At 61.8% G+C, this 57,671-nt stretch carries 51 protein-coding genes (1 of these 51 running past the window's edge); 21 read left to right on the forward strand and 30 right to left on the reverse strand.

Annotated elements, in window-relative coordinates; all coding sequences use genetic code 11:
* Positions 1-56: 56 nt before the first annotated feature.
* Positions 57-938 carry a LysR family transcriptional regulator gene (locus APH28_RS15750; RefSeq protein WP_060510830.1) on the reverse strand — a complete coding sequence of 294 codons (882 nt, stop codon included), beginning with the start codon at positions 936-938 and terminating at the stop codon, positions 57-59.
* A gap of 114 nt (positions 939-1,052) precedes the next feature.
* On the opposite strand from APH28_RS15750, the gene argC reads away from it, so the two are divergent.
* Together argC and APH28_RS15760 are read left to right on the forward strand one after the other, a co-directional pair.
* Positions 1,053-1,988, forward strand: coding sequence for an N-acetyl-gamma-glutamyl-phosphate reductase (argC, locus tag APH28_RS15755; protein ID WP_060510832.1), 936 nt, complete (start codon positions 1,053-1,055; stop codon positions 1,986-1,988).
* Positions 1,989-2,061: 73 nt separating this feature from the next.
* The gene (locus APH28_RS15760) at positions 2,062-2,748 is read left to right on the forward strand and encodes a GNAT family N-acetyltransferase (RefSeq protein WP_060510834.1); all 687 of its coding nucleotides are present in this window, start codon (positions 2,062-2,064) and stop codon (positions 2,746-2,748) included.
* A gap of 49 nt (positions 2,749-2,797) precedes the next feature.
* Here the strand turns inward: APH28_RS15760 and APH28_RS15765 are convergent, their stop codons facing one another.
* The 5 genes from APH28_RS15765 to APH28_RS15785 are packed head-to-tail and all read right to left on the reverse strand — an operon-like array spanning position 2,798 to position 7,239.
* A complete protein-coding gene (locus APH28_RS15765; RefSeq protein WP_060510836.1) occupies positions 2,798-3,553 on the reverse strand; it encodes an ABC transporter permease in 756 nt (251 codons plus the stop codon).
* A complete protein-coding gene (locus tag APH28_RS15770; protein WP_060510838.1) occupies positions 3,553-4,758 on the reverse strand; it encodes an ABC transporter substrate-binding protein in 1,206 nt (401 codons plus the stop codon). The genes APH28_RS15765 and APH28_RS15770 overlap by 1 nt, the downstream gene beginning before the upstream one ends.
* A complete protein-coding gene (locus APH28_RS15775) occupies positions 4,745-5,566 on the reverse strand; it encodes an ABC transporter ATP-binding protein (RefSeq protein ID WP_060510840.1) in 822 nt (273 codons plus the stop codon). The genes APH28_RS15770 and APH28_RS15775 overlap by 14 nt, the downstream gene beginning before the upstream one ends.
* The gene (locus APH28_RS15780) at positions 5,563-6,627 is read right to left on the reverse strand and encodes an acyl-CoA dehydrogenase family protein (RefSeq protein WP_060510843.1); all 1,065 of its coding nucleotides are present in this window, start codon (positions 6,625-6,627) and stop codon (positions 5,563-5,565) included. The genes APH28_RS15775 and APH28_RS15780 overlap by 4 nt, the downstream gene beginning before the upstream one ends.
* A 51-nt stretch (positions 6,628-6,678) precedes the next feature.
* Entirely contained in the window at positions 6,679-7,239 is a 561-nt protein-coding gene (locus APH28_RS15785) for a carboxymuconolactone decarboxylase family protein (protein ID WP_060510845.1), read from the reverse strand.
* 103 nt (positions 7,240-7,342) lie between these two features.
* On the opposite strand from APH28_RS15785, the gene APH28_RS15790 reads away from it, so the two are divergent.
* Positions 7,343-8,248 carry an AraC family transcriptional regulator gene (locus tag APH28_RS15790; RefSeq protein WP_060510847.1) on the forward strand — a complete coding sequence of 302 codons (906 nt, stop codon included), beginning with the start codon at positions 7,343-7,345 and terminating at the stop codon, positions 8,246-8,248.
* A gap of 118 nt (positions 8,249-8,366) precedes the next feature.
* Here the strand turns inward: APH28_RS15790 and APH28_RS15795 are convergent, their stop codons facing one another.
* Complete coding sequence (locus tag APH28_RS15795; protein WP_060510854.1) at positions 8,367-8,906, reverse strand: Rrf2 family transcriptional regulator; 540 nt, start codon at positions 8,904-8,906, stop codon at positions 8,367-8,369.
* Positions 8,907-9,176: 270 nt separating this feature from the next.
* Here APH28_RS15795 and APH28_RS15800 point away from each other — a divergent pair, with 270 nt between their 5' ends.
* Both APH28_RS15800 and APH28_RS15805 read left to right on the forward strand, forming a co-directional pair.
* Positions 9,177-10,379, forward strand: coding sequence for an NAD(P)/FAD-dependent oxidoreductase (locus APH28_RS15800; RefSeq protein ID WP_060510856.1), 1,203 nt, complete (start codon positions 9,177-9,179; stop codon positions 10,377-10,379).
* Between the two features lie 247 nt (positions 10,380-10,626).
* A complete protein-coding gene (locus tag APH28_RS15805; RefSeq protein ID WP_371263092.1) occupies positions 10,627-12,237 on the forward strand; it encodes a methyl-accepting chemotaxis protein in 1,611 nt (536 codons plus the stop codon).
* 67 nt (positions 12,238-12,304) lie between these two features.
* Here the strand turns inward: APH28_RS15805 and APH28_RS15810 are convergent, their stop codons facing one another.
* The 5 genes from APH28_RS15810 to APH28_RS15830 all read right to left on the reverse strand — a co-directional run bounded on the left by APH28_RS15810 (position 12,305) and on the right by APH28_RS15830 (position 15,420).
* Positions 12,305-13,357, reverse strand: coding sequence for a DUF1615 domain-containing protein (locus tag APH28_RS15810; RefSeq protein WP_060510861.1), 1,053 nt, complete (start codon positions 13,355-13,357; stop codon positions 12,305-12,307).
* 26 nt (positions 13,358-13,383) lie between these two features.
* A complete protein-coding gene (locus APH28_RS15815; RefSeq protein WP_060510863.1) occupies positions 13,384-13,935 on the reverse strand; it encodes a hydrolase in 552 nt (183 codons plus the stop codon).
* A gap of 57 nt (positions 13,936-13,992) precedes the next feature.
* Positions 13,993-14,712, reverse strand: a complete 720-nt coding sequence (locus APH28_RS15820; protein WP_060510865.1) for a thioesterase II family protein — start codon at positions 14,710-14,712, stop codon at positions 13,993-13,995.
* Positions 14,709-14,930, reverse strand: a complete 222-nt coding sequence (locus APH28_RS15825) for an MbtH family protein (protein ID WP_060510866.1) — start codon at positions 14,928-14,930, stop codon at positions 14,709-14,711. Before APH28_RS15825 ends, APH28_RS15820 begins: the two co-directional genes overlap by 4 nt.
* A gap of 88 nt (positions 14,931-15,018) precedes the next feature.
* Positions 15,019-15,420: a hypothetical protein gene (locus tag APH28_RS15830; RefSeq protein WP_060510869.1), complete on the reverse strand. Its 402-nt coding sequence runs from the start codon at positions 15,418-15,420 to the stop codon at positions 15,019-15,021.
* Between the two features lie 222 nt (positions 15,421-15,642).
* Between APH28_RS15830 and purU the strand changes: the two genes are divergently transcribed.
* From purU to APH28_RS15860, 6 genes are read left to right on the forward strand one after another with little or no spacing between them, the layout of a single operon-like run.
* The gene (gene purU / locus APH28_RS15835) at positions 15,643-16,509 is read left to right on the forward strand and encodes a formyltetrahydrofolate deformylase (RefSeq protein ID WP_060510871.1); all 867 of its coding nucleotides are present in this window, start codon (positions 15,643-15,645) and stop codon (positions 16,507-16,509) included.
* Positions 16,506-17,417: a bifunctional methylenetetrahydrofolate dehydrogenase/methenyltetrahydrofolate cyclohydrolase FolD gene (folD, locus tag APH28_RS15840; protein ID WP_060510872.1), complete on the forward strand. Its 912-nt coding sequence runs from the start codon at positions 16,506-16,508 to the stop codon at positions 17,415-17,417. Before purU ends, folD begins: the two co-directional genes overlap by 4 nt.
* Positions 17,399-18,640: an FAD-dependent oxidoreductase gene (locus APH28_RS15845; protein ID WP_060510874.1), complete on the forward strand. Its 1,242-nt coding sequence runs from the start codon at positions 17,399-17,401 to the stop codon at positions 18,638-18,640. Before folD ends, APH28_RS15845 begins: the two co-directional genes overlap by 19 nt.
* 11 nt (positions 18,641-18,651) lie before the next feature.
* Entirely contained in the window at positions 18,652-18,957 is a 306-nt protein-coding gene (locus APH28_RS15850) for a sarcosine oxidase subunit delta (RefSeq protein ID WP_060510876.1), read from the forward strand.
* Positions 18,954-21,857: a 2Fe-2S iron-sulfur cluster-binding protein gene (locus APH28_RS15855; RefSeq protein ID WP_060510879.1), complete on the forward strand. Its 2,904-nt coding sequence runs from the start codon at positions 18,954-18,956 to the stop codon at positions 21,855-21,857. The genes APH28_RS15850 and APH28_RS15855 overlap by 4 nt, the downstream gene beginning before the upstream one ends.
* Before the next feature lie 3 nt (positions 21,858-21,860).
* The gene (locus tag APH28_RS15860) at positions 21,861-22,466 is read left to right on the forward strand and encodes a sarcosine oxidase (protein WP_060510881.1); all 606 of its coding nucleotides are present in this window, start codon (positions 21,861-21,863) and stop codon (positions 22,464-22,466) included.
* A gap of 49 nt (positions 22,467-22,515) precedes the next feature.
* On the opposite strand, the gene APH28_RS15865 is transcribed toward APH28_RS15860, so the two are convergent.
* Positions 22,516-23,400, reverse strand: a complete 885-nt coding sequence (locus tag APH28_RS15865; RefSeq protein WP_060510884.1) for a LysR family transcriptional regulator — start codon at positions 23,398-23,400, stop codon at positions 22,516-22,518.
* A gap of 146 nt (positions 23,401-23,546) precedes the next feature.
* Between APH28_RS15865 and APH28_RS15870 the strand changes: the two genes are divergently transcribed.
* Both APH28_RS15870 and APH28_RS15875 read left to right on the forward strand, forming a co-directional pair.
* On the forward strand, positions 23,547-24,566 hold the full coding sequence (locus APH28_RS15870; RefSeq protein ID WP_060510885.1) for an alpha/beta hydrolase: 1,020 nt from the start codon (positions 23,547-23,549) through the stop codon (positions 24,564-24,566).
* A gap of 55 nt (positions 24,567-24,621) precedes the next feature.
* Positions 24,622-25,344 carry a pirin family protein gene (locus APH28_RS15875; RefSeq protein ID WP_060510888.1) on the forward strand — a complete coding sequence of 241 codons (723 nt, stop codon included), beginning with the start codon at positions 24,622-24,624 and terminating at the stop codon, positions 25,342-25,344.
* A 100-nt stretch (positions 25,345-25,444) separates the two neighbouring features.
* On the opposite strand, the gene APH28_RS15880 is transcribed toward APH28_RS15875, so the two are convergent.
* Positions 25,445-25,738 (reverse strand): DUF1330 domain-containing protein, encoded by a 294-nt coding sequence (locus APH28_RS15880; protein ID WP_060510889.1) that lies wholly within the window; start codon positions 25,736-25,738, stop codon positions 25,445-25,447.
* A gap of 78 nt (positions 25,739-25,816) precedes the next feature.
* On the opposite strand from APH28_RS15880, the gene ribBA reads away from it, so the two are divergent.
* The 5 genes from ribBA (at position 25,817) to APH28_RS15905 (ending at position 31,193) form a co-directional block, all read left to right on the forward strand.
* Entirely contained in the window at positions 25,817-26,938 is a 1,122-nt protein-coding gene (ribBA, locus tag APH28_RS15885; protein ID WP_060510891.1) for a bifunctional 3,4-dihydroxy-2-butanone-4-phosphate synthase/GTP cyclohydrolase II, read from the forward strand.
* A gap of 331 nt (positions 26,939-27,269) precedes the next feature.
* Entirely contained in the window at positions 27,270-28,295 is a 1,026-nt protein-coding gene (locus tag APH28_RS15890; protein WP_060510893.1) for a polyamine ABC transporter substrate-binding protein, read from the forward strand.
* Positions 28,292-29,209 carry an ABC transporter permease gene (locus APH28_RS15895; RefSeq protein WP_060510895.1) on the forward strand — a complete coding sequence of 306 codons (918 nt, stop codon included), beginning with the start codon at positions 28,292-28,294 and terminating at the stop codon, positions 29,207-29,209. The genes APH28_RS15890 and APH28_RS15895 overlap by 4 nt, the downstream gene beginning before the upstream one ends.
* Before the next feature lie 6 nt (positions 29,210-29,215).
* The gene (locus APH28_RS15900; RefSeq protein WP_027919924.1) at positions 29,216-30,025 is read left to right on the forward strand and encodes an ABC transporter permease; all 810 of its coding nucleotides are present in this window, start codon (positions 29,216-29,218) and stop codon (positions 30,023-30,025) included.
* Between the two features lie 19 nt (positions 30,026-30,044).
* Positions 30,045-31,193 carry an ABC transporter ATP-binding protein gene (locus APH28_RS15905; RefSeq protein ID WP_060510896.1) on the forward strand — a complete coding sequence of 383 codons (1,149 nt, stop codon included), beginning with the start codon at positions 30,045-30,047 and terminating at the stop codon, positions 31,191-31,193.
* Between the two features lie 63 nt (positions 31,194-31,256).
* On the opposite strand, the gene APH28_RS15910 is transcribed toward APH28_RS15905, so the two are convergent.
* On the reverse strand, positions 31,257-32,168 hold the full coding sequence (locus APH28_RS15910) for a LysR substrate-binding domain-containing protein (RefSeq protein ID WP_082432308.1): 912 nt from the start codon (positions 32,166-32,168) through the stop codon (positions 31,257-31,259).
* Positions 32,169-32,264: 96 nt separating this feature from the next.
* On the opposite strand from APH28_RS15910, the gene APH28_RS15915 reads away from it, so the two are divergent.
* From APH28_RS15915 to APH28_RS15925, 3 genes are all read left to right on the forward strand, one after another.
* Positions 32,265-33,365: a tartrate dehydrogenase gene (locus tag APH28_RS15915; protein WP_060510899.1), complete on the forward strand. Its 1,101-nt coding sequence runs from the start codon at positions 32,265-32,267 to the stop codon at positions 33,363-33,365.
* 67 nt (positions 33,366-33,432) lie between these two features.
* Complete coding sequence (locus APH28_RS15920; protein ID WP_060510901.1) at positions 33,433-34,740, forward strand: substrate-binding domain-containing protein; 1,308 nt, start codon at positions 33,433-33,435, stop codon at positions 34,738-34,740.
* 159 nt (positions 34,741-34,899) lie between these two features.
* The gene (locus APH28_RS15925; RefSeq protein ID WP_060510903.1) at positions 34,900-35,898 is read left to right on the forward strand and encodes a TerC family protein; all 999 of its coding nucleotides are present in this window, start codon (positions 34,900-34,902) and stop codon (positions 35,896-35,898) included.
* 80 nt (positions 35,899-35,978) lie between these two features.
* Here the strand turns inward: APH28_RS15925 and APH28_RS15930 are convergent, their stop codons facing one another.
* From APH28_RS15930 to APH28_RS15990, 15 genes are all read right to left on the reverse strand, one after another.
* Positions 35,979-37,145: an OmpA family protein gene (locus APH28_RS15930; protein ID WP_060511079.1), complete on the reverse strand. Its 1,167-nt coding sequence runs from the start codon at positions 37,143-37,145 to the stop codon at positions 35,979-35,981.
* Positions 37,146-37,156: 11 nt separating this feature from the next.
* Positions 37,157-37,603: a type VI secretion system baseplate subunit TssE gene (tssE, locus tag APH28_RS15935; RefSeq protein ID WP_060510905.1), complete on the reverse strand. Its 447-nt coding sequence runs from the start codon at positions 37,601-37,603 to the stop codon at positions 37,157-37,159.
* Positions 37,604-37,606: 3 nt separating this feature from the next.
* Positions 37,607-38,143, reverse strand: coding sequence for a type VI secretion system lipoprotein TssJ (gene tssJ / locus APH28_RS15940; RefSeq protein WP_060510907.1), 537 nt, complete (start codon positions 38,141-38,143; stop codon positions 37,607-37,609).
* Positions 38,124-39,221 carry a type VI secretion system baseplate subunit TssG gene (gene tssG / locus APH28_RS15945; RefSeq protein WP_060510908.1) on the reverse strand — a complete coding sequence of 366 codons (1,098 nt, stop codon included), beginning with the start codon at positions 39,219-39,221 and terminating at the stop codon, positions 38,124-38,126. Before tssG ends, tssJ begins: the two co-directional genes overlap by 20 nt.
* Positions 39,185-40,954 carry a type VI secretion system baseplate subunit TssF gene (gene tssF, locus APH28_RS15950; protein WP_082432309.1) on the reverse strand — a complete coding sequence of 590 codons (1,770 nt, stop codon included), beginning with the start codon at positions 40,952-40,954 and terminating at the stop codon, positions 39,185-39,187. Before tssF ends, tssG begins: the two co-directional genes overlap by 37 nt.
* A gap of 23 nt (positions 40,955-40,977) precedes the next feature.
* On the reverse strand, positions 40,978-42,564 hold the full coding sequence (gene tssA, locus APH28_RS15955; protein ID WP_060510910.1) for a type VI secretion system protein TssA: 1,587 nt from the start codon (positions 42,562-42,564) through the stop codon (positions 40,978-40,980).
* Positions 42,561-45,881 carry an ImcF-related family protein gene (locus APH28_RS15960; protein WP_060511083.1) on the reverse strand — a complete coding sequence of 1,107 codons (3,321 nt, stop codon included), beginning with the start codon at positions 45,879-45,881 and terminating at the stop codon, positions 42,561-42,563. Before APH28_RS15960 ends, tssA begins: the two co-directional genes overlap by 4 nt.
* A 22-nt stretch (positions 45,882-45,903) precedes the next feature.
* Positions 45,904-46,998, reverse strand: a complete 1,095-nt coding sequence (locus APH28_RS28650) for a hypothetical protein (RefSeq protein ID WP_156340895.1) — start codon at positions 46,996-46,998, stop codon at positions 45,904-45,906.
* A 112-nt stretch (positions 46,999-47,110) separates the two neighbouring features.
* Positions 47,111-47,374, reverse strand: a complete 264-nt coding sequence (locus tag APH28_RS28135; RefSeq protein ID WP_082432310.1) for a PAAR domain-containing protein — start codon at positions 47,372-47,374, stop codon at positions 47,111-47,113.
* An 84-nt stretch (positions 47,375-47,458) separates the two neighbouring features.
* A complete protein-coding gene (locus APH28_RS15965; protein WP_060510911.1) occupies positions 47,459-48,475 on the reverse strand; it encodes an SUMF1/EgtB/PvdO family nonheme iron enzyme in 1,017 nt (338 codons plus the stop codon).
* A gap of 21 nt (positions 48,476-48,496) precedes the next feature.
* Complete coding sequence (locus APH28_RS15970) at positions 48,497-50,764, reverse strand: ATPase (RefSeq protein WP_156340897.1); 2,268 nt, start codon at positions 50,762-50,764, stop codon at positions 48,497-48,499.
* 17 nt (positions 50,765-50,781) lie between these two features.
* Positions 50,782-53,286 (reverse strand): type VI secretion system Vgr family protein, encoded by a 2,505-nt coding sequence (locus tag APH28_RS15975; protein ID WP_060510915.1) that lies wholly within the window; start codon positions 53,284-53,286, stop codon positions 50,782-50,784.
* Positions 53,287-53,288: 2 nt separating this feature from the next.
* A complete protein-coding gene (gene tssH, locus APH28_RS15980) occupies positions 53,289-55,943 on the reverse strand; it encodes a type VI secretion system ATPase TssH (protein WP_060510916.1) in 2,655 nt (884 codons plus the stop codon).
* A 149-nt stretch (positions 55,944-56,092) separates the two neighbouring features.
* Positions 56,093-56,596, reverse strand: a complete 504-nt coding sequence (locus APH28_RS15985; protein ID WP_060510918.1) for an Hcp family type VI secretion system effector — start codon at positions 56,594-56,596, stop codon at positions 56,093-56,095.
* Between the two features lie 16 nt (positions 56,597-56,612).
* Positions 56,613-57,671, reverse strand: the 3' portion of a protein-coding gene (locus APH28_RS15990) for an OmpA family protein (RefSeq protein WP_256249632.1). The gene runs 621 nt beyond the window's last position; the window shows 1,059 of its 1,680 coding nt (coding positions 622-1,680); its start codon lies beyond the right edge, outside the window — the gene reads right to left on this strand; its stop codon occupies positions 56,613-56,615.

A 57,671-nucleotide genomic window follows, 5' to 3' on the forward strand; every position in this document is an offset into this window, starting at 1 on the left:
GGGCGGCGCTCGATCTCACAGGCGCTGAAATTGCCACGGCGAACAACCTGCCAGCGTTACTCCCGCAAGCACTTCAGCGCCTCCAGCACAAACCCCGTCGCCCGCTCCACCTCTCCCTCTCGGCAGGCAATCCCCAACTGCCGCCACAACCCCGGCCGCAGCGGCCGGCGGGCAATCCGCCGGTCCAGTTCGGCGGCCTCGCCTTCCTGCGGCAGCAAGGTCGCGCCATAGCCGGCGCCTACCAGGCTCTTGATCGCATCGTTGTAGTTCAGCTCGATGCGTGGCTCGGGATACAAGCCTGCCGCTGCAAACCACTCACCGGTCACGCGGGACAACTGGGTACTGCTGTCATTGAGGATCAACGCGCGCTGCCCCAGCCACGCCGGGGTGACCTTGGCCGGTGGTTGCCACTCGGCCGGCACATACGCGAGGATCGGGTCACGCCGCCAGGGCGTGACCCTGATGCCCTTGCCGGCCACCTGCGGCAGCGCCACCAGGCCGATATCCAGGGAGCCTTCGCGCAAACGTGCCAGGGAAGCCCGGGAGGTCAGCACCTGAACCTGCACATCGATGCCCGGATGCGCCACCCGCAGGTGCTCCAGGGCCTTGGGCAGCAGATGGACAATGGCACCGGTGGAGGCGCCCAGGCGCACCCGCCCGGTCAGGCCTTCGACCTGGCGGCGCACTTCGTCCAGGGCCAGGTCGGCATCGGCCAGCAGGCGCCTGGCGCGAGCCAGCAAGGTCTCGCCAATGGCCGTGGGGCGTACCTGGTTGCGGTTGCGGGTCAGCAGCGGCGCGCCGACCCGCGCCTCCAGCTCGGCCACGTGCAGGCTGATGGTGGGCGGTGCCAGGTTGAGCTGGCGAGCGGCTTCGGCAAAGGAGCCCAGGTCAGTGATCACCACCAGCGTACGGAGGCGGTCGAGGCTGATTTCGCGCATGGGTGGCGATCCTTGATTCATGAAAACTGAACGTCAGCATCATGATATTCAAATTTTCTTTGGCAAGGCCACAAGCGAGCATAGGCCATCCCCTCCCGTGACCGGACCCCGACCATGCACACCCCAGTTGTTTTCATCGACGGTGACCAAGGCACCACCGGCCTGCAGATCCACGCCCGTCTGCAAGGCCGCAATGACCTGCGCCTGCTGACCCTGCCGCACGCCGAGCGCAAGGACCCACAACGCCGCAGCGATGCCATCAACAGCGCTGACATCGCCTTGCTCTGCCTGCCCGACGACGCCGCCCGCGATGCCGTGGCAGCCATTGAAAACCCGACCGTGCGGGTGATTGACGCCAGCTCCGCGCATCGCACCACGCCAGGCTGGGTCTACGGCCTGCCGGAGCTGGACGGCCAGCAAGCCGAACGCATCGCCCAGGCCAAGCGGGTCAGCAACCCTGGCTGCTACCCGACCGGCGCCATCGCGCTGCTGCGTCCGCTGGTCAAGGCAGGCCTGCTACCGACCGACTACCCACTGAGCATCCACGCCATCTCCGGTTACTCCGGCGGTGGTCGCGCGGCGGTCGAGCGGCACGAGACGCCGGGTGCCGAACACACCCCAACCTTGCAACTGTATGGCCTGGAACTGGCGCACAAGCACGTGCCGGAAATCCAGCTGCACGCCGGCCTGTCCGCACGGCCGATGTTCCTGCCGGGTTACGCGGCCTATCGCCAGGGCATCGTCCTGAGCATCCCACTGCAGTTGCGCCTGCTGCCGGGTCAGCCCCGCGCCGAGCAGTTGCAGGCTTGCCTGGAGCAGCACTACCAGGGCGCCCGCCATGTGCAGGTGATGCCCCTGCACCAGCAGGGCCCGGCCACCCCGCTCGACCCCGAGGCGCTGAATGACAGCAACGACCTGCGCCTGGCGCTGTACGCCAACCCCGAGCATGGCCAGGTGGTGCTGACGGCGGTATTCGACAACCTCGGCAAAGGCGCCTCGGGCGCGGCGGTGCAGAACCTCGACCTGATGCTTGCCGCGATGCGCGGCTAAAAAGGGTTTAGACTGTGCACCCCGCGCCAGCCCGGCGCGGGGTGAGCCAACCGCAGCCGGAGCCCGTCCACCGATGTTCATCCTGAGCCGCCTCGACAGCGTGCCGCCCGAGTCCTTCCAGAACCAGATCCGCGAGCTGGTGATTCATAACGTTGGCGAACTGAGCAGTGTCGCCATTCGTGCCGAGAACCCGCTGTATCCGCTGTACCAGTACGGTGTCGGCATGGAGGTGCACCAGTACCTGCAAGCCATGGACGGCACCCGCGGCCTGGCCGTGCAGCTGACCCTGGCCCTGGATGCCGACGCACCGGACCAGTTGCTCGGTTTTGCCCTGAGCTTGCCGGCCCAGGACAACCCCCAGGCCTGTGCCCTGGCGTTTCTTGCCGTGTTGCCCAGCCAGCGCCGCCAGGGCATTGCCCGCGCCCTGTTGGGTGACGTGCGGGCGCGCCATGCCAGCGTCGAGCTCAATGCCTTTGCCCATCAGGTGCCGTGGTTCGAAAACATGGGCATGCAGGTGGTGGCCGCCAGCGGGCCGCAGGTGTTGATGAGCAGCACTGGCCAGGCCAGTGGTGCGTTGATCGGTCGGCTGGACATTGCACCGATCTACCAGACCGCCGAGGTGCTGCAGATTCACACTTACCTGCTCAATCAGCAGGGTGAAGAGGCCATGCTCGATGCCGAGCAACAGCGCGATGAGTGGCTGGATGAGTTGACCGCCCAGGCGAACGCCTGCGTGCGGGAGCGCAAGTCGGTGCACTGATCTGACGGCCTCTTCGCGGGTAAACCCGCGAAGAGGCCAAACTGGCCGTTCAGGCATGCACCCAGCGCCGATGCAGCCCACGGGCCAGGGCATCGAGCATGAACCCCAGCACGCCGATCAGCAGCACCATCGCCATCAGCTCCGAGTAAGCCAGGCGGTCGCGGGTATCGAGAATGAAGTAGCCCAACCCCGCACTCACCCCGAGCATTTCGCACGGCACCAGCACGATCCACAGGATGCCGATGGCCAGGCGCACCCCGGTCAACACATGGCCAATCACCCCGGGGATGATCACCTTGCACAAGGTTTCCCAGCGCGTGGCACTCAGGCTGCGGCTCAGCTGCAGCCAGCGTGGGTCAAGCTGGCGCACGCCTGCGGCGGTGTTGAGCAGGATCGGCCACAAGGCGGCGAAAGCCAGCAGGAAGTAGATCGGCTGGTCACCCACGCCCATCAGCATCACCACCACCGGCATCCACGACAGTGGCGAGATCATCCGCAAGAACTGGAACGCCGGCGTGGTCGCCGCCTCCAGGTGCCGGTAGCTGCCCACCAGCAAACCCAGTGGCACGCCGATCAGCAGCGCCAGCAGCAAGCCAACCAGAATGCGCTTGAGGCTGACCCAGATATGCCCATAGACCTCACCCTGGCCGAGCAGCTCGACCAGGCTGGCCAGGGTCGCCTGGGGCGAGAAGCGCGCCGACAGGCCATCGGCCTCGCCGAACAGCCGCACACCCGCCCACCACAGCAACAGCAACCCCAGCAGGCCGGCCAGACCCAGGCCGGCATGTACGACGTGCTTGCGCATCAGACCGCGAACTCCTCGCTACGCTGGAAGTTCTCGGCAATGCCGAACACCGAAGGGCCACCAACGGCGGCAATGGCGTTGCGCACGAAGCGGTCGTCGACCAGGTCGCGAGCGGTCTGCGCCGGGTCCAGGCCGGCGAGGAAATCGCTCTGGCCTTCGATCAGGGTGCGCTTCAGGCGCTTGACCAGTTCCTCGGTGTAACTCGGGTACGGGTAAGGCTGGAAGTCGATGCGCTTTTCGTCCCACTGCTGATGCTGGATCGCACCACTGGCAATGTAACTGGCGCGGTCTTCGGCGGCCGGCGCCAGCACCTTGGCAAGCACCGCCGGCTCATGCGGGGTGTACTTGTTGGGGCCCGCCTTGGACAGCAGCGCCGCCGCTTCGGCGCGGTGGTCACGGGTCCACTGCTGGGCCTTGACGATGGCGTTGACCACCTTCTGCGACCACTCCGGGCGGTTGTTCAGATCGTGTTCGTGCATGAACACCACGCAGCAGGCGTGGTTGCGCCAGACATCGCCGGTGAAGCGCTGCACGCGGCCGACCTTGAGGTTCTCGGCCAGGGCGTTGAACGGTTCGGCGACGATGTAGCCGGCGATGCGCTTGCTGGCCAGGGCTGGCGGCATGTCCGACGGCGGCAGCACCAGCAGGTTGACTTCGTTGGCCGCCAGCGGGGCATTGGCTGGCTTTGACACCGGGGTCAGGCCGTTGTCGCCAAGCATCTGCTGCAGCACCACGTTGTGGATCGAGTACCAGAACGGGATGGCCACGGTCTTGCCGCCCAGCTGCTTCATGTCGGTGATGTCAGGCGCCACGGTCAGGCCCGAGCCGCCCACATGGTTCCAGGCCACCACCTTGGCCGGCACCTTGCTGCCGTAACGCGCCCACACGGTCATCGGCGACAGCAGGTGAATGACATTGACCTGGCCAGAGATGAACGCTTCGATCACCTGCGCCCAGCTGCGCAGCAATACCGGGCGCTCGGCCTTGATGCCTTCGGCCTCGAACAGGCCGTTGTTGTGCGCCACCAGCAGCGGCGTGGCGTCGGTGATCGGCAAATAGCCGATGCGCACGGGCGCGTCGGGTTCAGCCGCGGCACGAGCCTGCAGGCTGGCCAGCAACGGTACGGCACCGGCGGCGGTGAGCATGGCGCTGAGCTTGAGGAAATCACGACGCGAAGTGGCGGAACAGCAGTCATCCATGCACATGTGCAGGCTCCGAAGGCAACGAGGTAGAGGAAGGTGCAGCGGTGCGGCTGGCCCGCCGAAGGGTCTTGAGGATTTCGATACGCAGCGCGCCCAGCTCTTCGACCCGCTGCGCGCGCGGTTGCGGCAGGTCGATGTGCCATTGGCCAAGGATGTGCGCCGGGTGGTTGCCCAGTAGCAGCACCCGGTCGGACAACAACAGGGCTTCGTCGATATCGTGGGTAATCAGTACGGCCGCCGTGTTATGGGTGGCAATCAGTTGCAGCAGCAGTTGCTGCATGTCGGCACGGGTCACTTCGTCGAGCGCGCCGAACGGCTCGTCGAGCAGCAGTACCTCTGGCTGGCGCGCCAGGCAGCGGGCCAGCGCGGTGCGCTGGGCCATGCCGCCGGACAACTGCGCCGGATACTGGTTGCGCGCATGGGCCAGGCCCACCGCGCTGATGGCATGGTCAATGCGCGCTCGGCGTTCGGCCGTGGCCAGCGTGGGCTGGCGGGCGAAATCCAGGCCGAAGGCGACGTTCTTTTCCAGGTTCAGCCAAGGCAGCAGGCTTGGGTCCTGAAACGCCACCGCCAGACGTGGATGCGGGCCTTGCAGCGGCTCGCCGTGCAGGGTCACGCTGCCACCGCGCGGCGGCTGCAGGCCGGCCAGCACCCGCAGCAGGCTGGACTTGCCGACGCCACTGGGGCCGAGGATGGTCACCACCTCCCCTGGCGCCAGTTGCAAGTCGAAGCGCGCCAGCACTTCCTGCCAGCCGCCCTCGCGCGGGTAGCCCAGGCTGATCTCGCGGGCTTCGAGCAACGCTTGGCTCATGCGTTGGCGGCCTGGCGATGCAGCTCTGCGCGCAGTTGCACCAGGCTTGGGGTGACAATCGGCACAAACGCCGACTCGCGCCAGCGGCGGGCGAAACCGGCGCCGAACTCATCCAGGTACGCCTTGCCACCGCTGGCCTGTAGCTCCAGCTGCACCGCGTCGGCCGCACTTTCGGCAAGGGTGATGCGCAGCTTGAACAGCGCCGCTGGCTGGCCCTGGAAGCGCCCCTCGAGCAGGCCTTGCTTGAGCTCGGCCACGGTGTTTTCCAGGCGTTCCTTGAGCACCTGGCGGTGTTCTTCGAGGAACGACAGGCGCCCGTGCAGGTGATCGTGTACTTCGTCCAGCGACCGCCGAGCCAGGCCGATGGCCATGCCGCACTGCAGGGCGAGAAACGCCGGGCGCACCTTGGGCAGGAATTCGCGGGCGTTTTCGTGCAGCAGCCAGTCGCGGCTCAACTCGACCTGGTGGAATGCCAGCGCCGCGGTATTGCTTGATTGCAGGCCCATCAGCTCCAGGTCGTCAGAGCGCTCCAGGCCTTGGCTGCCGGAAGGGATGGCCATCACGAAAGGCGAGCCGCCGGCGTCATCCTCGATGGCCGCTGCCACGACGAAGCCGCTCTTGCGCAGGTTGGTCACCCAATGCAGGCGGCCTTCCAGGGTCCAGCCCGCCGCCTCGGGGCGGCCACGCACCTGCAGCGCCTCGATCCCGGAGAGGAACTTCATGGCATTGGACAAACCGGTAGCACCGGCCAGCTCCCCGGTCAGCAAGCCCGGCAGCAGGCGCTCGCGCAGGGCCTGGTTGGGGCTTTGCAGCAGGTATTCGATGAACGCGCGCTGGCCCCAGCAGACAAACGCTGCGGCCAGTGAGCGGCTGGCGATGGCGGCGATGGCTTCGACCGCATGGGTGACCGCGCCACCGCTGCCGCCCAGTGCCGGGTCGACGCCGACGCGCAGCAGTTGCGATTCGGCGATGTGCGCCAGCACCTGTTGCGGGTCGCACTGGCCCTGGTCGATTGCCTCGGCATTGGCATCCAGCCATTGACGAAATGCAGAATCAAGCATGTCCCTACTCCTTTTGAAATCGCAGGCGCCACCAGCGCCAGGCGCAAGAGATTACGCGGTTGGCTGCCAGCGGTACTTGCTCAGCTCGTCGTTGAGCGGCGTCTGGGCGAACACATTAGCAAAGTTGCACAGGGTTGCGAGGCTCACACCGAGAATCACTTCAAGGGCGTTGCCCTCGGTGAAACCGGCTGCGCGGAAGGCCTGGTAAGTGGCGTCACTGACATTACCGCGGGTAGCAATGACTTCACGGGCGAATTCGGCCAGGGTCTCAAAGCGGGCATCGGGCAGTTCACCACGGGCACGCAGGGCTTCGACCACCTCGGCGGGCAGCTTGGCCTTGTTCAGGGCCACGGCGGTGTGGCCGGCGACGCAGAAGTCGCAACCGTGTTGGGTGGCAGCGATCAATTGCACCACCTCACGCTCGGCCAGGGTCAGCTCGGCCTTGCCGTTCAGGGCCGAGACGGTAACGTAGGTTTCCAGCGCCGCCGGGGCATTGGCCAGCACGCCGAGCAGGTTGGGAATGAAACCGGAATTCTTCTGGGCGTTTTCGAGGAATGGACGGGCCGCTTCCGGGGCGCTCTGCAGAGTGTGTAGAGTAATGCGCGAGGTCATGGAGTGGTCTCCTTTTGCTGTGTGTCGCTACAGTCTGTTGGTTATAAGAATTACCCTCCATATTCATCAGTCGCCTTTCCTTGCTCCTGAGTCTTTGCATTAGATGATTTCATCCAGCCATCTTGTCGATTGGTTATTAGAGAGCCTCGAACTTGACGCCAGCCTGTTCCATGTCGGCCGCTACTGCGGCGGCTGGCATGCCAGCACCCAGGGCATGGGCCGCGCCAGTTTTCACCTGGTGGTGCAGGGGCATTGCTGGCTGCACATCGATGGCCAGGCCGAGGCCGTGCGGCTGGCGGCCGGCGATGCCGTGTTCCTGCTGCGTGACCTTGCCTATCGGCTGTCCAGCGACCAGGACCCGATTGCCGCCTGCGCCCAGCCACGCCGGCAGATGCAGGCGCTGGATGCGACGGCGAGCGATGGCGTGGGCCTGGTCTGCGGGTTCTTCGACTTCCGTGCGGGGTTGTCGGCACTGATCGTCGAGGGGCTGGCCGACTGGATCGTGCTACGCGCCGACGAGCCGGCCGGGCATGCGGCGCGGGCGTTGTTCGGGCTGATTCTGGAGGAGTGCCAGGGCTCGCCGTCGCAAACGCTGCTGGAGCGCCTGACGCACTTGCTGTTCCTTTATGTGCTGCGCCAGCAGGTGCACGCTGGGCAATCGCTGGGTGGCCTGGTCGCGCTTGCCCGCCAGCCAGCGTTTGCCGGGTTGCTGGAGCAGTTGATCGAACAGCCTGGGCAGGCCTGGACGCTGGAAAGCATGGCGGCCTGTACCGGGCTATCGCGCTCGGCGTTCTTCAAGCGCTTCAATGAACTGGCTGGGCAGTCGCCGGGGCAGGTGCTGCTGGCGCTGCGCATGCGCCATGCCTGCCGGTTGTTGCAGGCGGGCAATACCGTGGAGCAGGTGGGGGCACAGGCCGGCTACCAGTCGGTGGCGGCGTTCACGCGGGCGTTTGCCAAGGCCATGGGGGTGCAGCCGGGGGCCTATCGTCGCCAGCACGAACAGCGCTGATCTGTGCCGGCCTCTTCGCGGGCTCGCCCGCTCCCACAGGGACCGCACAGTTCTGAACATTTGTGCAGTACCTGTGGGAGCGGGCAAGCCCGCGAAGAGGCCGGCACAGGCGATAGATTCAAACCTGATTGACGGGGATATCGCCCCCGCCTTTGCCCTCGCGCCGTTCGCCCATCCAGTCATTGACCTGCTGCCCGAACTCGGCCGGCGCCTTACGCCCAAAGCGCCGCGCCAGGTCGAGGATGGTCTGCTGCGCCAACGCCTCTTCCATGCGCTTTTGCGCCCCCAGCATCACCGCGTGAATGGCACACGTGCCTTCGGTCGCCCAGCCCGGTGCCGCGCCTTCGAACAACGTGCAGCGCTCGCGAATCTCGCGGCAATCGAAAATTTTCTTCGGCCCGTCGATGGCGTTGACGATATCCAGCACGGTGATTTCATCCGACGGCCGCGCCAGGCGAAAACCGCCGCGCACGCCTTCTGTGGCCACTACCAGCCTGGCCCGGGCGAGTTTGGTGAAGACCTTGGCCAGGTACTCCTGCGGCACGCCTTGCAGCTCTGCCAGGTCGCGCACGCTGGACTCACGGGTATCACCTCGTTCATCCACGAGGTACAGCAGGCAATGGATGCCGTATTCGACACCGGCGCTGTAGAGCGACATACAGATATCTCCGACCAAAATTGTCGCAAATAGTACGCCTATCGAAGAGCCTACGCAAAGCCGCCTGAAGTCACACGTCGACATTTATCAAACAGATTTCAACCGCGAAAGCCTTTAAACACATGCACTGGACCGGTTTCGACCGCAGGTCGCGCGGCGCCCTGTCACAAAAAAAGCTTGCCGTTTTAAACTGCGATCAATACAGTCGTAGTTGCTCAGGCAGCGCAACGAGCGCCCTCGAAGCCTTCTTCAACCTTGCGGAGCACTTCCATGAAATCGAACATCCTGATCATCGGTGCCGGCTTTGCCGGTGTCTGGAGCGCCCTGAGCGCCGCCCGCCTGCTCGACCAGGCCCAACGCGATGACCTGAGCATCAGCGTGCTGGCCCCGCAACCGGAACTGCGCATCCGCCCGCGTTTCTACGAAGCCGACGTGCACAGCCTGAAGGCTCCGGTTGGTGAACTGTTCGATGCGGTCGGGGTGCGCTTCATCGCCGGCAATGCCGAAGCCATCGATGCCGACAGCCGCAGCGTCAGCTACACCGATGCCAACGGTGAGCCCCGGCAGATCGGCTACGACCGCCTGATCCTCGCCGCTGGCAGCCAGGTGGCGCGCCCTGCGGTCCCGGGCCTGGCCGAACATGCCTTCGATGTCGACCAGATGGCGTCGGCCATGCACCTTGAGCAGCATCTACGGGGCTTGGCCGCCCTGCCCGCTTCGCCGGCGCGCAACACTGTGGTGGTTTGCGGTGGTGGCTTCACCGGCATCGAAACCGCCACTGAAATGCCGGCCCGCCTGCGTGCCATCCTTGGCGACGATACTGCGCTGAGGGTGTTGGTGGTCGACCGTGGTGCCACTGTCGGCGCGGCACTGGGCGCGGGTATCACCCCGTCGATCGTCGCCGCCTCGGATCAGGCGGGCGTGCAATGGCTGACCGGTACCTCGGTGGTGGCCGTCGATGCCGGAGGCGTGACCCTGGACAACGGCGAATACATTGCCAGCAAGACCGTGATCTGGACCGTCGGCGTCAAGGCCAGCCCGCTGACCGCCCAGGTCGCCGGCGAACGCGACACCTTCGGCCGCCTCAAGGTCGACGACCATCTGAAGGTCATCGGCCAGGCGCACATCTATGCCACCGGTGACACCGCCTGGGCCGCCGTCGACGACCAAGGCAACCACGCCCTGATGACATGCCAGCACGCGATCCCCATGGGCCGCCACTGCGGCAACAACGCCATGGCCGACCTGCTCGGTGTAGCACCAGTGGTCTACCGCCAGCCCAAGTACGTCACCTGCCTGGACCTCGGTGAATGGGGCGCGGCGTTCAGCGAAGGCTGGGAGCGCGAACTGAAACTGCAGGGCCAGGAAGGCAAGGACCTGAAGCGCCAGATCAACGGCGTGTGGATTTACCCACCAGCCGCCGACCGCGCCCTGGCGCTGGCCGCTGCCGACCCGCTGATCGCCATCGTTTAAGCGCAAATTGCTGACAGATCCGTCAAAAAATGACGGATTTGTCGAAAAATACGCTTACATTGAATGACTGGTCAATATTAGTGGCCATATGGCATCATTCGACAAAAAAACAGCTAAATAGGGTGAGGCACACACTTAAATCCGCAGCGCATCGAGAGCCTGGCACCACCCCGGTGACCCGGCCTTCCGTCCATGCTCTTGACGCCTGCACGCCAACGTCAAGGAGCATTCCATGCAGTTACGGAATATGAAGATCGGCACCCGCGCAATCAGCGTATTCGCCCTGTTGGGCGCACTGGTCCTGGCCATGGGCCTTATCGCACTCCATGAAACCCGGCAGATGGACCAGGCCACGGACGAAATCCGTGTCACCTGGATGCCCGCCGTGGTCGCCCTCAGTGAAATCAGCACCAACCTCGGCCGCGCCCGCGCCGTCACCCTGCGCGCCGCGCTGGATGACAACAGCGTCGAGCGCGGGCGCAACATCGATATGCTCAAAGGCATCAACGAGCAGCTCAGCGGTGGCCTCAAGGATTACGAGGACACCATCATCGCCGCCGATGATCGCGCCCTGTTCAACGCCTTCAGTGCTGCCCACCAGCAATACCTCACCCTGCAGAACAGCGTGCTGAAGGACATCGCAGCCGGCAACATGGACGAGGCCAAACAGCAGATCAGCGGCCCGCTCACCCAATATGCCGACACCATGATGAAGGCCATGGCCGCGCTCATTGCCTACAACGGCAAAGGCGCCGAGGATGCCTCGCAGCGCAGCAGCGACGTTGCAGACGAGGCGTTCACCGCCGTCATCGCGTCGTTGGCGATCATCATGCTCGCCCTGGCGGCGATTGCCACCCTGCTCACCCGCAGCATCGTGGTGCCACTGGCCGATGCGGTCGCTGTGGCCGAGCGTGTGGCCACCGGCGACCTGACCCAGGACATCCGTGTCGTCGGCCACGACGAACCGGCCCTGCTGCTGCGCGCCCTGAGCCGCATGCAGCACAGCCTGCGCGAGACCCTGCGCAAGATTGCCGCCTCCTCCGACCAGCTGGCCTCGGCCTCGGAAGAACTGCACACCGTTACCGAAGACACCAGCCGCGGCCTGCACCAGCAGAGCGCGGAAATCGACCAGGCCGCCACTGCCGTCAACCAGATGACTGCCGCCGTGGAAGAAGTGGCGAACAACGCCGTGACCACGGCCGACGCGTCGAAAGGTGCCGATCAGAGCACCCGCGATGGCCGTGACCAGGTCAACCAGGCGTTGGCTTCCATCCAGCATCTGGTCGATGACGTGACCGGCACCTCCACCGAGATCGAACAGCTGGCCAATAACGCCAACGAGATCAGCCGGGTACTGGATGTGATCGGCGCGATTGCCGGGCAGACCAACCTGCTGGCGCTCAACGCGGCAATCGAGGCCGCCCGCGCCGGTGAGGCAGGCCGTGGCTTTGCCGTGGTGGCCGATGAGGTACGCGCCCTCGCCCACCGCACCCAGCAGTCGACGGCAGAGATCGAGCAGATGATTGCCGGCATCCAGAACGGTACTGAACGCGCGGTGACCGCGATGCACAGCAGCCGCGGCCGGGCCAACGGCACCCTGGAAGTGGCGCAAGGTGCCGGGGAGGCGCTGGAGGTGATTGCCGAGGCGATCGCGTCGATCAACCAGCGCAACCTGGTGATCGCCAGCGCCTCCGAGGAGCAGGCGCAGGTGGCGCGGGAGGTGGATCGTAACCTGGTGAACATTCGCGATCTGGCGATGCAGACATCGGCCGGGGCGAATCAGACCAGCGCGGCGGCGCAGGACCTGTCGCGCCTGGCGGTGGACTTGAACGGCATGGTCGCGCAGTTCAAGGTCTGATCGGCAGCAACCGGGGCCGCGTTGCGGCCCTTTCGCGTCTCGAAGTACCGACGACAGGGTCAGAAAGCTATCGGTTCATGCACCGCTCATAGCGCTCATCCACCCGCCCGGCAAACCAGGCGGTGGTCAGCTTGCGGGTGATCTTCGGGCTCTTCAGCTCGATCCCCGGCAGCACTGCCCGCGCTAAAGGCTTGCCCGCCGCCGCATCGGCCAGGGCAAATACCCCGCTGTACAGCTTGCTGTCCTCGAACGCCAGGCTGTCCCCCAATTCCAGCTGGCTGCGAATCTGCGGGTTGCGCAGCCCCAGCTTCACCCCCAGCTTGCGCGCCGCTTGTTCAGTGCTGCCGGGCATGATCGAGCCAGGGGCGATCAAGTCGCCATCCAGCGCCAGGCTCGCTCCCGTGACCTTGCTCAAGGCAGCCTGGAACGCGGCATTGCGGCTGGCGTACCAGCCCGCATTGAAATCGGCGAAGCGGTACAGCTGCCGCTCGTAATGCACCGGGTAGCCGAGCAGGTGGGCGATACCGAAGTACATGCCCCCACGGCGGCTGAAGACTTCCTGGCGAATCGTGCCGTCGTAAGTGTAGGGGTAATCCTTGGCGTGCTTTTCCGCGAATTCGATACTGACCTGCATCGGCCCACCGGTGTGCACCGGGTTCAAGCCACCGAGCAAGGTCTTGCCCAACGGCAGGCGGGCGATGAATTCGTCGTACAGCGCACTCAGCTGCTTCTCGCTACGCACCGCCAGCAGGCGCTGCTGATAGCTCTGGCCATTGCCCGACGGGGTCTTCAGGGCGCCGTCGACCAGCAACCGGGGGATGTGCAGGCGCGCCGCACGACGGTCGATTTCCTCGCGGGCGATGCGCCCGAGGTTGGGCACCTGCGGGTCGGCGTTGAACGTCGACTCCTGTTCGGTCACCGCCAGCACTGCGCACAGATTGCGCTTGCTCGGCGTGATGCGCTGGGCCTCGAACGCCACCTGGATATCCTTCGCCCAGCCTTCGCGGTCCTTGGCCTGTGCCGGCAACAGGCGCATCAGCTGGGCAAGCACCTTGGCAGGGTCGGCCTCGGGCTCTTCCTCGCGGCGCCCGGCGCAGCCCTGCAGCAGCGCCAGGGCCATCAACCCTGCCGCCAACAGCCGCCCGTTCAGGGCTGTTCACCGACCATGTAGGTCTTGCTGATGTGGCGGAACTGCGGGTGGCTGGCGCTGCCCATGAGCTCGAACAGCACCATCTCCCGGCTCACCACCTGCGCCCCGGCCTGGCGCATACGCGCTAGGCCCGCGGCCTTGTTGGCCGGGGTGCGGCTGTCACAAGCGTCTTCGACCACGAACACCTGCTTGCCCAAGGCCAGCAGGCCGAGCACGGTCTGCAGCACACAGACGTGGGTTTCCATGCCGCAGACGATCACCTGCTCACGGGCCATCAAGCTGGCCGGCAGGCACTTGGCGGCCACGCAGGAGAAATGGGTCTTCTCCACCACCTCGGCCGCAGGCGCCACCGCGAGCAGTTCCGCCAGGGTGTGGCCCAGGCCCTTGGGGTACTGCTCGGAGATCACGATCGGCAGCTCCAGGTCATTGCACGCCGAGAGTAACCAGTGCGCCCGGGCACGCGTACCCTGCGGGTCGCTCATGGCGCCGATGAGCTTTTCCTGGATGTCGACGGCCAGCAACGTGGCCTTGTGATGTTCGATCAGCATGGTCTGCCCCTTGCCTGGGAAAAGGCCTAGCCTCTCCCACGCAGGCGGCGACGTCAATCAGGCAGAAAGCCTATGCGCCTCAAGGACCTGCGTCAGCGCACCGAGCACGCGGTCCTCGTGTTCGTGGATGAAGAAGTGGCCGCCGGGGAACATCTGCAGCGAAAACGTGCCGTGTGTTTCCTGCCGCCAGGCCTGCAACTGCTCCGCGCTGGCCCGGTCCGCTTCGCCACCGAACACGTGCAGCGGGCATTGCAAGGGCGGCCGTTGACGGTAGAGGTAACGGCCGCAGAGCAGAAAGTCGGCGCGCAAGGTCGGCAAGGTCAGGTTCATCAACTCGGCATTGGCCAGCACCTCCTCCGGCGTGCCATTGAGCTCGCGCAGTTCGGACTTGAGCTGTTCATCGGTCTTGGGATCGCGCCAGTTGTTGCCGTCGTAATCTTCGCGCCGGGTGGGCGCCGCCGTGCCGCAGGCGAACAGCGCCAACGGTGGCGGACAACCCAGCGCGTGCAGTTCGTGGGCCAGTTCAAAGGCCAGCAGTGCCCCCAGGCTGTGGCCGAGCAGCGCATAAGGTGCGCTGGCGGCCAGGCGTTGCTCGCTGGCCAACTGCCGGGCCAGCGCCTGCATGTCGGTCTGCAGCGGCTCACCCATGCGCGCACCACGCCCGGGCAACTCGACCGGGCGCACCTGCAGCCAGGCCGGCAACTTACGCCGCCAGCGGCTGTAGACCATGGCACTGGCCCCAGAGTACGGCAGGCACAGCAGGTTGAGCGTGGTCACTGGGCGGCAGCTTCCGCCATCTGCTGGCGCAGGCTCAAGGGGCGCATGTCGGTCCAGGCTTCATCGATGTAGGCCAGGCAGTCCTTCTTCAGCCCGCGCTTGCCCACCGCACGCCAGCCTTCGGGGATGGCCTTGTAGTCTGGCCAGATGGAGTATTGCTCTTCATGGTTGACCACTACCTGGAACTGGATATCGTCGCGGTCGAATACGGAAGTCATTGCCTGTCTCCTTGAGTGATAGATGCCAGTGCGCACTTGGCGCATGGAAGCTCTCAGGTAGACGTAGGAAACTTCGGAAAAATTAGACTCACGCATCCCTCAGCAAGTCATGCGCGTCGAGCAGGCGGAACGCCACCTGTGGATTGCGCTCCAGGCCACGGCGGATCGCGGCCGGGATCGACTGGCGGGTCTTGCGGCACAGACCGGGCTGGTCTTCAAGCTCGATGACGATGCCGCGCATGGTGCGTACCTCGTTGAAGCCGGGGCTGATGTGCACACGGATGCCGAGGTTTTCGTACAGCCGCAATTGCAGGCGCTGCAGGTCTTCGAGGTCTTTGAGCTGTTCCAGGCGTTCGAGCAGGCGTTTTTCTTCCTGGCGGGTGAGCAGGAGGATGCGCTGGGCCGCCGGCGGTTGCTCGGCCAGGTGTTCGCGGCCGCAGTCACAGGCGCCAGGGGGGCACGGTTGGCGCAGAGGGGGTGGAGTGCTCATGGAGCAAGCATAGCCTTACCGACCCGCTCACTGTAAACAGCTCAAAAACTTTCCTGACAGGATAAAAAATTTCACAAACTGCTAGACCCCGACCCCACGCTTCGCCTATAAATCGCCCAAGGGAAATTTATATTCCCAGAAAGAAACATCACTTCGTTTGCCGCGAAGCCTCTTTTGCCCTTGTGCCCGACCTGCCCCACTCCATCACGAGGCCTATCCGACATGCACCCCGCTCCCGATCACTTCATCCTGCGCGTCAGTTGCCCGGCCGTGTCCGGCATCGTCGCTGCGGTGACCACTTACCTGGCCGAGCACGGTTGCTACATCAGCGAGATGGCGCAGTTCGACGACGAGGACAATGGCCGCTTCTTCATGCGCGCGGTGTTCCGCTACAACACCGGTGTCAGCGGTGACACGCCGCAACTGGAAGCGGGCTTCGCCGATGTGGCCCAGCGTTTCGACATGGACTGGAGCCTGCACAGCAGCGCCCGGCCGCTGCGCGTGCTGTTGATGGTGAGCAAGTTCGACCACTGCCTGGCCGACCTGCTCTACCGTCACGCCAAGGGCGAGCTGGACATGCAGATCACAGCGGTGGTCTCCAACCACCTCGACCTGCGGCCGATGGCCGAGCGCCAAGGCATCCGCTTCATCTACCTGCCAGTGACCAAGGAGACCAAGGCCGAGCAGGAGGCCGCGCTGATGCGCATCGTCGAGGACACCGGCACCGAACTGGTGGTGCTGGCGCGCTACATGCAGATCCTCTCCGACGACTTGTGCCGCCAGCTGGCGGGGCGGGCGATCAACATCCACCACTCGTTCCTGCCCGGCTTCAAGGGCGCCAAGCCTTATCACCAGGCCTACCAGCGCGGGGTAAAGCTGATCGGCGCCACCGCCCACTATGTCACCAGCGACCTCGACGAGGGGCCGATCATCGAGCAGGAAGTGCAGCGGGTGGACCACGCCTATGCCCCCGACGACCTGGTGGCGATCGGCCGTGACACCGAGACCATTGCCCTGTCCCGTGCGGTGAAGTACCACCTTGAGCACCGGGTGTTCCTCAACCACGACCGCACGGTGATCTTCAAATGAACGCCACCCCCAGCATCAAGCTGATAGACGGCAAGGCCACTGCGGCGCGGGTGCTGACCGAGGTTCGCGAGCAGGTGCAGGCCTTGCGCCAGGCTGGCGTGCAGCCGGGCCTGGCGGTGGTGTTGGTCGGGGCCGATGCGGCCAGCCAGGTGTATGTGCGCAACAAGGTGCTGCGCGCCGATGAAGTGGGCATCCGCTCGCTGGAACATCGCCTGCCCGCCGATACCACCCAGGCACAACTGCTGACCTTGATCGACCGGCTCAACCGTGACCCCGAGGTCAACGGCATTCTCGTGCAGCTGCCGCTGCCCAAGCGTATCGACGAGCACCGCATCCTCCAGGCCATCGACCCGCTGAAGGACGTGGACGGTTTCCACAGTGCCAACGTCGGCGGCCTGGCCCAGGGGCGGGACGTGCTCACCCCGTGCACCCCTGGCGGCTGCATGCGCCTGCTGCGTGATGCCTGCGGCGAGTTGCGCGGCAAGCATGCGGTGGTGGTCGGCCGCTCGAACATCGTCGGCAAGCCCATGGCCGCGCTGTTGCTGCAAGCCGACTGCACGGTGACCGTGGTGCATTCGCGCAGTCGCGACCTGCCGGCGCTGTGCCGCCAGGCCGACATCGTCATCGCGGCGGTCGGCAAGCCGCGCTTGATTGGCGCCGACTGGCTCAAGCCCGGGGCGGTAGTGATCGACGTCGGCATCAACCGCATCGAGGAAGGCGGCCACAGCCGCCTGGTCGGCGACGTCGACTTTGACGCCGCGCTGCCTCAGGTTGCCGCCATTACCCCGGTGCCCGGCGGCGTCGGCCCGATGACCATCGCCTACCTGATGAAAAACACCCTGCTCGCCCTCGACCTGCAGCAACAGGCCGCCCACCAGGAGCGCACCCCATGCCTTTCGCCCTGCTGAAATACGGCCTGAGCGCCGACTACCCGGTGGAGGTCGACCTGCCACCACCGTGCGAACTCAAGCCGCGCTACGACGTGGTGATCATTGGCGGCGGCGGCCACGGCCTGGCCATCGCCTACTACCTGGCCAAATACCACGGCGTGACCAACGTCGCGGTGCTGGAAAAGGCCTACTTGGGCGGCGGCAATACCGCGCGCAACACGGCGGTGATCCGCTCTAACTACCTGACCTCCGAGGGCGTACGCTTCTATGCCGAATCCGTGCGGATGTTCCAGAACCTGTCCAACGAATTCGACTTCAACATCATGTATTCCGAGCGTGGCCAGCTGACCCTGGCGCACACCGACGCCACCGTGCGCGCTTTCCGCCAGCGCGCCGAGGTCAACAAGCACTTCGGCGGGCGCACCGAAATGATCGACCGCCAGCAGATCCGCGAACTGGTGCCGAGCCTGAACCTCGACCCCGGCCACTTGCCGGTGCTCGCCGGCCTGTGGCACATCGACGGCGCCACCGCGCGCCACGACGCAGTGGCCTGGGGCTACGCCAAGCAGGCCGCCAAGCGCGGCGTGGAAATCCATCAGCTGACCGAAGTGCAGGACCTGCTGATCCGCAACGGTCGCATCGAGGCGGTCAAGACCAACCGCGGCACCGTGCAGTGCGGGTGTGTGGTACAGGCAGTGGCCGGGGCCAGCTCGCTGCTGATGGCCAAGGCCGGCATCCGCGCACCGATCCACACCTACCCGCTGCAGGCCATGGTCACCCAGCCGTTCAAGCCGTTCCTCGACCCGCTGGTGAGCTCTTCGGCGCTGCACTGCTACGTGCAGCAGACCAGCCGTGGCGAGATCGTCTTCGGCGGCGGCTCCGACCCCTACCCGCTGTACAACACCCGTTCCACCCTTGACCTCAAGGAAAGCCTGCTGGCCCACGCCATCGAGATGTTCCCGTTCATGGCCAACGCCAAGTTGATGCGCCAGTGGGCCGGGATGACCGACATGACTCCGGACTACAGCCCGATCATGGGCCTGTCGCCGGTCGACAACTACTACCTCGACGCCGGCTGGGGCACCTGGGGTTTCAAGGCCACGCCGATCTGCGGCAAGACCATGGCCGAGCTGGTCGCCAGTGGCGGCAAGGTACCGGAGATGATCGCGCCCTTCGCCCTGGAACGCTTCAGCCGCTTCCAGCAAGTCAACGAAATGGGCGCCACCGCGGCCAGCCACTAAGGAGCACCTTGATGAAGATCCTGACCTGCCCCTTGAACGGGCCGCGCAACATCAGCGAGTTCACCTACGGCGGCGAGTTCAAGCACATGCCCGACCCGGCCAGCTGCAGTGACGCCGAATGGGCTGACCACGTGTTCAACAGCGACAACCAGGCTGGCGTGGTCATCGAATGGTGGCTGCACAACGCCTCGAGCTACTGGTTCCTGGCCGAGCGCCACACCGTCAGCGACCAGGTGCTGCGCACCTTCGACCCGAAAGCGCTATTCGACCGGCGCGTCGACTTCACCCCTGCCGCCACCCCGGAGATCGCCGGATGAACAGCCTCACTCGCCTCCCCGCGCCCATGGGCCTGCTGATCGACCGCGAGCGGCCCCTGAGCTTTGAATTCGATGGCCAGGCCTGCCCAGGCTTTGCCGGTGACACCATTGCCAGCGCCCTGCTCGGCAGCGGCCGCTGGCTGCTGTCACGCTCGTTCAAGTACCACCGCCCGCGCGGCCCGCTGAGCATGGCCGGGCAAGACGCCAACACCCTGGTGCAATTGCCCGAAGAGCCCAACGTGCTGGCCGACCTGGAGGCCGCCCGCGACGGCCAGGTGGTCGCCGGGCAGAACTTCAACGGCAGCCTGGAGCACGACCGCGACGCCTACCTGGGCAAGTTCTCGCGCTTCATGCCGGTGGGTTTCTACTACCGCTCGTTCTACAAGCCCAAGGGCATGTGGAAGGTCTGGGAACCGCTGATCCGCAAGAAGGCCGGCCTCGGCGTGCTCGACCTTGGCTTCAAGCCGCAGTACTACGACAAGGCCTATCTGTTTGTCGATGTGGCCGTGATCGGTGCCGGCCCGGCCGGTCTGCGCGCCGCGCTGGACACGGCCAATGCCGGGGCCAAGGTGCTGCTGGTCGAGCAACAGCCGGTGCTCGGCGGTTCGTTGACCTACGCCCGCTTCGACATCGCCGGCACCCGCGCCGCCAGCCTGCGCCAGGAACTGCTGGCCGCCGTCGAAGGCCACCCGAACATCCAGGTACTGTGCGAAGCCACCTGCAACGGCTGGTTCACCGACAACTACCTGCCAGTGATCCAGCACAAGCGCCTGTACAAGGTGCGCGCCGCCCGCTGCCTGGTAGCGGCGGGATCGTTCGACCAGCCGGTGGTGTTCCGCAACAACGACCTGCCTGGGGTCATGCTGACCAGTGCCGCGCAACGGCTGATGAAGCTGTACGCCGTCAAGCCGGGGCAACGTGCGGTGATCCTTACCGGCCACGATGACGGCTACCTGGCCGCGCTCGACCTGCAGGAGCAAGGCGTGGCCGTCGCCGCCCTGGTCGACATGCGCGCCGCACCTGCCGCTGCCGCGCTGGCCAGCGAACTGAAGCGTCGCGACATTCCCCTGCACCTGGGCAGCACCGTCTATGAAGCCCTGCACGAGACGGGCATGCGCCATGTCACGGGCGCTGACATTCGCCCGATCACGGGCCAGGGCAAGGTGGGCGACCACGGCCTGCGCGTGGCCTGCGACCTGCTGTGCATGTCCGCCGGCTACATGCCGGTGTATCAGTTGCTGTGCCAGGCTGGCGGCAAGCTGGCCTATGACGTCAACCGCGACGAGTTCGCCATCAGCAACCTGCCCGCCGGGCTGGATATCGCAGGTTCCGTGAACGGCCGCCACCGCCTGGACAACGTGCTCACCGACGCCAGCCGCGGCGCCGCCGAAGCCCTCGCGGCACTGGGCCTGCAAGCCGCAACGCCGTCGCCTTACATTGCCGAGGCCAATGTCAACTTCCCCTGGCCGATCTTCCCGCACCCCAAGGGCAAGGACTTCGTCGACTTCGATGAAGACCTGCAAGTGCGCGATATCGTCAATGCCACCCGCAGCGGCTACCGCGACGTGCAACTGGTCAAGCGCTTCTCCACGGTCGGCATGGGCCCGTCCCAGGGCCGCCACTCGGCGCTGCCCACCGCGCGCCTGGTGGCTCAGGCCACCGGCCGCAGCATCAGCGAAACCGGTGTGACTACCGCCCGTCCGCCGTTCCAGGCAGAGAAGCTGGCGCACGTCGCCGGCCGGGCGTTCGACCCGTACCGGCAGACGCCAATGCACCGCCGCCACCTGCAGGCGGGTGCGAAGATGATGCCCGCCGGCATCTGGCAGCGCCCGGCCTTTTACGGCAAGCCGCAAGAACGCGAGCGCTGCATGCAGGCGGAAGCCCGCCATGTGCGCGAAAAAGTCGGGCTGATCGACGTCTCCACCCTCGGCGGCCTGGACGTGCGCGGCCCGGACGCCGCCGAACTGCTGGAGTGCCTTTACACCTTCGGCTTCGCCAAGCTGGCCATCGGCCGCACCCGCTATGCGCTGATGACCAATGAGCACGGCGTGGTGATCGACGACGGCGTTTGTGCACGCCTGGCCGAACAGCACTTCTATGTCACCGCCACCACCAGCGGCGTCGACCGTATCTACCAGCAGATGCTCAAGTGGAACGCGCAGTGGCGGCTGGACGTGGACATCACCAACGTCACTGCCGTCCTGGCCGCCGTCAACCTGGCCGGGCCACTGTCCCGCCAGGTGCTGGCCAAGGTCTGTGACGATGTCGAGCTGTCGGCCGAAGCCTTCCCTTACCTGGGGGTGCGCTTGGGCACGGTGGCCGGCATCCCGGCGCGCATCCTGCGGGTCGGCTTCGTCGGCGAACTGGGTTATGAAGTGCACGTACCGGCGCGCCACGCCGAGCGCCTGTGGGACGCGCTGATGCAAGCCGGTGCAGGGCTCGGCATCCGCCCGTTCGGCGTCGAGACCCAGCGCCTGCTGCGCCTGGAGAAAGGCCACGTGATCATCAGCCAGGACACCGATGGCATGACCCACCCGGCGGAGATCGACATGCAGTGGGCGATCGGCCGCAAGAAGCCGTTCTTCGTCGGCAAGCGCTCGATCGAAATCCTCGAAGCGCAGCCGCTCAAGCGCAAGCTGGTCGGCTTCACCCTGCCCAAGGGCAGCCCGCAGCCGCTGGAAGGCCACCTGGTGCTGGACGGCCCGGACATCAGCGGCAACGTCACCTCCTGCGAGTATTCGCAGACCTTGGGGCAAATCATCGGCCTGGCCTACGCGGGTGCCCATCAGGCGACGCCTGGCATGCACATCCCGATTCGCGTGGAAGGCGGCGTGATGGTCAATGCCGAGGTGGTGCAACTGCCTTTCCATGATCCCGACAACCTGCGCCAGGAGCTCTGAGCCATGACCAGCCTGAAAGCTGAAGCCTTCATTCCACGCAGCCCGCGGGCCGAGCTGTTGCATACCTGTGCGTTGACCGACCTGACCGAACTGGCGCGGGTCGGGTTTCGCGGGGGGGACAGTGCGGCCTACCTGGAGGAACGCGGTTACCGGCTGCCCTCGCAGCCCAACCTGGCCTTGCGCCAGGATGACGGCAGCTGGGTCGCGCGACTGTCGGCCACTGAGTATCTGTTGTTGGGCAGCGTTGCCGGCCAAGGCGCGCGGGTGGCCGCCGAAGAACAGGCGTGGGTGCAGGATGCCCGGCGCAACTATCTATTGCCGCGTCAGGACAGCCATGCCTGGTTGCAACTGTCGGGGGAGCATTGCAGTGCGGTGATGGCCAAATTGTGCGGGGTCGATCTGCGCTTGCAGGCATTTGCGGTCGGTGCCGTGGCGCAGACATCGGCGGCGCGGATCAACGTGATCGTGGTGAATGTCGGGAGCGATGAACTGCCAGCCCTGCAGTTGCTGTTCGACCGGGCGTCGTTGGCGTATTTCCAGGAGGCGGTGCTGGATGCCATGGATGAGTTCGATGGCGGGTGGGTCGCGCTGGATCAACTTATGCGTTGACCTGTGCCGGCCTCTTCGCGGGTAAACCCGCGAAGAAGCCAACGCGCTTTCAGAGTTGAGTCAACCGCTCGCGCAGGAAGCTCACAAACCCCTGCACCGGCCGCGCCACCTGCCGGTGCTGCGGGTATACCGCCGACAATTGCAACGCTGGCGTCACCCATTCATCCAGCACCGTCACCAAGCGCGCGTCCGTCAGCGCCTGCCCGACGATAAAGGTCGGCAGATAGGTCACCCCCATCCCGGCAATCGCCGCATCCCGGAGCAACTCGCCGTTGTTCGCCCGCATCCGCCCGCTCACCTGAATCGCCTGGGTCTTGCCGCCCTGCCTGAACTGCCATTGCACCTGCCGCGAGTGCCCATAGGGCAGGCAGTCATGCCCGGCAAGGTCCTCCGGTTTGGCCGGCACGCCACGTGCGTCGAGGTACGCCGGGCTTGCGCAATACACCCGCTCGACATCGGCGATGCGCCGGGCGATCAGGCTGGAGTCCTCCAGCGCGCCAATACGCAGCGCCAGGTCATAGCCTTCACCGATCAGGTCCACCGGGCGGTCGCTGAGGTCCACCTCCACATCCACCTGCGGATGCAACTGCAGAAACTCGGTCAGCAGGCAGCCCAGGTGGGCCATGGCGAACGACAGCGGCGCACTCAGGCGCAAGGTGCCGCGCAAGGCCTGGGTCTGGCCGCTGATGTCGTGTTCCACCTGTTGCACCTCGCCCAGCAGGCGCAGCGCCGACTGGTAGTAGTGCTGGCCCAGCGGCGTGGCATCCAGGCGGCGGGTGGAGCGGTTGAGCAGACGCACGCCGAGGCGCTCTTCGAGCTGCATCAGGCGGCGGCTGACCGATTGCTTGGACATGCCCAGGCGGTCGGCGGCGGCAGTGAAGCTGCCGGCTTCCATGACCTGGGCAAAGATGCGCATGTCTTCGTAGGGGTTCATTGTCTCGCTCTTGGTGACAGTCAAACGCTTTATAGCGGCTTTTTCCCGTAAGTGCATCTCCTTAATCTACACACAGGTCGCAGCGATGGCCCTGAAGGCCAGGCAAGACGCCCATTACCAGCACTTACATAGAAAAGGATTCGCTCATGAACATTGTCCACAAAGCCCTCACCGCTTCCCTCCTCGCCCTGTCCGTGTCCAGCGCTTTCGCGGCAGGTAGCCCAGGCGTTGAACAGCACACCCAGGCCTTCCTCGAAGCATTGGAGCAAGGGGGTGGCAAGCCACTCGAACAGCTCAGCCCGAAAGATGCCCGCGCCGTGCTGACCGGTGCTCAGGCTTCGGTAAAAGTCGACCTGTCCGGTATCGAGGTCAAGCAACGCACCATCCAGGCCAACGGCCAGTCGATCAAGCTGCAAGTGGTGCGCCCGGCCAATGTCAAAGGTGAGCTGCCCGTGTTCATGTTCTTCCACGGCGGTGGCTGGGTGCTCGGCGACTTCCCGACCCACCAGCGGCTGATCCGCGACCTGGTGGTCGGCTCCGGCGCGGTGGCGGTTTATGTGGACTACACCCCGTCGCCTGAGTCGCACTACCCGACGGCGATCAACCAGGCCTACGCCGCGACCCAATGGGTGGCCGAGCACGGCAAGGAAATCGGTGTCGACGGCAAGCGCCTGGCCGTGGCCGGCAACAGCGTCGGCGGCAACATGGCGGCGGTGGTCGCGCTCAAGGCCAAAGAAGCCGGCACCCCGGCGCTGCGCTTCCAGCTGCTGATGTGGCCGGTGACCGATGCCAGCTTCGAGACCGCGTCGTACAAGCAGTTCGCCGAGGGGCACTTCCTCACCACCGGGATGATGAAGTGGTTCTGGAACAACTACACCACCGATGCCAAGGCACGGGCAGAGATCTACGCCTCGCCGCTGCGCGCTAGCAGCGAACAGCTCAAGGGCCTGCCACCGGCGCTGGTGCAAACGGCAGAGTTCGATGTGCTGCGCGATGAGGGTGAGGCGTATGCCCGCAAGCTGAATGCGGCGGGTGTGACGGTGACCTCGGTGCGCTACAACGGGATGATTCATGACTATGGACTGCTCAACCCGCTGAGCCAGGTACCGGCTGTGAAAGCAGCGATGCGTCAGGCCGCAAACGAACTGAACGTGCATTTGCAATAACACCAGCCATCCGCGTGGCAGGGCCCAGGTGCCCTGCCCTTACTGGAGATTCGTCATGCTCACCGTCCGAAACGCCCAAGACCGCGGCCTGGCCTTCCATGGCTGGCTAAAATCCTTCCACACCTTCTCCTTCGGCCATTACCGCAACCCCGAGGAGCAGGGTTTTTCTGACCTGCTGGTGATCAACGACGACCGGGTCATCCCCGGCAAAGGCTTTGGCGAGCATCCGCACCGCGATATGGAAATCTTCTCCTACGTGCTCGAAGGCGCGCTGGAGCATAAGGACACCCTGGGCACCGGTTCGGTGATCCGTCCGGGTGATGTGCAACTGATGAGCGCCGGCCATGGCGTGGCACACAGCGAGTTCAACCACAGCCAGGTGCAGCCGGTGCACTTCCTGCAGATCTGGATCGTGCCTAATGTGAAAGGAGCGACGCCGCGGTATCAGCAACAGCACTTCAGTGCCGAGGAGAAACGCGGCAAGTTGCGCCTGATCATCTCGCCGGATGGAGCCGAGGGGTCATTGCAGGTGCGGCAGAATGCGCGGGTGTATGCCGGGCTGTTCGATGGCGCGGAGCGCGCGACGCTGACCTTGCCGGAGAATCGCCATGCCTATGTGCATGTGGCTCGCGGCAGCATCGAGCTCAATGGGCAGGTGCTGAATGAGGGGGATGGTGTGCGGGTGCGGCAGGAACAGGTGCTGGAGCTGGGTAACGGGGTGGGTGCCGAGGTGCTGGTGTTTGACCTGCGGCCCCATGAGTTGCCGGGTATGCCGTAAGCAGGGTCGGCCCTTTCGCGGGGCAAGCCCGCTCCTACAAAGGGTATGCGCTTCCTTGTAGGAGCGGGCTTGACCCGCGAAAGGGCCATCAGCCTTTAGCTCAAGGCTCGAACCCTTCGACAATGATCACCTCAGCCTTCGCCACGCCCTGGCGGTGGCTGCACGCCTCCTGATACAGCGCCGACCGGTAGCACGCCAGCGCCTGCTCATACGAATCGAACTCGATCACCACGCTACGCTGTGGAGTGGGCCGACCTTCCATCGCCTCGCTGCGCCCGCCACGGGCGAGGAAGCGGCCGCCGAATGCCTTGAAGGCAGCGGGGGCGCGCTGGGTGTATTGCTGATACTGCTCGGGGTCGGTCACGTCGACGTGGGCGATCCAATAGGCCTTCATCCGCTGCGCTCCTGTTACAACGATATTTGTGTATGATGGTATACCATAAAAATCACCCCACCACAGTGAGCGTGCAACATGGCTTTCAACACCATCGAGGAACTCCTCGAGGACTACCGGCAAGGCAAGATGGTCCTGCTGGTGGACGACGAGGACCGGGAAAACGAAGGCGACCTGCTGATCGCCGCCGAGCGTTGTGACGCCCAGGCCATCAACTTCATGGCCCGCCAAGCGCGCGGCCTGATCTGCCTGACCTTGACCGACGATCACTGCCAGCGCTTGGGCCTGGAGCAGATGGTACCGGCCAACGGCAGCGTGTTCAGCACCGCCTTCACCGTATCGATCGAAGCCGCCACCGGCGTCACCACCGGTATCTCCGCCGCCGACCGGGCACGTACCGTGGCCGCCGCGATGGCGCCCAATGCTCGCCCCGAAGACCTGGTGCAACCCGGCCACATTTTCCCCCTGCGCGCCCGCGAAGGCGGCGTGCTGACCCGCGCCGGGCACACTGAAGCCGGTTGCGACCTGGCCCGCCTGGCCGGTTTCAGCCCGGCCTCGGTGATCGTCGAGGTGCTCAACGATGACGGCACGATGGCCCGCCGCCCCGACCTGGAAGTGTTTGCCGCGCAGCACGGCATCAAGATCGGCACCATCGCCGACCTGATCCACTACCGCCTGAGCACCGAGCAGACCATCAAGCGCATCGGCGAACGTGAACTGCCGACCGTGCACGGTACCTTCCGCCTGGTGACCTACGAGGACCGCATCGAAGGCGGCGTGCACATGGCCATGGTCATGGGCGATATCCGTCGCGAGCAGCCGACCCTGGTGCGGGTGCACGTGATCGACCCGCTGCGCGACCTGGTTGGCGCTGAATACGCCGGCCCCGCCAACTGGACGCTGTGGGCGGCGCTGCAGAAGGTGGCCGAGGAAGGTTGCGGGGTGGTGGTGATCCTGGCCAACCACGAATCTTCCCAGGCGTTGCTCGAACGCGTGCCGCAGCTGACCCAGCCGGTGCGGCCTTATCAGCGTGGGCAGTCGAAGGTGTATTCGGAAGTCGGTACCGGGGCGCAGATTCTGCAGGATCTGGGCGTGGGCAAGCTGCGTCACCTGGGCCCGCCGCTGAAATATGCCGGGCTGGCCGGGTATGAGCTGGAAGTGGTGCAGAGCATTCCCTTCGAGCCTGGAATGGTTGGCTGACACGGCCCTGTAGGAGCGGCCTTGTGTCGCGAAAGGGCCGCGGAGCGGCCCCAGTCATTCATGTATCGACGCTGAAATTGTGGGGCCGCTTCGCGGCCCTTTCGCGACACAAGGCCGCTCCTACAAGGACGGAGTGATGGCCGGTAGCCGCATACCTCTTGCCAAAACTTTGGAATACCATAATATGATATCCCGTAGACCTTGAATCTGCAGGCCGGCACCTACAATTCCAAACGGCCACAAGACACTTTGTTTTAGCTGCTCCCCGAATACTGTTGGCGGGCGCACCAGAAGCCCCGCCTCGAATAACAAAAGCAACGAGGGCGTAACCATGCTGTTGAGCAAACGTGTAACCGCAGTGCTGTCCGCCAGCCTGCTGACCCTGGCATGTCAGGCCGCCCAGGCCGCTGACAGCCTGAACTTCGTCAGCTGGGGTGGTACCACCCAGGACGCCCAGAAAGAAGCATGGGCCATACCCTTCACCAAAAGCACCGACATCAAAGTCGTCCAGGACGGCCCGACCGACTACGGCAAGCTCAAAGCCATGGTCGAGAGCGGTAACGTGCAGTGGGACGTGGTTGACGTTGAAGCCGACTTCGCCCTGCGAGCCGCCAGCGAAGGCCTGCTCGAACCCCTCGATTTCACCCAGATCAAGCGCGACAAGATCGACCCACGTTTCGTCTCCGATCACGGCGTCGGCTCGTTCTTCTTCTCCTTCGTGCTCGGCTACAACGAAGGCAAGCTCGGTGCCAACAAGCCGGTCGACTGGACCGCGCTGTTCGACACCAAGACCTACCCCGGCAAACGCGCACTGTACAAATGGCCGAGCCCCGGCGTGCTGGAACTGGCCCTGCTGGCCGACGGCGTAGCCCCCAAAGACCTCTACCCGCTGGACCTGGACCGCGCCTTCAAGAAGCTCGACACCATCAAGAAAGACATCGTCTGGTGGGGTGGGGGCGCCCAGTCGCAGCAGCTGCTGGCCTCCGGTGAAGCCTCGCTCGGCCAGTTCTGGAACGGCCGCGTGTATGCCTTGCAGCAAGACGGTGCACCGGTGGGCGTGAGCTGGAAGCAGAACCTGGTCATGGCCGACTTCCTGGTCATCCCGAAAGGCTCGAAGAACAAGGACGCGGCCATGAAGTTCCTGGCCAATGCCAGCAGCGCCGAAGGCCAGGCCGAGTTCGCCAACAAGACCGCCTACGCCCCGGTGAACGTCGACAGCGTGGCCAAGCTGGACAGCAAACTGGCGCCGAACCTGCCGACCGCCTACGCCCAGGACCAGGTCTCCCTGGACTTCGCCTACTGGGCGAAAAACGGCCAGGCCATCGCAGCCCGCTGGAATGAGTGGTTGGTCAAATGAAAGTCGCCATCAACGCCCTGCATAACGCGCAAGGTGCCCCCACGGGCACCGGCGCCCCGGGAACGGCGCCCCGCCGCGTCGGCCTGAGCCAACGCTGGAAAGGCAGCCGTAACCTGCTGCCGGCCCTGCTGTTCCTCGGCCTGTTCTTCTTCGCCCCGCTGGTCGGCCTGTTGCTGCGCGGGGTGCTGGAGCCAACGCCAGGGCTAGGCAACTACGAGCAGCTGTTCGCCAACTCGGCCTATGCACGGGTGCTGTTCAACACCTTCTCGGTGGCCGGCGTGGTCACCCTGATCAGCGTGCTGCTGGGCTTCCCGCTGGCCTGGGCGATCACGCTGGTGCCCAACGGCTGGGGCCGCTGGCTGCTGAACATCGTGCTGCTGTCGATGTGGACCAGCCTGCTGGCGCGCACCTACTCGTGGCTGGTGCTGCTGCAGAGCTCGGGGGTGATCAACAAGGCGTTGATGGCTATGGGTATCATCGACACCCCGCTGGAGATGGTGCACAACCTCACCGGCGTGGTGATCGGCATGAGCTACATCATGATCCCGTTCATCGTGCTGCCGCTGCAGGCGACCATGCACGCCATCGACCCGATGGTGCTGCAGGCCGGCTCGATCTGCGGCGCAAGCCCGTGGACCAACTTCTGGAAGGTGTTCCTGCCACTGTGCCGCTCGGGGCTGTTTTCCGGGGCGCTGATGGTGTTCGTGATGTCGCTCGGTTACTACGTTACCCCGGCCCTGCTCGGCGGTGCGCAAAACATGATGCTGCCCGAATTCATCATCCAGCAGGTGCAGTCGTTCCTCAACTGGGGCCTGGCCAGCGCCGCCGCCGCACTGCTGGTGGTCATCACCCTGGTGCTCTTCTACCTGTACCTGAAGCTGCAGCCGGAATCCCCGGTTGGCAACGCGAGGTAAACCGCCATGCTCCTGTCTCCCAATGCCATGGGCCGCCCGCTGCGTACGGGCCTGTACCTGACCACCGGGGTCATCGCGGCCTTTCTGCTGCTGCCGGTGGTGTTCATCGTGCTGCTGTCGTTCGGCTCGTCCCAGTGGCTGGTGTTCCCGCCACCGGGCTGGACCTTCAAGTGGTATGGCCAGTTCTTCTCCAACCCGGAGTGGATGGACGCCGCCCTGGCCAGCCTCAAGGTCGCCGTGCTGACCACCATCGCTGCCGTGCTGCTGGGCCTGCCCACCGCCTTCGCCCTGGTGCGCGGCCGCTTCCCAGGGCGCGAAATGCTCTACGGCCTGTTCACCATGCCGATGATCGTGCCGCTGGTGATCATCGCCGTGGCGGTGTACGCGCTGTTCCTCAAGCTCGGCTACACCGGCACGCTGTTCGCCTTCGTGGTCAGCCATGTGATCGTCGCCCTGCCCTTCACCATCATCTCGATCATCAACTCGCTGAAGCTGTTCGACCAGTCGATCGAGGACGCCGCGGTGATCTGCGGCGCCTCGCGCCTGCAGGCGATCTTCAAGGTGACTTTCCCGGCGATTCGCCCGGGCATGATCGCCGGTGGCCTGTTCGCCTTCCTGGTGTCGTGGGATGAAGTGGTGCTGAGCGTGATGATGGCAAGCCCCGACCTTCAGACCCTGCCGGTGAAGATGTGGACCACCCTGCGCCAGGACCTAAGCCCGGTGATCGCCGTGGCCTCGACCCTGCTGATCGGCCTGTCGCTGCTTGTCATGTTCATTGCCGCCGCCTTGCGCCGGCGCACCGAAGTCAACGCCTGAGCGTGCGGAGAAAACAACAATGAGTGCAGTCATCAAAGACAACGCCCACGGCAAGACCCTGGTCAGCCTGCGTGGCCTGAACAAGCACTACGGCGACTTTACCGCCGTCGACAACCTTGACCTGGAGATCCAGGACGGTGAGTTCCTGACCTTCCTCGGCTCCAGCGGCTCGGGCAAGTCCACCACGCTGTCGATGCTGGCCGGCTTCGAAACGCCGAGCAGCGGCGAGATCCTGGTCGAAGGCCAGTCGCTGGTCAACGTGCCGCCGCACAAGCGCGACATCGGCATGGTGTTCCAGCGTTACTCGCTATTCCCGCACCTGAACGTGCGTGACAACATCGCCTTCCCCCTGGCCATTCGCAAACTCAGCGCCAGCGAAACCACCAAGCGCGTCGATGCCATGCTCAAGCTGGTACAGCTGGAGAAGTTCGCCCACCGCAAGCCGTCGCAGATGTCCGGTGGCCAGCAGCAGCGCGTGGCGATTGCCCGGGCGTTGGTGTACGAGCCCCGCATCCTGCTGATGGACGAACCGCTCGGTGCCCTGGACAAAAAACTGCGTGAAGACCTGCAGGACGAACTGCGCCAGCTGCACCGCCGGCTGGGCATCACCATCGTCTACGTGACCCATGACCAGGAAGAAGCCATGCGCCTGTCCCAGCGCATCGCCATTTTCAGCCATGGCAAGATCGTTGGCCTGGGTACCGGTTACGACCTTTATCAGAACCCACCAAATGCCTTTGTCGCGTCGTTCCTGGGCAACTCCAACTTCTTGCGGATCAAGGCCAACAGCAATGGTGCGGGCAGCTTCGAAGGCCAGCCAGTGGCCGTTCGCCTGACCCCGGGTCTTACTGCCGACCAGGATGCATTGATCATGGTGCGCCCGGAGAAAGCCCTGGCCCTGACAGCCGAGCAGGCCGCGCGCGACCCATTGCCAGCGGGCTGGAACGAGGTCTCTGCCAAGGTCGGTGAAGTGCTGTTCCTAGGTGAAAGCCAGACCTGCCATGTGGTAACCGCAGGCGGCACCGAACTGACGGTGAAAGCGCTGTCGGCCGCGGGGATGCCGATGCAGCCGGGCGATAGCGTGAAAGTGCGCTGGGCGGTGGCGGATGCCTGCATCTATACCCAGTGGGCGGAGAGTGACCTGAGCAAGTCGGCCGGGGCGCATTGATCCCAGCAAGTGAGTGGCTGTACCGGCCTCTTCGCGGGCTCGCCCGCGAAGAGGCCGGCACAGTCAACCCGGCATTTGAAACCTGTCGGTGAAAAACTGGCGAAAGAACTCCACCGCCACCCGCACCTTGGCCGACCCGGCCAGCGGTGCGGTATACACCGCCCAGATATCGGCACTCTGCCGATACCCTTCCAGCACTTGCACCAGCCGGCCATCGGCCAGGCTGTCATGCACATCCCAGCATGACCGCAGCACGATTCCGCGCCCGTCCAGGCACCACTGGTGCACCACCTCTCCGTGGTTGCTCGACAACGCGCCGGTGACCCGCACACTTTCCTCGCCAGCGGGCCCCTCAAGGTGCCAGAGCCCAAACGGATGGTCGCGTTCCTTGATCACCAGGCAATCGTGGCTGGCCAGGTCTGTCAGGTTCTTCGGCGTACCGCGCCGGGCCAGATACTCCGGCGCCGCACACAGCACTCGCCAGTTGCGCGCCAAGCGCTTGGCGATCAGGTTCGGGGCAATCTGGTCGCCCACGCGGATATCCAGATCGACGCCCTCGGCCGCCAGGTCCACCAAGCGGTCATGCACGTCCAGACGAATGTCCAGCCGTGGGTAGCGCGCCGCCAGCTCCGACAACGCTGGCGCCACCATCCGCCGGCCCAGCCCCAGGCTGCTGGCGATGCGCAATTGCCCGGCCGGCTCACGCTGGCCAGCATCCAGGTCGTCACCCATGCGCTGCAGCGCCTCGAAGATCTGCTGTGCCCATTGGTAGACCCGCTCACCCTCCTCGCTCACCGTCACCCGCCGGGTGGTCCGGTGCAGCAGGCGCACGCCAAGGTCCGCTTCCAGTTGGCGGATACGCTTGCTGACGAATGCTGCCGACATGCCGCGGGCTTCGGCCACCGCCGCGAAGCTCGCTCGGCGGGCCACCTGCATGAAGATATCGAGGTCGTCGAGGTTTGGCAGATTATTCACGATTCGTACACCAAGAATGCATGACCTAGCTAATTATCAATGAAGTGAACCCTTATAGCATGGCCGACATCAGTTCCCCAGACACAAGGTGTGGCCATGACCAAGACCAAGACTTTCAAGATCGCCGCCATCCCCGGTGACGGCATCGGCAACGAAGTGCTCCCGGAAGGTATCCGCGTGCTCGAAGCCGCCGCCCGCAAGCATGGCCTGGCCCTGCAGTTCGAGTTCTTCGAGTGGGCCAGCTGCGACTACTACCTGGCCCACGGCAAGATGATGCCGGACGATTGGTTCGACCAGCTCAAGGGCTTCGATGCCTTGTACTTCGGTGCCGTCGGCTGGCCCGACAAGGTGCCTGACCATATTTCCCTGTGGGGCTCGCTGCTCAAGTTCCGCCGCGACTTCGACCAGTACGTGAACATCCGCCCGGTGCGCCTGTTCCCCGGCGTACCCTGCCCGCTGGCCGGCAAGCAGCCTGGCGACATCGACTTCGTCGTAGTGCGGGAAAACACCGAGGGCGAATACTCGTCACTGGGTGGGCGCATGTTCGAAGGTACCGCCAACGAATTCGTCCTGCAGGAATCGGTGTTCACCCGCCGTGGCGTCGATCGCATTCTCGAATACGCCTTCGAGTTGGCCCACAATCGCCCGCGCCAGCATGTGACCTCGGCCACCAAGTCCAACGGCATGGCCGTGAGCATGCCCTACTGGGACGAGCGCACCGCCGCCGTGGCCGCACACTACCCGGAAATCACCTGGGACAAGCAGCACATCGACATCCTCTGCGCACGCTTCGTGCTACAGCCGGAGCGCTTCGACGTGGTGGTGGCGTCCAACCTGTTCGGCGACATCCTCTCCGACCTCGGGCCAGCCTGCACCGGCACCATCGGCATCGCGCCGTCGGCCAACCTCAACCCCGAGCGCAAGTTTCCATCCTTGTTCGAACCCGTGCACGGCTCGGCGCCGGACATCTTTGGCAAGAACATCGCCAACCCGATCGGCATGATCTGGTCGGGCGCGCTGATGCTGGAGTTCCTCGGCAAAGAAACCGGTGAAGCCCACTATCAGACAGCGCACGATGACATCCTGCAGGCCATCGAAGCGGTCATCGCCAGCGGCGCAACCACACCTGACATGGGCGGCAGCCGTTCGACCCAGGCGGTGGGCCAAGCCATCGTCGATGCATTGAACGCCGCCTGACTGTCACATTTCGGTCACCCCTCCGTCGTAATCTGCCGGGCAACGCTATGCCACAAGGTCGCCCGGCATGTTCCGCCTGCTGCTCCTGCTGCTTCCCCTGCTCCCGCTGACGGCCCTGGCCGAAGCGGGCCACCTGCGTGTCCAAGGGTCCAATACCATTGGCGCGGCGCTGTTGCCTGCGCTGGTGAAGGGGCAGCTATGGGCGCAGAAGGCAACTGACATCCAGCAGTCACCGGGCGCGGTGCCAAACGAGACCGTGATCACCGCGCGCGACGCCCAGGGCCGGGCGCTGCGCATCGACGTCGCCGCGCATGGCTCCAGCACCGGCTTTGCCGCATTGGGCCAGGGCAAAGCCGACCTGGCCGCAGCTTCGCGCCCGATCAGCGATACCGAAGTGCGCCAACTCAAGGCCCTGGGCGACCTGCGCTCGGCCAGCGCCGAGCAGGTCATCGGCCTGGACGGCGTGGCTGTCATCGTCCACCCCGACAACCCGCTGCCGCAGCTGACAACACGGCAACTGGCGCAGATCTTCTCCGGGCAGATCCAGCGCTGGGAGCAATTGGGCGTGGCCGGCGGAGCCATTCACCTGTATGCACGCGACGACCGCTCCGGGACCTACGAAACCTTCAAGGCACTGGTGCTTGAGCCACAACATGGCGAACTGGCCAGCCAGGCCCAGCGTTTCGAGTCCAGCGAGGAGTTGGCCGAGCGGGTCGGCGCCGATCGCCAGGCCATCGGTTTCAGCAGCCTGGCGGCGGTGCACGGGGCCAAGGTGCTGGCGGTGGCCGAGGGCGATGCGCCGGCCCTGTTGCCGGAGCGCCAGCGCGTGGCCAGTGAGGATTACCCGCTGTCTCGCCGCTTGTACGTCTACCTGCCGGCCAATGCTAAACCCGAGGCCCGCGCGCTGGCGGACTTCGCCCAGAGCCCGGCCGGCCAGGCCATCGTCGCCGCACAGGGCTTCGTCTCGCAGCAGGTCGCCGCACAAGCGGTAGCGGCGCAGGCCGACATGCCACCGCGCTATCGCAGCCTGACCCAGCAGGCACAACGCCTGAGCGTCAACTTCCGCTTCCAGGAAGGCAGCGCCAGCCTCGACAACAAGGCCCTGCGCGATGTGCAGCGGGTCACCGAATACCTGCGCCAGGCCGGCAAGCTGCAGAGCAAGGCGGTACTGGTGGGCTTCGGCGACCCCAAGGAAACGCCCGGCCGTGCAGCCCTGCTGTCGCGCCTGCGCGCCCAGGCGGTGCGCCGCGAACTGGCACGGGGTGGCGTCGAGGTGCTGGAGGTGACCGGCATGGGCGATGAGTTGCCCATCGCCGGCAATGACATGGAACAAGGGCGCTTGCGTAACCGGCGGGTGGAAGTCTGGGTCTACTGATAGGCAAAGAAATGTAACAGCTCACCATTCGGCATCACTGGCAAACGGGTCTAGGCTCAAGCCCATGTGATACCGGGCCCCTCTGACGGCTGCCAAGCCGTGATGTCGGATCACTGTTGCGATCTTCACATGGCAACGTCGACTATCAAGGAGGGGCTCATGACGGCTCTACAGACATTCCTCACCACCCCGTTTCTTGGCACCAGCACCTGGTTGTGGCTGGTGTTCATGGCCATCGTCATCGGTTTGCTGGTGCTCGACCTTGGCGTGCTGCACCGCCAGGACCGCGAAATCGAAATGCGCGAGAGCCTGCTGCTGTATTCGGGCTATTTCAGCGTCGGCGTGCTGTTCGGGCTTTGGGTCTGGCATGAATTGGGCGCGCAGTCGGCGCTGGAGTTCTACACCGGCTTCCTGGTCGAGCAGTCGTTGTCGATGGACAACGTGTTCGTCATGGCGATGATCTTCGGCTTCTTCGCCATCCCCCGCCGCTACCAGCACCGCGTGCTGTTCTGGGGCATTCTCGGGGTGGTGTTCCTGCGGGCAATCATGATCGGCGTGGGTGCGGCGCTGGTGCAGAACTTTGCCTGGGTGCTGTACGTCTTCGGCGCCTTCCTGCTGTTCACCGGGGTGAAGATGGCCCTGTCGAAGGAGGACAGCCACCCGGACCTGGCCAACAACCCGATCTTGAAATTCGTCCGTCGGCACATGCGTGTGACCGACCAGATCCACGGCTCGCACTTCTTCGTGAGCCTGACGCCGCCCGGTGAAAGCAAGGCCCTGCGCTACGCCACACCGCTATTCCTCGCCTTGCTACTGATCGAGCTGGCCGACCTGGTGTTCGCCGTCGACAGCGTGCCTGCGATCTTCGCCATCACCCAGGACCCGTTCATCGTCTACACCTCCAACATCTTCGCCATCCTCGGCTTGCGCTCGCTGTACTTTGCCTTGTCGGCGCTGATGCACCGGTTCGTCTACCTCAAGTATGCGCTGGCGCTGGTGCTGATCTTCATTGGCTGCAAGATCTTCTACCACGGCATGGTCGGCAAGGTGCCGGCGTTGCTGTCGTTGGGGGTCACGTTCGGGTTGTTGCTGGGTGGGGTGGTGGTTTCGTTAGTGAAGACGCGGGGGGAGAAGACGGTGGGTGGCACGGAGTTGTAACAGCTAACGGACGGGAAAGACAAGGTTGGGAAGAAGGAGGAAGACCCGCAGATGCGGGGCTGATCCAGTCTCAGAGAGTGTCACACTGACTTGTCTCCCCGAAGCGAACGCGCTACGGCCTCCAGCTCGCCGCATGCATCTCGCTGAGGAACCAAGCGAATGTCCACCCGACGATTTTCTGCGCGACCATTCAAGGTGTCGTTGCTGCTGACCGGTTGACTGGCTGCGACACCTTGGACAGCAAAGCAACTGTCCGGGATATCGCCCATACGCTGCATCCAGTCGCGAACAGCAGAGGCGCGGGCGCGAGACAGATCGAGATTCTTGGCAGCATCCCCTCGCGCATCCGCATGGCCGGATATGACGATCAACCAGCCAGGCTGGGCCTTGATACCCACCAGTGCATTGACCAACAGCTTGGTAGAGCCAGGTTTGAGTTCGGCGCTGCCAGGATCGAACAGGTTCAAGCTGTCGAGTTGGATTGGATCGGGCGTAGGGGGTTCTTTGGCTTGCCTGGCTGCCCACTCTTGCCAGCCTAACCACCCCATGAATGCAATTGTGATCATCAATGTCAGCAACCACGGCAATACGACACGCTTCTGCGCTGCAGGCTCGAGAAAGAATGTATAAGTCGAAGGCGCAGAAACGACAGCAGCCATGTGAGGCGTGATGGAAGGCTCAGCAACCGTCCCCCAGGTTTGCAGAGGAAGCGACATTGGCGCCGCTCGGCTTCCCGACACGCGTTGCAGAAGGCTGGCTATCTGATTGCGGAAGACCTGCAGCGACACCAATGGCGCATGACCAAGGCGTTCCAAGCGGTGCTCCAGACGGCTCAGCTCGACAACCAGATTGCTCAGCACTGCCGAACTTGACGTGCCCAACTCCACCCTGCGAACCAATGGATGCAACTGAGTAAACAGCCATGCAATGAGATCGACGCGAGCGGACGCCTGCACTGGCCACAAGCGCGACCACTCATCGCTCAGTGTCGTGAGCAGCGCCACGCCTTCAGTCAAGCCCGCCAACCCCGTGCGGTAGCTACGCGCAAGCACAAAAGCCACCGCGGACTGCAGTTCAACTCCGTTCAGCTCGAAAAGCCGCAAGCACAGCCCCTCGACTTTTGCCCAGTCCACGTCTGGGCAGGCAGGGTGATTGAGCTTTGCCAACTCACCGTGCAGCATTTTGAACTCATCGAAGTTGCCCGGATCCCCACCCAGGCGTACACGCATCTCAAAAAGCGCCGTCATCTGGCCCCCTGTCAGTTCCATTGCACGGGAAGGTAGCCTTCCTGCTTGAGGTGACGCACCACAACCCTGCCTTCGGCGCCGAGTGTGGTCCCAAAGGACGCCCTGCCGCCGCCCTTGATGAGTACGTCAAGGGCATAGTCAAGATGGCCAGGGCGAGACTGAGGTATCAGCTGAACGCTCACCTGCGCCAGCCGTGGCTCATAACGGCGCAACGTGCGGGCGATGTCGTTCATCAAACCATGGGCTGAAGCCGGTAGCCCTTGCAACACCGTGCCCATGTCCGGCAAGCCATAGTCGGGCAGATGCGAGAGTGAACCTGCACGGCTGTTGAGAATGCGCTGAATGTTGTCCAGCACCGAGAGGGTCAGCTGGTCATCTTCATCCACCTGGTCCAGCGCTAGCTCACCGCGGAAGTTGTGCAACAGGATTTCGTAAAGAGAAGGACTGGCTTCAGGCATGCGTCAGCCCTCCACGCGCTGTCGGAGCGTCAATCGGTTATCGCCCAGTTCGATTACTCTGGCCTGATCCGGTTCGAGGTCATCCCGCTGCAAGACAACGCGCCACGTATTTTCGATAACGTCTGGACTTCGGAACAGAGCAATCACCGCAACGTACCGCGCGTCGCCTTGCAGGGGGGTACTCAGCTGCGCCGCCTCACCGGGCTTGATCACCACCACGCGTTCATCGAGCAGGTCATCGCGAAGCACACGCTCCCCCTGGCTTAGCAGATCGTCATAGCTGGCGTTCTCCAACACCTTGTTGTCCTTCAACTGGTAGACCCGCACCAGCACTGGCACCGACAATCCGCTCATCTCTGCGTCATCGGTATTTATCGCTGACCGGCCGCTGAGATCCAGATGAAGCGTTTTGACTTGCTTGTAGAAGATCGCCTGGGCAGTAGACGCCGTACCGTCTGCCACCTTTTGTGCAAGGCCACACCCACTCAGAACGGTAATCAGCGTTGATGCCGTGAAGCAATTAAAAACGGTACGCCACATGCTGTACCTCCTTCCTGCAAGGGTTCGGCTGCAGACCTTGATATCGGCCCAGGTTGATCGTGATCGTGTCGTCTTGGGGCGATGCGAGCACGCCCTCTGCCCGCCTCAGTACAGCGGTCATGCCAAGCATCGACCGAGTACGTCCTAGTACAGGAGCCGGCACCATCTCGCGTGGGATTGAGAGCTGTAGCAACGCTGTGCAACGCCAGCCCAGATACACCTCAAGCAACACCCGCAAATCGGCGCTCAACCGGCCCCCAGGAAGCCATTCACGCGCTTCATCCCGGTCTTCGGTCCACAGTTGCAGGCGCAGCTGGCTGTTCGCGTCGTGCCCGACAGCGCCCAACGGCATGCCCTGGCCCAACGTCACCGGATGCTCCGGCGCAAGGCTGGCGGGCTGCTCAAACACAACGCTCTGCGGCCAATGCCCAGTCACGTGCGTATCTGTATGCGGCGCCAACAACTTCACCAACGCACCAATCCCTTCCGCGTTGCGCGTGGGTAGACGCATCACGCTGAGCAGTGCCAGAAAACGTGACATCGGTGTGGCGATACGCTCTGCCGTACCGGGAATGCCCAGCCCGATCAAACCCAAGAGACACTGTGAAGTGGCATCGCGCCCGCCCGGCTCGAACGTTGCCGGGTAGGAGTACTTGCGCCAGATCCGGTAGAACTGGGTGAACAGCCGATGGTTGAAGATATCGAGAAAGTGCTCTAGCGCCTCATGGCCTTCGCGCCGCTGGGCAATATCATCCAGATAGGCCGTAGGCAAAGGAGAGTCGACCCCATACAAACCCAACAGCCGGGTGCGTACTGTCAACGGTCGGTCTGGACAAGCTTCGTCGATTTCAATGGCCTTCAACTCCCCTGCCGGGAATCCCATTCCAGGGTCTGGGCGGAACCTGACCCGGTCATCGCCGGGATGTGCAGTACTGCCCAGCGGTGGTTGTTCAGCCAGCACCTGCTCCAACACTTGGCAGAAGCGGTAGACATTAGCCGTCGACACCTGTTCAGCCAGCGCCTGGAGGATGCCCTCCGCCTTCAACCGGGAATACGCTGACTGTGATGTTCGTTCCATCGCAGGCACCTCCCCGTCGGCTGCAGAATCATGGTCAGTTGCGTGCACAAGTGAATGTCGGCATACAGAGCGAAGAACCGGCTGAGCATTTCACCGAACAGGCATATGTCGCCCTCCCCTGAAAAACCGTTGCTATCGACCGTCACCTCGATATCCACGCCTCGCAGCAAGAAGCCTTTTTCGAACCGCTGGATCAGGTGATGCTTGACGTCAACAATGGCTTCCAAACGGCGGCGGTTGGTTTCGCTGCCCGTCCACTCGTACAAGGCCAACGTGCCACGCAGTACTTCAGCACTGTTGAGCATCGGCAGGAAATTCGATCCCAGGTGGCTGAGTACTCGCCAGTGAAAACGATCGCGATTGGGTGGGTAGCACGGTAGTGTCGGCGCGGTCAGGTTGCGCACTCGCAAACCTGCCTGGGTGGACTGCGCCGTAGCATCGAGCAAGGTGCTGCGCAAGGCTTTGCGCGGCAGCTGACCATTGGTACCGGTCAGGCGCAACGACAGGCTTTTGCGATTGAGCAGCACATCCTTGTCGAAGCCCTCCCCACCAAGGATCAACCAGGTGTCATGCAGACCATTGGCTCCACGCCTCAAACGGGTATGGAAGTAGCGTTCGGGGGCCTCATCGCGAAGCATCCCCCCTTTGTGGCGAAAGCTGCTGAAAGGCACGTAGTCCTGACGCACGCTGTCCTTCGTTCCGGAAACCTTGTCTACCGAGTAGATTTCTGTGTGACCGTCCTGCAAGCGCATTGGGCGCAGCAAGTATTCATTCTGCAATGGGTCCAGGGTGAGCGGGTCCGCCTCCAGTGCGAACAGGTTGATCACGGGAACCGCGTGCAGACGAATGTGCTCCTGCGTGGGCGTAAATGTATGCGACCAGGTCTCACTGAGCACGACTTCAAGTTCGAACCACGGCGCGTCCGCAGGTAGCGCGAGCGAATCCAGGCCGCAGAGCGTCACGAACATGAATTTCTCACGGAACGTGAAGTACTCCAGCAACAGCTGATAACCACTGAACGCGCTGTCGCCTTTAGGCCAAAGGCGATCATCGTCGGCAAAACCCTTTGGCTTGAAGTGCCCCGCGAATGCCTTGCGCTCCGACGCACCTGGTAAACGCACATGCAGCGCCTGCATGTTCAATGTCAGCGCCTGATGAAGCACACTGGCAAGCGCTGCGTCGGCGTTCAGATACAAGGGGATATGCGCGAGGTCGAGTTGATCCCAGTTGGCCAGTGCTCCACGCGCGAAACGTAGGCGTAGAACTGCACGCCCATCTGGCTCATGGTCAAGTCGCACGGTTTCCAGATTGAGCGGCCGTAGGGTCAAATCCTGGGTGGTGGAGTAGCGGCAGCGGGTACGATGTTGCCCCACCGGCTGTGACAGCACCTGAAAACCTCTTGCAACCGCCTCGCAGCCTTTCATCTGGCTGACATCTGGCATCAGTTCGACGATGGCCAGTGATGGGATGGTGCGCAAGTAGTGGGGCCACAGGAGACTCACCAGCCCCTCGGTCAGCTCGGGCAAGTCATCGTCCAATTTCTCACGCAGGCGCCCCATCAGGAATGCAAAGCCTTCGAACAAGCGCTCGACAAAGGGGTCTTCAGCGCCGGGCTTGTCCAGGTTGAGCTGCGCCGCACGGTCCGGAAATGCCTGGGCAAACGCCTTGCCCGCTTCGCGCAGGTAGCGCATTTCAGCGTCGAAGTAACGCAGGGTTGGGTTGTCCGTAGTCAAAACAGATTCCTGATCAAAATGAATTAGCTGCACAGCACTGCAGCACGTACCGGGTCAATGGATACGAGGGCTGCCAGCTGATGTTCCATTTGCCGCGCCAACGCAGGCCGGTCAGCGTCGTTGCGCTGGGCCTTCAAACGCAGCAGCTTCAGCAACCGCGCCTTGACCTCGAAGAACAGGTCAGACTCCCAGTCGGCAAAGGTGTGGCGTTGCGCGGCAGCGTCCAGCTCAGTGAACAAATGAATGGCCAGCTCGGCCTTGCCGCACTGCTCAGCCACCCGCGCCATCAGCAACCGCAGCAACCAACGCTGCCGCCCGGTCTGTACATCGGGTCGGTTCGCCAGCCACGCCAGCGCCTGCTCCACACCCTCAGCATCCGCTTGCGCCAGTGCCTCGGGTTCCAGTGCGAGTATTTCGCACGCAACCGCCGACAGTGCGGGGGCCGCTGCGGGCAGCCATTGATCTGGGCGGTTTCCGCTGACCTGCTGGTTGATCCACTCACGCGTGGCTTCACCAGCGAATGGCGAGCCATCGCTCCAACACAGCAGCTCCACGCCCGGCAGACGTTGCAGCAGCATGGACATATCGTGTTTGACGATATCCGCCCAGTTCTTGTGAGGCTCAGCCGATTTGCTCAGTGCCTGATGGAGGTACCATTGCAGATCCAACCAGAAGTGGTTGACGCCTTCGGCATACATCTGCTCGACCAAGTCAATCAGCTCGCTCCAGCTTTGCTGCAAGTGCAAGCGCTTTAGCTGTGCGCGATACTCGCCGCGAGGCGGCGCCAGGCGGGTGATCCCCTGGGCATTTTGCGGCGGCACCTGATGCACGGTGTCCCAACGCAAGCTCTTCATCAGTCGATGCGCTGCCAACCACCCTTCGGGTTGTTCACGCAGGTAGCTGGCCAGGCCCCGGCCACTGTCCAGCAAATCGCGACCGGACTTGATGGGTGATACGCTCGGGCCAGGGGCGCTACTTCTCAGCGGTGAATCACTGCTGGTCTGCGGGACGATTGCATCAACACCTCCCGACACGGCGAGTCGGGTGTTGAGGGCGCCGTACAAGGCGTCCAGCCGCGGTCGCTGGTCTTCTGGCCAATGGCTGAAGCCGTGCTCCAGCCACACCAACGCAGCCACCGTTCGCTCGCTTTCAGCCTTGACCACCTGAGGGTACAGCGACAGGCTTGCCAGGACCCTGCTGCCGGCAAGCCACTCCAAGGCCATCTTGCGGCTATTGGGGCGCACCGGCAGGATGTCGCAGGCATAGCGTTCCATCAGCGCCGCCAGCAAACTCAGGCCATCAGCCAAACCGGCCTCACCGTCCCGGTGCAAGCGGGCCCACAGGTAGTAAGTGGCAACGCGAAGGTCCTTGCAGGACTGCTGGAGCAGCTTCTGCGCCAGTTGCGCCACAAGATCGACATCCGCCCCGGAGAGTTTGTTGACCTCTTCGCGCATGCGCTGGAAATCGTCGTCGTAGCCCGGGTCCTTTCCCACCGCTACATCAACGCTGATGGGCGTTAGCCAAGGTTCCCAGGATTCGCTGTGTTTGCGGGCTATGACGAGTGGCTCGCTGGCGGGCAAACAGCTTTCGACCAGGCTTTTCAGGCTCATTCGATGCCCCCATTCTGCGTGTACCGCGGGGTATCACGGCCCTCTACCAGAAAGATCTCTCGCGGCAAGCTGAACCCGCGCAACTTGAGCAGTGCCAGCGGCCCTTCGCCCAACTCCGTGCGCAGGTGCCAGGTCAGGCCCAGGCCATCTGGCGCATCCAGCACGACCCGAAAACGACTGTCGCCATCGTCGAGCGCCATGACGTTGGCCTGCTCCAGCAGACGAATCAGCCCCCAAGTGCCCTGGTAGTCCGCGAATAGACGCTCGCCAGTGTGGACGCTGCTCCACGTCAGGCTTATACCCGGATGGTCGCCCTGCCCTGGCCAGCGAAAGCGTTGCCAGCTTTCTCGCTGGTTGAAGTAGTGGTGCTTCTCACCATTGAGTACGAAGGTGGTTTGCACCACATCACGCACAGGTTTGCCTTGCAGCTCGAAGCTCAAGCCCATACCGCCATCGGTGTACAGCACATCGGCCAGCTGGCTCAGCTGATTGATCGCGGTGAGAAAGTCCGGGTTGAAACGCAGCCCCTGGCTTTGCCGCGCGTCGGCCACCCAGCGGCTACCTTCCTTGCGTAGGAGCCCCGTGAGCTGCTGAGCCAGGAACTGCTCGATCCGCCCGGAATCTGCACGGATCATCTGCCCCAGCATGGGCAAGGAAGCGTCACTGCTGGTGGCGGCGAAGGGATAACGGCCGCTGAAAGCGCCTTGCCATTCATCGACGATCGCGCGCTGCCAGGCCCGGTTGAGGCCGGCCGACGACGGCTGCAGAATCTGTTGCCAGGCCTGATCCAGCGGCTGCACGAACAGCGTGTTGGCCGCTGGCCCCCAGTCGGCGCCGAGGCTGGCGGCGATCAGGTTGCCATAGGCCTGGGTATCGGTCAGGTTCGCACCTTTGCCCTGGAATACCGTCTGCGCCAAGGTCTGAATCATCGCCTCGGGATCGGGCGCATTGACCACCTGCTGCAGCTTCAATCGCACGCCAGTGACCCGGGTGAGGAAGGCTTGCAGGCTCAGGCGGCCATCGACTGATCGCCCTTCAGACTCCTCGCCCAGCAACGCCATCAAGGGGCTAAAAGTACTGTCGAGCGGGCCGCTGGGTGTTTGGGGAAGTTGATCGATGATCGGTGCTGCTTTTTGCCCCACCAGCTTCTGTGCGGATTCGATCAGCGAATCGGCCAGGGCCTGGCCACGAACGCCGGCCTGGCCCTGGTAACTCAACGTGTTCATCAAGGTGATCAGCGGCGACTGACGCACGTCACTCATCAGCGTCAACTGTGCAATCACATCGCTCAGGCTCTGGCCCTGCTGCCAGCGCAGGCTATTGAGGAAGCCCAGCCAGGCACTGCTGTAATCATGGAAGTAGCGGGTGGTCAGCCGCTCCCTGAGTTGATCGGGGCTGAGCGCCTTGGCGATGTCGTTAGGGTGGTCGCTGAGTACCCAGTCGATCTCTTCACGCCGCGCCTGCGCCGCGTCCTCGATGGCTGCACGGACCTGCCCTTCCCAGGCTTGGCGAGTGAATACACCGGGGACCTGTTCTGCACTGGCGAACAGGGCGCTTGCATCGGTGTCGCCGACCATCTGTTGCAAGCCCAACGCCGGGTAGTGGTTCGCCGCAGTGTCGAGGACCTGCTGGTACAGGCTGCTTTCAGCGTTTCGTTGTCCCAGCTCGCGCAGCAACACCTGGCGTGTTTGGGCGATCAACCTCGGGTCGGCCTTGATCGCCCAGTCAGGGTGCTCAGGCAGATGCTCGCCGTAGAACGTCCACAATGCCGGTTCGGCAGCGCCCAGGGTCTGGGCCAAGAACGCGGCATCAGCCTTTTCCGGGCGCGCCAGCATCAGATAGGCTTTGAGGTAGTTGTACGTCTGCTGTGCCTGCTTGGCGCGCTGAGGGCTCGCAGGAGGCAAGTTGACCAACGCCTTGAGCCGTTTTTCCAGCTCAGCGACGGCTGGGTCACGGAGCAGTTGGTTATTGGCCTGCGTATAGAGGGGCCACACCGCTTCACGCAGCTCGTGCGACCGGTTCAGGCCAAAGCGCTGATACCACGGTGCGCCGTGTTCTGATCGATAGTCCAGGCGGGAGAGTTCGCGCACCAGCTCGCCCAGTGCCTGTTTGGTATCGATGCCTGCTACAGGCTGCTGCAACGCGCTGTACGCCGCCGCGATCTGACCGACTTCGGCACGGTTGCTGGCAAAGGACAACAACAAGCCGATGCCCCAGATGGAGGCCAGGCCCAGTGCAGAAACGTAGGCGACTCTGGCGGGGTGCCAGCCCAGTCGTCGGGCTCGGGCGGAGCGATCGTCGAGGATCCCTGACCATGCTGGGTCTTCAGGCCAGTGATGATCCGCGCGAAGGTTGTTCTGGAGTCGCAGCGGTAAGCTGAACCACACTCCACGCAACCAAACGTCGCGTCGCCGGAACAGCGCGGATAATGCAGCGCACCATGCGGAGACACCCTCGGTCGCAACATCGCGTGACAATCGAAGCAAGAAATCATGATCAGGGTCTTTTTGAAGCTGCGATAGACCCTGCTCACGTAAGGGTTGTGCGAGCATGCCTAAGTGGTCGGCGAGCCGCACTGGCGATAATGGTACCGGGAGCATGCAGCCTACCGCTCCGATTTCGCGCGCGTGCTGCGGCCACATACTGTCGCAGACCTGCCACACATGCAGCAGCAATTGGCAGCGTAGGGTTTTGGCCAGATTCTGCAAACGACGAACGCTATCGTTCATCGCGCTCACGTTATTGCTTTGGTCTTTGTTCAACACCCAGACCACCCCATTGAGCGCACGGTTGCGGCATAGGCCGCGCCACTGCAAAAGCAACGCGTCTTGCGGTTCACCTTGGATGCTGCCGGCCCACAGCAGCACGGTGTTTTGCCCTTCCAGCCAACGCTGCTCGCTCAACCCAGGGGCAATCGCCTCGATCTGCTCAGACTCACCGACCACCAACAACAGTCGAATTTTGCGCCGCCAGAAGAAGCCGTAGCGTCCCTTCAAATGCGCCCTCAACTCGGGTATGCCGAATGGATCCTCAGCATTAGAAACCACGTTACTGCCGGTCGAACGAGTCCAGTTGACTGCGAGCTTTTGTCCCATCAGAGCAATAAAATCTCTCGCGCCCAACATTCGGATAGCCAATTCGCCGACGCCATCGAGAAAGAGAAATATCAAACAGCCGATCAACAACACTGCTGACCATTGCAAGCGTGCAGTCTCACTCCTCACCTGCACTGCGGGATTATCGACCCAGATCAATACCCCACCCGCAACGAGCAAACACAGGATTACTATCCAGACGCTGATTCTCTTCTTTTTCACGATCAATCCCTAATTCAAGAGCTCATGCAGGCCGGACAATAAAAATTTGAGCAGAGGCATCGTGTAGCAGGACCACCTGCGGACCGTCCTCCGCCTTGGCACACTCACTAGCAACGATTAATGCGACATTACCTACTGCACATCCAGGCAAACCAAACGAATCATCCAATCGATGACACCTGGCCACGTTAAAAGGGAAACGTGCCGCATTCACAGCGATACTTGTCTCACGTAAAACGTCGCCAGGCACCTGCGCCTGCCAACTGAAGTACGTTTCTTCTCCGGCACGCAGTTTCCCCCAAAGAAATGCATCCGTAACTGCATCCTTGATAGAGCGACCAGCGCACTCAAGTTGGACAGGGCGATGAACCAGGGCGATCGAATCAATTTTTTGCGTTGTACACCACTGCGAAGAGCCCAACAACACAGCTGTCACGGTCTCGGCCTGTTCGGCAACGGGGTTTAGAAAAAGATTAATTTCGACGGACACTAACAACTGATGTCGTTCCGGCGCATCCAACCAAGTGTCCAGCCACATTACGCCATCATCGTCCATTGCAAAGACCACGCTATCCGTTAAACGGGGGTTGGTGGTAACTGTAGACCAAATAGACAGAAGCTCTTCATTGCAAAGCACTTGGTTATGCCTGATACGAACATCCACAGCAAGACTGCGCGCCCCGATCTCTAAATCAGACTCCAACCCACGTACAACTTGTTGTAAAAATCCACGTAAACGCTTAGCGTATTCGGACTTTGAGTGATTTTGTACCGACGGTTTTAATTGGCTCAACCGCATTGTCAAGGCTTGCCTTTCCAGATAAATAGGCTGGAGAGGCTTACTACCCAAACGCAGGGCCTGAGCAAGTTGATTATTACCCGCCCCGGAACAATAGGATACGGCCAATACGGCAACCGTACGCTGGCCGCGCCGAATGAGTGACCGCTCCGACTCATCGCGACTCTCATTCCAACTCTCTATATAATCTCGATGTTTCTCGTACGCCAACAAACGCAGTGCGTAGATCACTAACCCGGCAATCAAAACTCCTAATAATGCGCAGATCCAAAACCACAATGATGTATGCCAACTGTCCGCCCGCCAAAGCAGGACCATCAACCCGCCAACGACGAGCGAACAAAGCAAGATGACCACACCCCATCGCCAGTGCCGAGGTTGCCGGGGTAGCAATCGCCTCTCGGGTAATGAGTTCAGGTCAACTGCCATCTCACCGCCTACCTGCTTGAGGAAGCGACGTGATTAACTCACAACCACAGGAACAGCAATGACCGTCTAAAGCAATGGGCCGACCTTTAACTTTCGAACCTGTATCCCCCTCTGCTATTTCATTCACGCCGTGCCCAGGTATTGGACAAAAAACAGCATCACCTACGCAAGCGACATCAAGCTGCATGAATTTCAATCCACGGGCACCGGCAAGTACCTTGCCCCCCGAAGACAGTTTATCGCCAACACGAATAACTCCGCGCATATCAATAAGCACCCAATAATAAAATCACTACCCGCCTTTCAGGCAGCCCAAATTTAAATGCCCCCTGAAATATTGAGCTCACCGCTACTCAATCCGACTGTCACTATTAACAACGCACCTAGCCGTTTTATCGCCCAACACAATCAGTTTATGTTCAAATGCATAACCATGCGGATTCTCAGGGGTTCTGTGCACATTCACTCCTCCTCCCCAGCTTGGATTGGCATATGCCTGACCACGTGCAACTTTTGTATCCCGGCCATAGTAGTCCTTGGTAACGGGTGTCTCCGGCCCCTGGGGGTCAATTTCAGGGGAGTACTGATAATAATTTTCGTCATACCAATCTTTAACCCACTCCAGCCCATTATCCGACATGGCATAAAGGCCCAACGGATTGGGAGGAAACCTGTCTACCGGCAAGGGCGTGAGCCCCTTCGTGCTCCACCCCATTTGTCTAGCAAACTCCCTACGATCTCGAGAAGTAGAAATGTTAATTCCTTTCGGCCCTCCCCCATATTTAGTAAAACCATCATTTGTCTGCTTATAAGTACCGTCATCAGTGGCCACCATCAAAAACTGCCCGCGGCTGCGTGCCGCGTACTCCCACTGGGCCTCAGTGGGTAATGAGAAAGGAAGATTGGACACTTTAGCCAGCCAGTTGCAATAGCGGTCGGCTTCATACCAGTCCATATGCGCTGGCAAATTAGGTAAAGAATTAATGTTCTTCCACTTTTCCTGTATCCCCCCCACTTCAAAAGAACGCAACTTAAGACCACTGCTTTTAAGATACATCTCAAACTCTTTATTCGAGATCTTAAATCTTGCAATAGAAAAGGTACTCAACTTGACCTTATGTACTGGCCGGCTATCTCCATCACTATCATAAGACATTTGCTCCGGCCCATACTCTAAGCCATAATCCCCCATCAAATATTCACCCCCCTCAACAAACACCAAGTCCCTTTTTACTTCTTCGACAAAATGCTTCATCTCTATCGGCGTTATCCCGAGGTCCTTATAATCAACTCCGCTCGCCAACTGGTCACAGCCTGACAAACTCAAAAAAACCAAACAAAATATAGACACCTTAAAAATCTTCACGACCACTCCAATTAGATTTACTCAGACAATATCCGCACTACAAGGACCAAACTTGCAGCGTCGCGGGTAATTCGGATTACGACCAACGTTTAGCTTATAATAGACTGTATCATTCATAGCGAGCGCATAACCAGAAGAACCAAACTCCTTCAACCGATCATAAATTATGGCCAATTCGCTTCGCTCATATTTTATTTCATAGAATTCTCTGTCTCGATCCCTCCCTAACTCAAGAAAGTCTACCAAGCTTCGCTCATGCCGCTCGACGGCGTCCAACTCATCGTATCCCTCTGATGGGCCATTCCCTTGCGCATTGACACGAGACAATACTTTATGCCACTCCGGCTTGCTCTGAATACTTCTGAGCACACAAAGCACCGCCTCTTTTCGTTCGCCGTAGCGATCGAGAAACCCGATGTTTCCTGGATCTATATTATCCCACTTACCATGACGCGTTAGAAGGTGAAGCAATATACCCTTAGCTTCAGGTGTGTAGCGCAACAGATCCAACTGTCGAGTGATAACATTTTTAGCTAACTGATTCCGTCGTCTCGAAGCATCAATACTCTTCTTCGTCTCATCAGCCAATTCACCAACCTGTTTTGTGAAATCGTCTGCAATGTTTTCAATTGTTTTTTTTACGAGTGAGTAATACTCATATACATTAGCTTCAACGACCTCCATTTGCATAACACAATACTTCGTATACACTTCAAATGCATCCTCATCCATAACTCTAAAAAAACCATAATTCCTTTCATTCAATTGATAAATCAACCAAGCACCAAACTCCAGAAAGGTATTGCCATCCACCTCACAAATAAAGCCACCTTTGGCACCCGCCCCTTTGCATAGAGAGGCTGCAAAATGAAAACAAAACTTCCCATTAATAAAAGTACAATGAAAACTCAAGCCGGCACCCACCCCCGCCAACCCTGCAATACTGGGTCCTATTTTACAAAAATCGACGTACTCTCCAGTAGTCTCCAATATACCGCCATTTGTTTCCCCTGCCGCTGTCGGCTTTAACCATTGCAGTGATCCCGTCAGTGTTCCTTCCGCCCTCGCACCCGCAAAAGCTTCTGCCGAAAGTTTTATCCCTTCATCTTCACTGCTCATCTGCTTATGAAAATCGTAAGCTTTGCTTTTTCTTTCACTGAAAGGTCTCAAACGACCAGGTTGGCCCATGACGGTTTGCTGGTCACCACTCCTGACTACCTGGAATTGAGCCTCCACCTGAAGCGTCGCTCCAATAAATGCGGCCAAGCGAACGTTCAAACTTAGGCGCATCATCCCTAAATCAAACGGGACTCCGTTCTCATCAGAGGGGTTAACTGTAAGCGCCCATCCGATGCGATCCGGGGCGTAAATTGAAAAGGACGCTATGCCGGCAGCCGCAGTTAAGCTGCCGCCACCCTCTGCTTTGATGGAGAACTGTTGCTTACGTGGATCAATTTCAACATTTGCGCCGAAATTGGAAACAAAGCGCATAAACTGTGCTCCGCCCTCAAAATCAATATGCCCCCCCCACGTTGCCTCACATTGTGCGGCAGCATTCCAGCTATCCGCCCAGTCAAAAAGTGAACAATCCATACTCAGCGCCTCAGGATCAAAACCAAGGCCTGCCCATTTGACAACATCCTTCAGATCAATTTTTATTTTTGGCCAATTCAATCCGGCAAGTTGCCTCTTAAGCTTCTTGTCGTCTATGCGTCGAATTTTTCCATCACTGCGTCGCTCAAAGATACTTTCAGCGCCGCCTTTCTTGTCACTACTTTTCAACGACACAGTATGGAGTTTTCTGCCATCCTTGCCTTTACTGTAGTAACCTTTTTTTACATAAACTACAGGCGCTCGTTTCTCACCCGCTTTTCTTTTAGCAGACTGACCACTAACAGGAACGAGCTCCACAACATCATTATATTTCATGTCTTGGGTAGAAAACTCACCAATTTTTTCTTTTAACTTTTCTCGCTTCAACTCTAAATTTTTCTCAGCTTGCACTACAGCGTCATGAAATGACGCCTCAGGCGCTGCTGTGGTTTCTGCAGCAATTCCATATTTTTCAATTGCAACGGAGTAATTGATTTTCTCCTGATGAAAATCATTTACACACTGCTGCATTTCCTTCCAATGCGCCTCAAACTCTGCAGCCTCACTGTCAGCAATAAAAACCAACTCTTCGGTTTCCGGACAAAAATAACACTGTACCGATTGATGATGAACCACTACAACGGGTTTACTTTTGCAAATCCTGCTCTCTGCTACTGAGATATCCGCTCCGCCCATTTCCTATCACTCCGAAGTTACTCAAAGAATAACTTTATGGTTTGAAGATCAATTCCATAGTGGGATTGTGTATAACCATTCCCATCTGTCATGCCTCTCAGCACGCTGCCATCGGCAGCTTCAATACGATACCGTACGTAAGGTTTTGGCTGGTCACTGACTTTATCTCTAACTTGAAAGCCACCTTGCATGGGATTGCTGTAAACAGGATCTTCCAGAATCATCGGTACCAGGGCCTTCTCCAATGAGGCAGTGCCTCCCCAAGCGATATTGTCATTCTTGATATGCAGTTCACCCGGGGCACCGATCTCAATAGATCCGTCTTTTATCTTGATATAGGCACCTCTGCTAACCAGAGTGATGCCGTGCTGAGCATTGAGAACGATCTCGCCATTACTGCTATTTAAAGCAAGTTCCTTGTCTGCTTGTAACGTCATCGCATCGCTTTGTGCCTGAATGTCCACAGGGCCACGAGCCGCAATTAATCTGAGCCCTAACTTTTGGGCGAACAGACTGATTGCCTCACCTGCGGCCACGCTAAAACGTTTGAATAGGCTGAAGTCAGCACTATCACCAGCCGTAGCTGTAATAGAGTTTTCTGCCGATAGTTGGATGTTTGCAGGTGTAACCATAGCTATCCCGGCAGGTGCCGAGGCAAGGAGTCCCGCATCTTTGAGCCGCGCCAATGCCTCCCGCAGGCTCTGTTGGGCCTGATTATCAGCTGGTAATGCTCCCGACACAGCTGCGCTTTGCGCCAGTGCGTTCACTAATGCCAGAGCGTTATTGAGCTGAGCCAACGCTGCTCCCATCTCCAGCATTGTCCCTTGGGCTTGAGGCTGAGCATCAGCACTGATGAAGATGCCACTGCCGCCACGGATCGCGGCATGCCCATCGGTGCGCAGTTCCGCGCCCTCCCCGCGTGGCCGGCGATCGGCGTCGACCAGATGCCCGAGATTTAGTTGAGTCTTGCCACTGTGCTCCGTACTGAGCTTGATGTGCTCCTTCCCACGCGTATCGTCCAGGCGAAACTTGTTGTTGGCCGGGGTCCGCAGCACATTGCGTTTATAGTTGCGCAGCGTCACGTGGTCGGGATGTTCACTGTCGTGCAAGGCATAGGCGATGTAGGGCCGGTCCGGGTCGCCTTGCTCGAACGCCACCGCCACTTCGGTACCGCAGATCAGCGGCAGGTGCAGGCCATGGGTGTCACCGGCGTAGGGGCGTGCCAGCCGCAGCCAGACACTCTCCTCGCCTGCTCGCCAGGTGTCCCGGTCGAACAGGAAATTGACCCGGTAGCGTCCCTCCATATCGATATGGCCGTAAGGATCGTTCTTTTGCGTACTGGTGACCCGCGCCGGCACCGTACCGGCAATCTGTGGCTTGCCCAGCAATCCCGGCCGAAAGCCTATCGTCTCCGAGTAGGGAATCGCGTCGAACTTGGCTTCCAGGCTACGGTCGCGTGCTGCCTCGACGGTCAAATGGGTGATGACCACGCCAGGTTCGAAGACCTGTGGCGCCCCGTCAGAGACCGTCAGCACTTGCCCTGGGGCCAGCGTCACGCTGCTGCTGACACCGTTGCAACGGGTCTGGTCGTTGAGAAAGCGTTCATGATTCAGGCGCGCATAGAAGTAACCGCTTTCGCTGAGCAGGTCCTCATCCTGGTCAATTGCGTCACCCAGCGCGGTATAGGGTTCACCGTAGTGGTAGCCTTCGCCGTACGTGGTGGTGTCGCCGCGGCTCTGGTCAACTTCACCATCCAGAAAGGCGGCTGCGTCCCGGTGGTGGTAGGCACGCACGTTGATGTGTTGCTCCACCACCTGATGCTCAACCTGCAGCGCCCATACGCCGTCCTGGCCATTGCTGGTCAAACCCGACAGGGGGCGATGCGGCAGTTGGATGCCGAACTGGTAGTGGCGCTGATGGTCGTGAAACTCGACCACATCGGTGTAAAGCCGATCGTCGTGGGAGAAGCGATACCAGATGCCGACTTCCGCCAGCAGACGGCTGATGAAGCTCAGATCGCTCTCGCCGTACTGCATGACCTGTTCGCGCTTGGGGTATTCGCGTGCCAGGTCGAACACGAAGTGCTGCCCTTCCAGCTGATGGCGACTGCGCAGGATGCTTTCGACGATTTCCGGTACGGACTGATGCTGATAGATCCGGTACTGCTTGCCACGCCCGAGCAATGCCAGGTGCGCTTCAAGTGTGACTTGGTAGCGGGCTTCATCACGGGAGCCGGAGACACGCTTGAAACCGCTGATCACGCCATGCAGCGTGCGTGAAGCGGCGTTGGTCACTGAGTGCTCGGCGGTGGGCTGAGACTTGCCCAGGTAGAAGCTGGCATCTTTCCCGAGGATTTGCGCCGCCTCGATATCCTGTTCCGGGGAGGTGAACGCAATGGTGTAGTTGAAGGGTTGGCTCAGCCCCTCTTTGCCGTTGAACGACAGCACATCGAGCTCGGCGGCAAGGCCCTCGACTTCAAGCTGGTAGTGGTTATGGGTGGCACCCATTATTGGCATAGCCATGATCAAGCCCCCTCGGCAGCCAGCAACGCTGGATCGTGTTCATCCACGATGCTCAAGCTGATGCCGGTGTCTTCGCAGTACCCGAGCGTCACAGCTTGTGTTGGCTGACCGAGGGCTTGGCGCTGCAGCAACTGCTGGCTGAGCACCGGCAGGATCTGCTGGTTGAGCAAGCTATCGATGTTGCGGGCACCGGTATCGGGCAAAAGGCAGGCAGCCACCAAGGCTGCATGAAGGGAGCCGTCAACCTCGCACCGCAATCCATAGTGACGCTGTAACCGCTTGCCGACTTGATCGAGTTTGATCGCGACAATGCGCTCCAACGCATCGGCATCCAGTGGGCGGTAGATCAAGGTCTGGAAGCGTGCCAATAGCGCAGGCTGAAAGTGCTCGCGCAATACTGGCCGTAACAGTTCATGAAGTGCGGCGTCTTCAGTATCTGGCTGCCGCTCGACACAACCCTGCAACAGGTCACTGCCGAGGTTGGACGTCATGAGGATGACGGTATTGCGAAAATCGATCTCCCTTCCCTCTCCATCCCGCATGAAGCCGCGGTCGAACACCTGATAGAACAGGTTGAGCACATCACGGTGAGCCTTCTCGACTTCATCCAGCAACACCACGCTATAGGGGCGCTGGCGGACGGCTTCGGTGAGCACCCCGCCCTGACCGTAGCCCACATAGCCAGGCGGCGAACCTTTGAGTTGGCTGACGGTGTGCGCCTCCTGGTACTCAGACATGTTCAGCGTGATCAATGACTTCTCGCCACCGAACAGGCTGCTGGCCAATGCATGGGCCGTCTCTGTCTTGCCGATACCACTGGTCCCGACCAGCAGGAATACGCCCATCGGTGCTTTGTCGTCAGTGAGGCCCGTTCGGGCGGCGCGCAACCGTTGGGCAAGTGCAAGTAGCGCGGGGTCTTGACCAACAACACGCTCGGCCAACTGATCTTCCAGGTTCAACAAGCTGGCGTGTTCGTCCTTCAGCAAGCTGCCGAGAGGCACGCCCGTCCAGTCTGCGATCACTTCAGCCACACTGCGTGCGCTCACGTCGAGTGACAGCAGTGGCCGACTCCCTTGCACGTGGCTGAGGTCTTGTTGAAGCTGAGCGCAGGCAGCCGTATCGACCTGCTCGGCCTGGCGAGCCTCTAGCAGCTGATGGGTGAGATCGAGCTCTTGCTGGTATTGCAGCTCCAACGCGGTTTGCTGGCTTTCAAGCTGGGCCCGTTGTGCATTGATCTTGGCCAGGCGCGGCTCAGCCACATTGCCGGTCAGCTGCGCATCCTCTTCCAGCGCCCTTTGCTCGGCAATCAGCGCCGTCATTTGCGACTTCAGCTGGACCCGTGCGTGAGGCTCACAGTCCAGACTCATGCGGACCCGAGCACAGGCGGTATCCACCAGATCAACCGCTTTGTCTGGCAGGCGGCGCCCCGTCAGAAAGCGCCGGGACAAGCTGACCGCCGCCTGCACTGCGGCGTCTTGAACATGCACGCCGTGGTAGCTGGCATATCGTGCTTTGAGCCCTCGCAGCATCACACAGGCATTGGCATCATCCGGCTCATCGACCTTGATCATCTGGAAGCGACGCTCCAGCGCCGCATCGCGCTCGAAGTACTGCTTGTACTCACTCCAGGTGGTGGCTGCGATGGTGCGCAGCTCGCCACGCGCCAGGGCCGGCTTCAGCAGATTCGCCGCGTCTGCGCCCCCAGCCTGGTTGCCAGCGCCGATCAAGGTGTGGGCTTCATCGATGAACAGCAGCACCGGAGTCTCTGACCGCTGGACGGCATCGATCACGTTTTTCAAGCGTTGTTCGAACTCGCCTTTGACCCCGGCGCCCGCCTGGAGCAACCCCAGGTCCAGCGTACGGATGCACACCGGTTTCAAGCTATCGGGGACATCGCCGCTGGCGATGCGTAAAGCCAGCCCCTCGACCAGCGCGGTTTTGCCGACACCTGGATCGCCTACCAAAATGGGGTTGTTCTTGCGCCGACGGCTCAGCACATCGATCACCTGACGGATCTCATCGTCGCGGCCGAACACCGGGTCAATCTGCCCCGCTGCTGCCTTGGCAGTAACGTCGTGGCTGAACTGGTCAAGGATCGCGAGCAATGCCGCATCACCCCGTGAGGCGACAACGGTCTTAGGCTCATCTGACACTTTTGACTGGAACAGTGACGCCTGCTCCGGTTGACCTTCTTCCGAATCGAATTCAAGCAGCGTTTTCATTTGCTTTGATTGCGTTGGACCGATGCTCGATAGAGGCCAAGCAGCTGAACATTCAAGCAAGTTTGGCGTTTCAAATAGCGCCTCGAGCAAATGAACGGACCGCAGTTGCTCACAATCACGATCCAACGATGCCAGCAACCAGGCATTGGTGATCAGTTGCTGCAGCTCACCGCTCAACTGAGGTTTGTTGAGCACGCTGCGCGGCAACGTATCGAAGTATTCAAGCAACCCTTGCCAGATGACTTCCACATCCCACCCGTATCGACGGGCGATAACCACCAGATCACCTTCACCTTGCTCAAACAACTTCAACAGCCAATGCTCAACAGTGATATGACTGTGCCCACGTGCCTGGCATAGCGATGCTGCTGCCGTGAGTGCTTGAGTACAATATGCGTTGAGCCGGCGTAGCAAGCGGGTAGGATCGTGTGCCATACAGGGCATCCTTGTCGTCAATGATCAGCATGTCGCCACAAGTGCGAGCGCGTCTGAATTTCTGAGGTGTACTTGGCTGAACGCCCGCGCACGGACGCTCAACCCAATACACTGGAGGCTGTCAACCAACCAGGGCTGACAGCCAGGTTTTATCCAGCGGCAGCGGCGCTAGGGCGCTCATTCCAAGAATCCGAATGGATAATGTTTCCCTCGTTGTATTTCCACGTAATCGTTTCGTAGCGCAGCGCGACCGACTCCAAGTGGTTATGCTTTTCTTTCTCCGAATCTTTAACGTCGTGCATTTTCGGCGTAACTTCCACAACTCTTACGTTCTCGAGTTTTATACTGTAATACTCAACCTCCTGACCTGCGTCATTGATGTTGTAAAATTTGAATAACGCCTCCTTAAGCGTCTGCCCCGTCGTAACGGCCTTATTGAGGTAAGGGCTAGACGCATCAACTTCCTTGACGAATACGAATGGCGTATGAACCCGAGTTCCCGTCAATTTCCCGGTATTATTATCCGTAGGGGTATAAATCTTATGATCCTTGGCGAGCACCTCAACACTGCCCTCACGACCATTGACATTGACAGAGCCTTTGATCTCACTTCCACCATCGTCTTTAAGCCACAAGTAAATAGGAATAGCCATTTAGAAGTTCCTCATTTCAAGCGTTAGGAGTCGCGGAGTGCGACAGGGGTTGCAATCCCGAGGCCGTAGTCGAGGACTGACAAGCCCCCGCTTCCGGCACCAGGCGAATTTCAACTCGGCGATTGGCCGACCGTCCTTGTTCCGTGTCGTTGCTTGCAACAGGCTCACTCGCCCCCAAGCCTTGTACTGCGAAGCAGTTGCTGGGTATGTCACCCATGTGTTGAATCCAGTCGTGAACCGCAGCGGCGCGTGCTCGCGACAAGCGCAGGTTCTGTTCGTCACTGCCCGTCGCATCCGTATGGCCCGTGATCACGATCAACCAACCTGGCTGAGCCTTGATGCCCGCAAACGCATTCACCAAGAACTTGGTCGACTCTGGCTTCAACTGCGCGCTGCCACTGTTGAACAGCGATAAGCTGTCCAGGCGAACCGTGCGGTGCTTGTCAGGCACGCCTTGAGGCACGGTCGGGATGCGGTGGCCGTTGATCGCCGCCAGCAGTGACGGACGTAATCTTTCGCCTTGATACAGCCCGATACCGAGTGACCACGGCTCACCCTGGCGGTAGTAGTGATCCAGGCGCTGCGCATCCTGGCGAAGCACCATCAATGCCTCCTGGCGCTGCGATACGCTGGCCGAATCGGGGCTCAGCGAAGCGGTGCTGTAGCGTCGCAAATCATCGGTGACCTGACGTATCAAGAGCGTGTTCTGCCTCGCCGAGCTGATCAATGCGACGCAAGCCGCTAGCACGAACAACCAGACCCCAATCACCACAGCCCTGCTTCGCGGACTGTGCGGAGCCCTGCCGGGCAGCAAATGAAGCAGTGCATCAGGAAAAGGTAACGACGCGCTTGCGTGATTAGCCCCATCACGAATGTAGGAAAGGCCGGTCCGCTGCTGGAGGCAACGGTGCCAAAGATTGCCGTCTCGCGTCCCCTCAGTCCTGGGAACAAATGCAACCGCAAGGGTGAGCGCAGTTGCGATCCCCTGATGGGGATTTCCTATGTCCATTTCCGGCAAGCACGCTTCGTTCAGCCAACCGACGGCAGCGTTCAACTGCACCGTGGTGCGTAGTCG

The sequence above is a fragment of the Pseudomonas sp. NBRC 111124 genome (assembly GCF_001320245.1).
Classification (GTDB): Bacteria; Pseudomonadota; Gammaproteobacteria; order Pseudomonadales; family Pseudomonadaceae; genus Aquipseudomonas.

Coding starts and splice junctions, on each gene's coding strand:
- folD (WP_060510872.1), top strand. CDS start 16,506: ATGAACGCCACCCCCAGCATCAAGCTGATAGACGGCAAGGCCACTGCG.
- APH28_RS15865 (WP_060510884.1), bottom strand. CDS start 23,400: ATGAACCCCTACGAAGACATGCGCATCTTTGCCCAGGTCATGGAAGCC.
- APH28_RS15905 (WP_060510896.1), top strand. CDS start 30,045: ATGAGTGCAGTCATCAAAGACAACGCCCACGGCAAGACCCTGGTCAGC.
- APH28_RS15930 (WP_060511079.1), bottom strand. CDS start 37,145: ATGACGGCGCTTTTTGAGATGCGTGTACGCCTGGGTGGGGATCCGGGC.
- APH28_RS15860 (WP_060510881.1), top strand. CDS start 21,861: ATGACCAGCCTGAAAGCTGAAGCCTTCATTCCACGCAGCCCGCGGGCC.
- APH28_RS15830 (WP_060510869.1), bottom strand. CDS start 15,420: ATGAGCACTCCACCCCCTCTGCGCCAACCGTGCCCCCCTGGCGCCTGT.
- tssG (WP_060510908.1), bottom strand. CDS start 39,221: ATGGAACGAACATCACAGTCAGCGTATTCCCGGTTGAAGGCGGAGGGC.
- APH28_RS15915 (WP_060510899.1), top strand. CDS start 32,265: ATGACCAAGACCAAGACTTTCAAGATCGCCGCCATCCCCGGTGACGGC.
- APH28_RS15810 (WP_060510861.1), bottom strand. CDS start 13,357: ATGGCCCTGGCGCTGCTGCAGGGCTGCGCCGGGCGCCGCGAGGAAGAG.
- APH28_RS15775 (WP_060510840.1), bottom strand. CDS start 5,566: ATGAGCCAAGCGTTGCTCGAAGCCCGCGAGATCAGCCTGGGCTACCCG.
- APH28_RS15780 (WP_060510843.1), bottom strand. CDS start 6,627: ATGCTTGATTCTGCATTTCGTCAATGGCTGGATGCCAATGCCGAGGCA.
- APH28_RS15975 (WP_060510915.1), bottom strand. CDS start 53,286: ATGGCTATGCCAATAATGGGTGCCACCCATAACCACTACCAGCTTGAA.
- APH28_RS15750 (WP_060510830.1), bottom strand. CDS start 938: ATGCGCGAAATCAGCCTCGACCGCCTCCGTACGCTGGTGGTGATCACT.
- APH28_RS15815 (WP_060510863.1), bottom strand. CDS start 13,935: ATGCTGATCGAACATCACAAGGCCACGTTGCTGGCCGTCGACATCCAG.
- APH28_RS28135 (WP_082432310.1), bottom strand. CDS start 47,374: ATGCGCGGAGTTATTCGTGTTGGCGATAAACTGTCTTCGGGGGGCAAG.
- APH28_RS15765 (WP_060510836.1), bottom strand. CDS start 3,553: ATGCGCAAGCACGTCGTACATGCCGGCCTGGGTCTGGCCGGCCTGCTG.
- APH28_RS15970 (WP_156340897.1), bottom strand. CDS start 50,764: ATGGGCGGAGCGGATATCTCAGTAGCAGAGAGCAGGATTTGCAAAAGT.
- APH28_RS15870 (WP_060510885.1), top strand. CDS start 23,547: ATGAACATTGTCCACAAAGCCCTCACCGCTTCCCTCCTCGCCCTGTCC.
- tssH (WP_060510916.1), bottom strand. CDS start 55,943: ATGGCACACGATCCTACCCGCTTGCTACGCCGGCTCAACGCATATTGT.
- APH28_RS15985 (WP_060510918.1), bottom strand. CDS start 56,596: ATGGCTATTCCTATTTACTTGTGGCTTAAAGACGATGGTGGAAGTGAG.
- APH28_RS15855 (WP_060510879.1), top strand. CDS start 18,954: ATGAACAGCCTCACTCGCCTCCCCGCGCCCATGGGCCTGCTGATCGAC.
- APH28_RS28650 (WP_156340895.1), bottom strand. CDS start 46,998: ATGGTCCTGCTTTGGCGGGCGGACAGTTGGCATACATCATTGTGGTTT.
- APH28_RS15825 (WP_060510866.1), bottom strand. CDS start 14,930: ATGACTTCCGTATTCGACCGCGACGATATCCAGTTCCAGGTAGTGGTC.
- APH28_RS15920 (WP_060510901.1), top strand. CDS start 33,433: ATGTTCCGCCTGCTGCTCCTGCTGCTTCCCCTGCTCCCGCTGACGGCC.
- APH28_RS15900 (WP_027919924.1), top strand. CDS start 29,216: ATGCTCCTGTCTCCCAATGCCATGGGCCGCCCGCTGCGTACGGGCCTG.
- tssJ (WP_060510907.1), bottom strand. CDS start 38,143: ATGTGGCGTACCGTTTTTAATTGCTTCACGGCATCAACGCTGATTACC.
- APH28_RS15790 (WP_060510847.1), top strand. CDS start 7,343: ATGATTTCATCCAGCCATCTTGTCGATTGGTTATTAGAGAGCCTCGAA.
- APH28_RS15785 (WP_060510845.1), bottom strand. CDS start 7,239: ATGACCTCGCGCATTACTCTACACACTCTGCAGAGCGCCCCGGAAGCG.
- APH28_RS15850 (WP_060510876.1), top strand. CDS start 18,652: ATGAAGATCCTGACCTGCCCCTTGAACGGGCCGCGCAACATCAGCGAG.
- APH28_RS15925 (WP_060510903.1), top strand. CDS start 34,900: ATGACGGCTCTACAGACATTCCTCACCACCCCGTTTCTTGGCACCAGC.
- APH28_RS15760 (WP_060510834.1), top strand. CDS start 2,062: ATGTTCATCCTGAGCCGCCTCGACAGCGTGCCGCCCGAGTCCTTCCAG.
- APH28_RS15845 (WP_060510874.1), top strand. CDS start 17,399: ATGCCTTTCGCCCTGCTGAAATACGGCCTGAGCGCCGACTACCCGGTG.
- APH28_RS15805 (WP_371263092.1), top strand. CDS start 10,627: ATGAAGATCGGCACCCGCGCAATCAGCGTATTCGCCCTGTTGGGCGCA.
- tssA (WP_060510910.1), bottom strand. CDS start 42,564: ATGAGCCTGAAAAGCCTGGTCGAAAGCTGTTTGCCCGCCAGCGAGCCA.
- APH28_RS15890 (WP_060510893.1), top strand. CDS start 27,270: ATGCTGTTGAGCAAACGTGTAACCGCAGTGCTGTCCGCCAGCCTGCTG.
- APH28_RS15895 (WP_060510895.1), top strand. CDS start 28,292: ATGAAAGTCGCCATCAACGCCCTGCATAACGCGCAAGGTGCCCCCACG.
- argC (WP_060510832.1), top strand. CDS start 1,053: ATGCACACCCCAGTTGTTTTCATCGACGGTGACCAAGGCACCACCGGC.
- APH28_RS15795 (WP_060510854.1), bottom strand. CDS start 8,906: ATGTCGCTCTACAGCGCCGGTGTCGAATACGGCATCCATTGCCTGCTG.
- APH28_RS15770 (WP_060510838.1), bottom strand. CDS start 4,758: ATGTGCATGGATGACTGCTGTTCCGCCACTTCGCGTCGTGATTTCCTC.
- ribBA (WP_060510891.1), top strand. CDS start 25,817: ATGGCTTTCAACACCATCGAGGAACTCCTCGAGGACTACCGGCAAGGC.
- APH28_RS15800 (WP_060510856.1), top strand. CDS start 9,177: ATGAAATCGAACATCCTGATCATCGGTGCCGGCTTTGCCGGTGTCTGG.
- APH28_RS15875 (WP_060510888.1), top strand. CDS start 24,622: ATGCTCACCGTCCGAAACGCCCAAGACCGCGGCCTGGCCTTCCATGGC.
- APH28_RS15880 (WP_060510889.1), bottom strand. CDS start 25,738: ATGAAGGCCTATTGGATCGCCCACGTCGACGTGACCGACCCCGAGCAG.
- purU (WP_060510871.1), top strand. CDS start 15,643: ATGCACCCCGCTCCCGATCACTTCATCCTGCGCGTCAGTTGCCCGGCC.
- tssE (WP_060510905.1), bottom strand. CDS start 37,603: ATGCCTGAAGCCAGTCCTTCTCTTTACGAAATCCTGTTGCACAACTTC.